We start from the raw sequence: 57,671 nt of genomic DNA, 5'->3' as shown, positions 1-57,671 counted from the left end.
CGGGCTATGACGTGGTGGTGCCGTCGGGCACCTTCCTGCAACGTCAGATCGCGGCGGGTGCGTTCCAGAAGCTGGACAAGTCGCAGCTGCCCAACCTGGACAATATGTGGGACGTCATCCAGGAGCGGACGGCGAAATACGATCCCGGCAACGAATATGCCATCAACTATATGTGGGGCACCACCGGCATCGGCGTGAACACCGCGAAGGTGGCCGAGGTGCTGGGCGAGGATGCGCCGGTGGATTCGCTGTCGCTGATCTTTGATCCGGCGAACATGGAGAAGCTGGCCGAATGTGGCGTGCATTTCCTGGATGCGCCGGTCGAGCTGATCCCCGCCGCGCTGAAGTATATCGGTGAGGACCCCGACAGCCACGACCCCGACGTGATCGCCAAGACCGAAGAGGTGCTGATGGGCGTGCGGCCCTACGTGCAGAAATTCCACAGCTCGGAATACATCAACGCGCTGGCCAATGGCGATATCTGCGTGGCCTTCGGCTGGTCGGGTGACATCCTGCAGGCGCGCGACCGTGCCGCCGAGGCCGACAACGGTGTCGACATTGCCTATAACGCGCCCAGCGAGGGAGCGCTGATGTGGTTTGACATGATGGCGATTCCGGCCGATGCGCCGAACCCCGAGGGGGCGCACACGTTCCTGAACTTCATCATGGATGCCGAGAATATCGCGGCGGCCTCGAACTATGTCTATTACGCCAACGGCAACAAGGCCTCGCAGCAATACCTGATCGAGGACGTGATCGACGACCCGGCGGTCTATCCGAACGAAGAGACGCTGGAGAACCTTTACACCACCACGCCCTATCCGGCGAAGGTGCAGCGGGTGGTGACCCGGCTTTGGACCAAGGTCAAGTCTGGCACCTGATACCAAGACCAGTTCAGACCCGCGCGGCCACATCCGCGCGGGTCTTTTTCAGCCGGGAGAGCCTTATGCCGGAAACCAAGTTCGAGCCTTGGAAAGATCCGAATGAAAAGCCGCTGATCCAGTTCAAGAACGTGAGCAAGCGGTTCGGAACGTTCACGGCCATCGACAATCAGTCGTTCGATATCTACGCAAAGGAATTCTTTGCGCTGCTGGGCCCGTCGGGCTGTGGCAAGACGACGATGATGCGGATGCTGGCGGGGTTCGAGGCACCGACCGAAGGCACGATCCTGCTGAGCGGGCGCGACATCGCGCCGATCCCGCCCAACAAGCGCGAAGTGAACATGATGTTCCAGTCCTATGCGCTGTTTCCGCACCTGTCGGTCTGGGAGAACATCGCCTTCGGCCTGAAGCGCGACAAGCTGCCCGCCGACAAGATCGCGGCCCGGGTGGACGAGATGCTGAAGCTGACCCGGCTGGAGCGGTTCGCAAGCCGTAAACCCCACCAGATTTCCGGCGGCCAGCGGCAACGCGTGGCTCTGGCGCGCAGCCTGGCGAAGGGGCCGAAGCTTCTGCTGCTGGACGAACCGCTGGGGGCGCTGGATGCCAAGCTTCGGCAGGATACGCAGTTCGAGCTGATGGATATCCAGGAAAAGACCGGCACGACCTTCGTCATCGTCACCCACGACCAGGAAGAGGCGATGACCGTGGCCAGCCGCGTGGCGGTGATGGACGAGGGGCGGATCGTGCAGATCGCAACGCCCGACGAGATCTATGAGGCGCCGAATTCGGCCTATGTGGCGGATTTCATCGGCGACGTGACGCTGTTTTCCGGCACGGCGACGAACCGGACGCCGGGGGCGAAAACCCCGGTAATGGAATCGCCGGCGGTCGAGACGACGCCGGAAGAGGCCGAAACGCCCGAAACAGAGACTGTCGAGACGCCGGAGGCGGTGGCGGAGATCGGCGTGCCGGCAGAGCCGGAAGCGCCTGTTGCGCCCGAGACGACGACGCCCGCCGAGCCCAAAACCGAGGCGGCACCGGCGAAACCTGCGCACGGGCCGCAACCCAACGCCTTGGGTCTTTGGCTGCATGACAAGGTCTGGGCCAAGGTGTTCGGACCGCGCACCGACATCGTGCGACAATTACCGCCGCCCAGCGACGCGGAACGCAAGCCGAAACCCGCAGACCCAGAGACTGTTTCAACCGAAACCACCGAAATTCCCGAGGGCGGCATCACCATCGACTGGGCCGAAGGACAGCCGCCGCTGATCGCGCTGGACGGCCCCGAGGTGGAAGATGGCCAGCACGTGCAACTGGCCCTGCGCCCCGAGAAGATCGGGATTTCCAAGACCAAACCCGATGCGGTCAACGCGCTGAAAGGCAAGGTGATCGACATCGCCTACCTGGGGAACCTGTCGACCTATCACGTCGAACTTGAAAACGGCACGATGATCAAGGCGCAGCTGGCCAACACCCGGCGCATCTCGCGGCGGGATATCACGTGGGAAGACGAGGTCTGGGTCAGCTGGACCGGCACGGCGGGCGTGGTGCTGACGTCATGAGGCGCGTGGCCCTCATCATCGTGCCCTACCTGTGGCTGCTGGCGCTGTTCCTTGTGCCGTTCGCCATCGTGCTGAAGATCAGCCTCAGCGATATCGAACTGTCGATCCCGCCATATACGCCGCAGCTGGACCTGTCCGAAGGGTGGGAAGGGATCAAGGCGTTTTTTGCCGCGCTCGATTTCGAGAATTTCGTCTTCCTGACCGAGGACGACCTTTACTGGAAAGCCTACCTGTCGTCGCTTCAGATCGCGATCATCTCGACCGTGCTGACCCTTCTGGTGGGCTATCCGATGGCTTATGCCATGGCGCGGGCGCCGAACCATTGGCGGCCCACGCTGTTGATGCTGGTGATCCTGCCGTTCTGGACCAGCTTTCTGATCCGGGTCTATTCGTGGATGGGGATCCTGTCGACCGAGGGGTATCTGAACCAGTTGCTGCTTAGTTTGGGTCTGATTTCGGAACCCCTTTTGATTCTGAACACCAATGTCGCGGTCTATATCGGGATCATCTACACCTATCTGCCATTCATGATCCTGCCGATCTATTCCGCGCTGGAGCGGATGGATGACAGCCTGCTGGAAGCGGCCGAGGACCTGGGGTGTTCACGCCTGACGGCGTTCTGGCTGGTGACGCTGCCCCTGTCAAAGAACGGGATCATCGCGGGCTGTTTCCTGGTCTTCATTCCGGTGATGGGCGAGTTCGTCATTCCGTCGCTCTTGGGCGGGTCGCAGACACTGATGATCGGCAAGGTGTTGTTCGAGGAGTTCTTCAACAACCGCGACTGGCCAGTGGCAAGCGCTGTTGCGGTGATCCTGCTCTTGATCCTGATCATTCCCATCGTACTGTTCCAGCGCAACCAGCAGAAAACGCGGGAGGCCGAAGGATGAGCGGGGGCAAAACTCTTCAAAAGAGTTTTGCCAAAAGCTTTCAGAAAGCTTTTGGCGGCCGGGCACGGAAGGGGGCGCGATGAGACGTTTGACCTGGTTCAACACCACCTCCCTGACGCTGGGATTTGCGTTTCTGTACCTGCCGATGATCATCCTGGTGATCTACAGCTTCAACGCTTCGAAGCTTGTCACGGTCTGGGCCGGCTTCTCGACCCGCTGGTATGGCGAGCTGTTGCAGAACCAGGCGTTTCTGGATGCCGCGTGGGTCACGTTACAGGTCGCCGTGGTCAGTTCCACCATCGCCACGGTGCTGGGCACGATGGCGGCCTATGTGCTGGTGCGGGCCGGGCGGTTCTGGGGGCGGACGCTGTTTTCGGGCATGATCTATGCGCCGCTGGTGATGCCCGAGGTGATTACCGGCCTGTCGCTCTTGCTCTTGTTCATCGGGATCGGGCTGGACCGGGGCGTGCTGACGATCATCCTGGCGCACACGACCTTTTCGATGTGCTTCGTGTCGGTCGTGGTGTCCTCGCGGCTGATCAGCTTTGACCGGTCGCTGGAAGAGGCGGCGCTGGATCTGGGCTGTTCGCCGTTCTCGGCCTTTCGGCTGGTCACCTTGCCGATCATCGCGCCGGCGGTGATCTCGGGCTGGCTTTTGGCCTTTACCCTGTCGCTGGATGATCTGGTCATCGCCAGCTTTACCGCCGGGCCGTCGGCGACGACGCTGCCGATCAAGATCTGGTCGTCGATCCGCCTGGGCGTCAGCCCCGAGATCAACGCGCTGTCGACGATCCTGATCGCCATCGTGACGATTGGCGTGATCAGTGCCTCGCTGGTGTCCAAGCGCCAGCTGATGCGGCAGGAGGCGGATGAAAAGGCCGCGGTGCGGGCCGAGGCATGACCCGCCTCAAGCGGATATGGGAAGACGGAGCCTATGGCGCCGCGCCGGTGGCCGATTGCTGGTGGACGGGTACCGTGCCGCCGGGCGACTGGCCGGCGCTTGAGGGCGACACCACCACCGATGTGGCCATCATCGGCGCAGGCTTCACCGGGCTGAACGCGGCACTGGCGCTGGCCGAGGAAGGCGTCGGCGTGACCGTGCTGGAGGCGCAGCACCCGTTCTGGGGCGCGTCGGGGCGCAATGGCGGGTTCTGCTGCCTGGGGGGCGCCAAGGCCAGCCATGCCGAGATCAAGGCGCGGTTCGGCGAGAGCGAGGCGCGCGGCTTTGCCCGGGCCGAAATGGCGGCGGTGGATCACGTGGGTGACCTGATTGCGCGGCTGGGGCTGGACGTGGACCGCCATTCGGAGGGCGAGACGCAGTTGGCCCACCGGCCCAGGGATTTCGAGGCGATGCGCGCCGAGGTTGACGAAACGCGGGATCTTTATGGCGTGACGCCCACGCTTACCCCGCCCGAGGAGCTGGCGCAGGCGGGGTTCCGGGGGCCGTTTCACGGCGCCACGACCATACCGATCGGGTTTGCCCTGAACCCGCGGAAGTACGCGCTTGGCCTGTGCCGGGCGGCCGAGGCAGCGGGGGCCGTGGTGCATGGGCAGAGCGCGGTCACGCGGATCGAGACCTTGCCCGACGGGAGCTATCGGCTGCACACCGACACAGGCTCTGTTACGGCAGAAAAGTTCATTGTCGCGACGAATGGCTATAGCTCGGACAACCTGCCGGACTGGATGGGCGCGCGGTATCTGCCGACGCAGTCGAGCGTGATCGTCACGCGGCCCATGACGAATGACGAACTGGCCGCGCAAGGCTGGACCAGCCGGCAGATGTGTTACGACACGCGCCACCTGCTGCATTATTTCCGGCTGATGCCGGACAACCGGATGCTGATGGGGATGCGCGGCGGGCTGCGCCATTCGCCGGGGACCGAGGCGCAGATCAGGGCAATGATCCGTGCCGATTTCGAAAAGATGTTTCCCGCCTGGGCGCATGTCGAGACGCCGCATTTCTGGTCGGGTTTCGTCTGCGTGACGCGCGACCTGGTGCCTTATGCCGGGCCGATCCCGGAACTGCCGGGCGGGTTCGCGGCGTTCGGCTATCACGGGAACGGCGTGTCGATGGGCAGCTATGCGGGGCGACTGTTGGCCGACCTGGTGCGGGGCGCGACGTCCGACATGCCCTACCCGGCGCCGCTGCGGCACAAGCCGCGAAAGTTCCCGCTGGGCCAGTTCCGTCGGATGCTGATGCGGCCGGCCTATCTGCATTACGCGTGGCTTGATCGCTAGCCCTGCGGTGTCTTAAGCGCCTTGGACTTCCCACGTTGCAGGCCAAGCTGACGTTCACGGACGATGATGATGATCCCCGCCAGCACGATCAGCGCGGCCCCGATCAGCATTTGTGCGGTCGGCACCTCGTCAAAGATGACATACCCGATGGCGATGGCAAAGAGCATCGAGGCATAGTCGAAGGGCGCAATGACGCTGGCATCGGCAAAGCGGTAGGCCGAGGTCAGGAAGATCTGCGCGAGCCCGCCGATCAGACCGGCAAGCACCAGGTAAACAGTCTCTGTTCCGCCCGGAATGACCCATCCGAAGGGCAAGGTCAGCAGAGACAAGAGCGTCGAGGTCAGTGAGAAGTAGAACACGATCGCGCTGGTCTGTTCGGTCTGCACCAGCTTGCGGATGTAGATCTGCGCCAGGGCCGCGCAGACCGCCCCCAGCAGCACCAGCACCGCGCCGACGGCCTGTGCGGTTTCCACCGTCGGCCCACCCAGCGTGGTCAGGCGGGGCGTCAGCACCACCAAAACGCCCACAAGGCCCAGCGCGACGGCGCCAAGGCGGAAGACGCCGACCTTTTCATCGAGGAACATCGCCGCGAAGACCACAACCAGCAGCGGCGCGGCATAGCCCAGCGCCGTCACCTCGGGCAGCGGCAACAAGCCGAGGCCCGCGAACATCAGGCCCATTGCCGTGGTGCCGACGAAGCCGCGCCAGAAATGGCCCATCCGGGATTTGACGCGCAGGCCTGTGGACATCTCGCCCCGTAGCGCAAGCCAGGCCAGGATCACCGGGATGGCGAAGAACGAGCGGAAGAAAACCGCTTGTCCGGGTGGAACAGTGTCTGATGCGGCCTTGATCAGGGCGGACATGACGATGAACAGCGTCACCGCGACGAGCTTGAGGGCAATGCCTTTGAGAGGGGTCATGGAGGGTCTCCGTTACCCCGAGTTGACCGAATGTCGCGGAAAAATCAATCGCTGAGCGTGCAAGGCCGGTATGAGCAGAGTGATCCGGGCTGGGCGATGGCGCGTAACGATCTATAGTTCGGAGTATGATCATGCGCTTTCTTCTCGGCCTGCTGGCCACTGTTTTTGCCCTTCCCGCGCTTGCGCTGGACCTGCAATCGACCTTTACCAATATCGACGGGGGCACGCACCGCCTGTCGGATTGGCAGGGGCAGCCGGTGCTGGTGGTCAACACCGCCTCGATGTGTGGCTTCACGGGCCAGTATTCGGATTTGCAGCGGCTATACGACACCTACCGCGACCGGGGGCTGGTGGTGCTGGCGGTGCCGTCGGACGATTTCAACCAGGAATTGGCGAGCGAGGACGAGGTCAAGGAGTTCTGCGAAGTGAACTATGACCTGACCCTGCCGATGACCGGTATCACGAATGTTCGCGGCCCCGATGCGCACCCGTTTTATCGTTCGGTCGCGCAAGAGGCCGGGTTTACGCCGCGCTGGAATTTCAACAAGATCCTGCTGAGCCCCGAGGGCAAGGTCGTGGGCACCTATGGCTCGCCCGTCAAGCCGATGTCGTCCACGATCACCGGCGAGATCGAGAAGCTGCTGGCCCGGACGGGCGGCTGACCGGGGTGGTTGCGTCGGCTTCCTTGCTGGGGGCGATGCTGTAAAGCTTGCGATAGGCACGAGAGAAATGCGTGGGGCTGGTAAAGCCGCAAAGTACGCTGATTTCGGTGATGCTCATTTCGGTCTGACGCAGCAAGTTTCGAGCCTTTTCCAGCCGAATTTCCAGATAATACCGGCTGGGCGAGGTGTTCAGGAAAGCCATGAAGAGCCGTTCCAGCTGTCGCACGGACACGCCGACCATCGCGGCCAGTTCGCCGAGTTTCAACGGATCCTCGATATTGCCGCGCATGATCTCGATCGCCTGGGTCAGGCGGCGGTTGCCGCGTCCGACGCGGGCGGGCAGGGACAGGCGCTGAGACTGGCTGTGGTCGCGGGGGGCGGTATAGACCATCTGTTCGGCCACGTATTCCACCAGTTTGGGTCCGTAATCCTCGCCGATGAGGTGCAGCATGAGGTCCATCGAGGACGCCCCGCCAGCACAGGAAAACACGCGGCCGTCGACGGAATAGATCGTGTCCTGCACGGTGACCTGCGGCAGCGCCTCGGTCAGGGCATCGACATATTCCCAATGGGTGCTGACCCGGCGGCCGGCGATAAGGCCCGCCAGCGCAAGGGTGTAGGCGCCGCTGGAAAGCGAACCGAAACTGAGGCCTTTGCGCGTTTCGCGGCGCAGCCATGCCAGCACGTCCCTGGTGCTGCCCGCCGTAGCCGCGTGACCGGCGCAGACCACCAGCGTATCGTCGCGGCGCAATTCCTCCAGCGCGCCGTCCACGGCGACCGTCACGCCGTTCCAAGCCCTGGCCGGTGCGCCATCGGCGCTGAGCAGGCGCCATTCATAAAATGTGCGATTGCTGGAATGCCGGTTGGCGAGGCTGAGCGATTCCAGCGCGCAGGTGAAGCCCAGCATCGAAAAGCCGGGGATCAGCAGGAAGACATAGCGTTTCGGCGGCTGGTCGGTGTCGCGCATCAAAAGATCTTTGGCTGTGGGTCGCGCAAGGCCCGTCGACGGGACGCGTAGGCGGTACCAATCAACCGGACCGGCCCTGCCTGTCGCGCGGGTTTTCGGCAGAAACAGGTCCGCAGGCGACACGATTTGATCCAATCCGCCACATCGCTGCGACGGGTCGGATCACGCGTGTCAGGCCCTCAGGACACGCCCCAGTCCATCACCACCTTGCCGGAATTGCCCGAGATCATCGCGGCAAAGCCGTCCTCGAAGTCGTCGATGCCGATCCGGTGCGTGATCAGGCCGGACACGTCCAGCCCCGACTGCACCAGCGCGATCATCTTGTACCAGGTTTCGTACATTTCGCGGCCGTAGATGCCCTTGATATGCAGCATCCTGAAAATGACGGTGTTCCAGTCGACCGGAAATTCGGTGGGCGCGATGCCCAGCAGGGCGACCTTGCCGCCGTTGTTCATGCGCGAGATCATCTGCTGCATGGCCGCCGACGCGCCGGACATCTCCAGACCCACATCGAAGCCTTCGGTCATGCCGATCTGATCCATCACGTCGCGCAGCTGTTCTTTGCTGGTATCAACCACGTGCTGCACGCCCATCTTTTGGGCGAGGTTCAGGCGATAGGGGTTGATGTCGGTGATCACCGTTTTGCGCGCGCCCACCTTCTGCGCCACGAGCGCGCCCATGATGCCGATGGGCCCGGCCCCGGTGACCAGAACGTCCTCTCCCACAAGGTCGAAGGACAGGGCGGTGTGCACGGCGTTGCCGAACGGGTCGAAGATGGCGGCGATCTCGTCGGGGATATCCTCGGGGATCGGGACGACGTTGGATTCCGGGATGCAGAGATACTCGGCAAAGCTGCCGGGGCGATGCACGCCCACGCCCTTTGTGTTGCGGCACAGGTGACCGCGCCCGGCACGGCAGTTCCGGCAGGCGCCGCAAACGATATGCCCCTCGCCGCTGACGCGCTGGCCAATCCGGTATTTCATTGCCGCAGGGCCGGTATCGACGATCTCGCCGACGAATTCGTGACCGACGACCATCGGCACGGGCACGGTCTTGGCGCTGAATTCGTCCCATTTCCAGATATGCACGTCGGTGCCGCAAATGGCCGATTTCCTGACCTTGATCAGCACATCGCTCGGCCCCGGTTCGGGGACCGGGACGTGCTCCATCCACAGGCCCGGTTCGGGTTTGGACTTTACGAGGGCTTTCATCTGGTTCTGCATGGTCTAGTCCCACAAATCGGTGCTGAGGTATTTGAGGCCGCTGTCGCACATCACGATGGCAACGGTGCCGCCCTGTTCGACCCCGCCCAGCAGTTGGATCGCGCCGGCAAGGTTGGCCCCGGCGGAATAGCCGGCAAATATGCCTTCGGTGCGGGCCAGGAGGCGAGCGGCCTCGGCGGCGTCGCGGCCGGAAACAGTGACTGTTCCGGCCAGATTGGCGGATTTCAGGTGCGTGAGGTCCGGCATGGAATAGCCGCCGCCCTGGATCGGGTGATCGGGTTTGTCGGGGTCGATCCCGTAACAGCGGACGCCCTTTGGGCCAAGATAGGCCGTCACGCCGCCCAGTGTACCGCCCGAGCCGATGAAGTCGCAAAACGCGGTGACCGTGCCGCCCGACTGCGCCCAGATCTCGGGGCCGGTGCCCATCTCGTGCGACAGGGGATTGCCCGCCCGCTCGAACTGGTCGGCGCGGTAGGCGCCCCGCTCTGCCGTGATCTCCTGCGCGGCGGCATCGACCAGCGCGAGGTCCGCGCCGGAGACCTCGCCCTTGCGGCTGCCTTGGGCCTGCGGGACGAGGATCACCTCGGCCCCCAGCGCCCGCATCATCCGGGCGCGCTCCTCGGAATTTCCTTCGCTCATCACCGCGACGAACGGATGGCCCAGCACGCCGCAGACAATGGCCAGCCCCGTGCCCATGTTGCCCGAGGTCAATTCCACCACGGTCTGGCCCGGTGCGAGGTCGCCCGTGGCGCGCGCGCCTTCGATGATCGCCCGCGCCGCGCGGTCCTTCTTGGAAAAGCCGGGCATCAGGTAATCGAGCTTGGCGAGGATGCGGCCATTGAGGTGCAATGCGTCTCTGATACGGCTCAACTCGATCAAGGGCGTGTCGCCCATCGCCTCGATCACAGAGGGCAGGACGGTCACGAGATCACCTCCAGTTCCCGGCCCACAGCCTCGAACGCGTCGATGGCGCGGTCCAGCATGGGCCGGGTCAGGGCGGCGCTCATCTGGGTGCGGATGCGGTCCTGTTCGCGCGGCACGACCGGAAAGCTGAACGCGGTGACATAGACGCCGCGGTCGTTCAGCCGTTTGGCCATCTCCTGCGCCAGCTTGGGGTCGCGCAGCATGACGGGGATGATCGCGTGCTGCCCGGGCAGCAACTCGAACCCCAGCTTGCCCATCCGCTCGCGGAAATAGGCGGCGTTGTCCCACAGCCGACCGCGCAGATCGTCGCCTCGTTCCTCCAGCAGGTCGAAGACGCGCAGGGAGGCGGCGGCGATCACCGGCGCGAGGGTGTTGGAAAACAGGTAAGGCCGAGAGCGCTGCCGCAGCCAGTCGACCACCGGCGCGCTGGCCGCGGTATAGCCACCCGAGGCGCCACCCATCGCCTTGCCCAAAGTGCCGGTCAGGATATCCACGCGCCCCATGACTCCGCAATGCTCATGACTGCCGCGCCCGGTGTCGCCGAGGAATCCGGTGGCGTGGCAATCGTCGACCATGACCATCGCTTCATAGCGCTCAGCCAGGTCGCAAATCTGGTCCAGCCTGGCGATATAGCCGTCCATGCTGAACACGCCATCGGTGGCGATCAGGCGGTGGCGCGCGCCTTTCGCCTCTTTCAGGCAGCGTTCCAGATCGGCCATGTCGCTGTTGGTATAGCGATAGCGCTGCGCCTTGCACAGGCGCACACCGTCGATGATGCTGGCATGGTTCAGGGCGTCGGAGATGATGGCGTCTTCGGGGCCCAGAATCGTCTCGAACAAACCTGCATTCGCGTCGAACGCGGCGGCGTAAAGGATGCTGTCCTCTGTCCCCAGGAACCCCGCGATCCGCGCTTCCAGCGCCTTGTGCTCTTCCTGCGTGCCGCAGATGAACCGCACGCTCGCCATGCCGAAACCGTAACGGTCGAGCGCCTCGTGCGCGGCGGCAATGACCTCCGGATCGTCGGCAAGGCCAAGATAGTTGTTCGCACAAAGGTTCACCACCTCGTGCCCGCCGTCCAGCGTCACCTCGCCGGCCTGCATCGAGGTGATCACCCGCTCGGTCTTGTAAAGCCCGTCGTCGCGCAGCCCGTCGAGGCGCCCGGCAATATCGGCATCAAATTTCTTGGCCGCCCGCATGGTGCGCTGCCCCTCGCTTTCATCGTTTCTCAAATATTCAATGTAACAGCCGCCGATCACAAGCGCAGCCGTCAGATGAGTGACCCGGTCACGTGGCGATGCGCGGCCGCCCGCTGACCTCCACCGTAATGACGGCCTCCAGGAACACTTCGCGCGCCTCGGCCTGTGCGGTCTTGATGTCGCGGGTAACGCCGGTTTGCAAGTCCTCGGCGCCCGCGGCAAGGGCTGTCTGGCGCGCGTCGGATTTCAAGACGTCTTCCAATCGCTCCATCGCCTTGTCCGACTCGATGAAATCCTCCGGCCCGGTTTCCAGGTGCACGCGGAACCGGCCCTCGGCGGGGCTGGTGATGGTGCCCTGCCGCCGGATCGTGACGCGCCCGACCACCGCGCCGATGGCGTTGGCGACCCCGGCATGTTCGGGCAGGATCATGTCACAGCCAAGGCGCTTGCCCACAGCGGGATAATAGCTGCTGGCCGAGGCGCCCAGCCCGATCACCGGCACGTTCAACCCGGTGTCCAGCCGCACCAAGCCGCGATGCCGGTCCAGCCCTTTCTGCATCAGGACATGCCGCGCCAGCTGAGCCGCGGGCAGGCCGAAGTCGTGGTCGTCCTCGGCGAAAGCAGTCTCTAACAATGCTAAAGTCGTCTGTTGGGTCAACTGATTGACAATCATCTGCGCCATCGCCTCGGGGTCCGGACACAGGCGGTTGCCATTCCCGGTCCGCTTGCGCCCGACCAATTGCACGGCCTTGCGCGCGGCATCGGCATCCCACGCATCCAGACGCCCCAGCACATGGCTGGCATCCGACGGCGTGACGCCGGCGACCTGTACGAGACCCCGCGCCACCAGCCGACGCAGCGCCGCGCCGTCCATCCGGTTGCGCAGCACCGCACCAAGCGGTTTCACCCCGGTGCCGATCCGGTCCAGCAGGGCGGTCTCTTTCGGACCCAGCCCGTCAGCGTCGACCCCCGGCACGATGCGGATGAACCGCCCGTCATGTTCGCCCGGCGTGTCGTTGCGCAACTGGTCGTCCAACACGGCATGCAGGGCGGCGGGATCTTCCAGCGCGATCAGGCTGACCGGCACCACCCGGCGCGGGCCGAGAGTAACACCGCCAACCAACCCTTCGTCGAGCACGTGCACCTCGCTGTCGCCGCCCAGGCCGGTCGTGCGCATCGCGACCGCCTCGACCATGGTGCGCCAGGGGCCGACCTGTGCGCCGGCGGGGTCGATCATGGGGCGGCCATCGCGCAGAACGGCGACGTCCGTGGTGGTGCCGCCGATATCCGAGACCAGCGCGTGATCGGCGCCGGTCATCCAGCGCGCGCCGACGATGCTGGCCGCCGGACCGCTGAGAATGGTCTCGATGGGGCGTTCCCGCGCCTGGGCGCTGGAAATGAGCGCCCCATCGCCGCGCACCACCATCAGCGGCGCGTCGATACCGAACCGGGTGAGCGTGGCTTCGGCCTTTTCGATCAGCCGCGCGATCATGCCGATCAGCCGCGCGTTCAAGAGCGCGGTCAGCGCCCGCTTCGGCCCGTTCAGCTTGGCCGACAGGTGGTGCGAGCAGCTGGCCGGCTTGCCGGTGGCAGCGCGGATCATCTCGGCCACGCGCAGCTCGTGACTGGGGTTGCGGGTGGCGAACTGACTGGCGACAGCAAAGGCCGAGGCGCCCAGATCAGTTTCTAACCATGCGGAAAGTGCGGGTTCATCCAGCGCCGCCGTCTCGCTGCCCGCGTGGTTGTGCCCGCCGCTGAGAACAAGCGCGGGATCGCCGGCCAGCGCCTCGGTCAGGCCATGGGTGTCGAGGTCACGCTCGCGAAAGCCGATATAGACCAGCCCGACGCGCCCGCCCTGCCCCTCGACCAGCGCGTTGGTGGCCAGCGTGGTGGAAAGCGAGGCAAGGCCGATCTGGTCCGGCGTCACCCCGCTTTGGGCCAGAACCGCCTCGATCGCGTCGCCGATGCCGATGGACAGATCCTGCCGCGTGGTCAGGGCCTTGGCGCTGGCGATCACCTCACGCTCATCGCGCACCAGAACGGCGTCGGTATAGGTGCCGCCTGTGTCCACGCCCAACAGAATTGCCATGAGTGTCCCCTTTGTCCGGGTTCGGGTTTACGGGAAACCAGAGGTTATTCCCGCCCGTTTGCGGCATCGGAAAGACGCTTTACCGCCCAGTGCGCCGCATCGGCCACGGTTGCGTCGGGATCGTCGCACAAATCCTGCGCAACCGGCCGCAGCGCTGGGCGACCGGAATTGCCGATGGCATAAAGCACGTTGCGCACGAAACGGTCGCGCCCGATGCGCTTGATGGGACTGCCCGAGAACCGCGCGCGGAAGCCGGCATCATCCAGTTGCGCCAGCTCTGCCAGCGGCGGCGCGACAAGATCGTCACGGGCGTGATAGCGCAGCTCCGTCGCCTTGACCGCGAACTTGTTCCACGGACAGACGGCAAGGCAGTCGTCGCAGCCATAGATCCGGTTGCCCATCTTTGCGCGCAAGTCCTCGTCGACCGGGCCCTTGTGCTCGATCGTGAGGTAGGAAATGCAGCGCCGGGCATCCAGCTGATAGGGCGCCGGAAAGGCATCGGTCGGGCACACGTCCAGACAGGCGCGGCACGATCCGCAATGGTCCACTTCCGCCGGATCAGTGTCTATTTCAAGCGTGGTGAAGACAGACCCGATGAAGAACCAGCTGCCCATGTCGCGGCTGACCAGGTTGGTGTGCTTACCCTGCCAGCCCAGCCCCGCCGCCTCGCCCAGCGGTTTTTCCGGCACCGGGGCGGTATCGACGAACACCTTCACCTCGCCGCCCGCCTCGGCGATCAGCCAGCGCGCTAGCCGCTTCAGCCGTTTCTTGACCACGTCATGATAATCGCGGTTGCGCGCATAGACCGAGACGGTCCCGACCTCGGGGTCGTCCAGCGTCGCCATCGGGTCACTCTGAGGCGTGTAACTTTCGCCCAGCATGATGACAGACCGCGCCTCGGGCCACAGCACGTCGGGCGCACCGCGCCAATGCGCCCGGTCGGCCAGCCAATTCATCTGTCCATGATAGCCCCTGTCCAGAAAGGCCGCCAGACGCGCGGGCACCTGTGGCACGTCACCCGGACGGCACACGCGGCAAAGGTCGAACCCCTCCGCCAGGGCTTGCGCAACCAGTCTCTGTTTCAGCCCATCCATGCTTTTTCTTGGCCATAATACTTTGGGGTGCAGGCCGAGAGACAGAGCCCCTTAAAAATCAAGGTCGGCATAATGCGCCGGCGGCGGGAAGCCCGGCACCTGGTCGGCCAGGATGCTGCGGAAGGCCGGGCGCGACTTGATCTTGGCGTACCAGTCCTTGACCACCTCGGAGCGGTTCCAATCGACGTCCGAGATATAATCGAGGCTGGACAGGTGCGCGGCGGCGGCGAAATCGGCAAGGGTCATCACGTCGCCAGCCAGCCAGCGGCGGCGGTCCAGCAGCCACGCCATGTAATCGAGGTGGAACTTGATCGCCTTGGCGCCCGCCTTGACGTTGGTGCTGTCGGGAAAGCCCTGGCCCATGACCTTTTTGTTCACCCGTTCGTACAGCAGCTTGGACGACACCTCGTTGTGGAACTTGTCATCGAACCAGCCCACCAGCCGCCGCACCTCGTATCGCCCCTCGTGCGCCTTGGGAAGCAGGGCGGGCTCGGGGTACTTGTCTTCGAGGTATTCGCAGATCGGCGTGCTTTCCGACAGGGTCATGCCATCCAGCCGCAGCACCGGCACCTTGCCCGCCGGATTGCGGCGCAGGAAATCGGGATCGGCTTCCCAGTAACGTTCCTCGACCAGCTCGCATTCGATCCGCTTTTCCGCAAGGCAGAGCCGAACCTTCCGGCAGAAGGGGGAGAGGGGAACGTGGTAAAGCTTGGCCATGTCTGCTCCGGGCGGCTGGCGGAAATCTGTTCTTCAATGCCCGCAAACCGCGCCTATTTCAATCCTCGAAACAGGCCGCACGCCCGTCACGGCGAATCGTGGCCGCCCCGTCCATGATACCGGCGGCACGGTTGCGGGTGCTGTCGCTGGGCTGTGCCGCCGAGCGGTCCTTGGGGTTGGGCAGGATCGCCGCCAGCCGGGCGGCCTGCACGTCGGTCAGCGCGTCGGGGGCGACATCGAAATAGTGCCGGGCCGCGGCGTCGATGCCGAAGATCCCCTCGTCGAATTCGGCGACGTTCAGGTAGACCTCGATGATCCGCCGCTTGGACCAGAAAAGCTCGACCACCGGGGTCAGCGCCGCTTCCAGCGCCTTGCGGGTCCAGCTGCGCCCGTGCCAGAGATAGACATTCTTGACGACCTGTTGGCTGAGGGTCGAGGCACCGCGCCCGCTCCCGTCTTCCAGCGCGTCGCGGATGGCGTTCATGTCGAAACCCCAGTGCAGGCAGAAGTTGGCGTCCTCGGCCGCCACCAGCGAGCGCGCCATCACGGGCGCGACATCGTTCAAAGGCACCCATTGGTGGCGGATCTCGCCCAGGCGAAACACCTCCTGCTTCATGTAGAGCGTGTCGGGCGGGGCGTACCAGCGATGCGCCAGCACCGTGCCGCAGACGATGACCACGACGATCAGGACCACGCGCACGACCCAGACCCGCGCCCACACCACCGGGGCGGCGATGCGATCCATCACCGAAGGTTTGGATTTTCTGCTGCTCTGTTTCCTGGCCATCGCTGCCCGCAATAGTGCAAACCGGGGTCCGATGGTCAATCGGCAGTTTCGTCCGGCCGAGAGTATCCCGGCCGGAGGCATGGTTTATCTGTCCCCGGCCGGAGTATGATTCAGGCTCTATTCCGCCGGAATGGCGCTGTCTTCGATCCCGATGGGATGCTCCAGCTTGCCCAGCATCTCCTTGGGACAGACCTGAACGAACTTGTCCTTTTCGGCTTCCCAATATTGCAGAATATCGGCGGCGCGGCGGCTGCCGGTTTCATCTGCATGGCGCTCGATCAGGGTCTTGAGTTCGGTCAGCCAGTGCAGCTCGGTCACCGGGCAGGTCACGACCGACTCGCGGTTGATCAGCTTGTCGGTGTCGCCTTCGGGATCATAGAGGAAGGCCATGCCGCCGGTCATGCCGGCGGCGAAATTCGCGCCGACAGAGCCCAGGATCACGGCCATACCGCCGGTCATGTATTCGCACCCGTTGCTGCCGCAGCCCTCGATCACCACCTTGGCGCCGGAGTTGCGCACGGCAAAGCGTTCGCCCGCGCGCCCGGCGGCAAAGAGGAACCCTTCGGTCGCACCGTAGAGAACGGTGTTGCCGATGATGGTGTTATCGGCGGCCTCCAGCGGGCTGACCATGGGCGGACGGACCACGATGGTGCCGCCCGACAGGCCCTTGCCGACATAGTCGTTCGCATCGCCCGACACCTCGATCTTGAGCCCCGGCGCCGCGAAAGCGCCCAGGGACTGACCCGCGCTGCCGGTCAGCTTGACGGTCAGGTGGTCGGGCTGCAGGGCGTTGCGCATCCCGAAGTTGCGGACGATATGGCTGCTGACGCGGGTGCCCACGGTGCGGTGCGTGTTCTGCACGGCATAGTGAAGCTGCATCTTCTCGCCGTCGTTGAGGAACCGCGCGGCATCGCGCACGATTTCGGCGTCCAGCGTATCGGGCACCTCGTTGCGCGGCTTGTTGCGGTCGTAGGTGATGTGCTGCGCCCCGTCCACGGTGATCAGCATCGGGTTGAGGTCCAGATCATCCAGATGCGCCGAGCCACGGCTGACCTGGGTCAGCAGGTCGGCACGGCCGATCACGTCATCGAGGCTGCGCGCGCCGATGCTGGCCAGTATCTCGCGCACCTCCTGCGCGTAGAAGGTGATCAGGTTCACCACCTTGTCGGCATTGCCGGTGAACTTTTCGCGCAGCGACTCGTCCTGCGTGCACACGCCCACGGGGCAGGTGTTGGACTGGCACTGGCGCACCATGATGCAGCCCATGGCGATCAGGGCGGCGGTGCCGATGCCGTATTCCTCGGCCCCCATCATCGCGGCCATGACGATGTCGCGCCCGGTGCGCAACCCGCCATCGGTCCGCAGGGTGATGCGGTCGCGCAGGTTGTTCATCGACAGAACCTGGTGCGCCTCGGTCAGGCCCATTTCCCAGGGCAGGCCGGCATATTTGATCGACGTGGCGGGCGACGCGCCAGTGCCGCCGTTATGACCCGAAATCAGAATCACGTCGGCCTTGGCCTTGGCCACGCCGGCGGCAATCGTGCCGACGCCGGATTGCGACACCAGCTTGACGCAGACCTTCACGGTCGGGTTGATCTGCTTGAGGTCATAGATCAACTGCGCCAGATCCTCGATCGAGTAGATATCGTGGTGCGGCGGCGGCGAGATCAGGGTAACGCCCTCGGTCGAGTGACGCAGGCGCGCGATCAGCTTGGTCACCTTCATACCGGGCAGCTGCCCGCCCTCGCCGGGCTTGGCGCCTTGGGCCACCTTGATTTCCAGCTCTTCGCACTGGTTGAGGTATTCCGCCGTGACGCCAAAGCGGCCCGACGCGACCTGCTTGATCTTCGCTGACGGATTGTCGCCGTTGGGTTCGGGCACGAAATGCGCCGGATCCTCGCCGCCCTCGCCACTGTCAGAGCGCGCGCCGATGCGGTTCATGGCGACGTTGAGGGTCTTGTGCGCCTCGGGGCTGAGCGCGCCCAGCGACATGCCCGGCGTGACGAAGCGTTTGCGGATCGCGGTGACGCTTTCCACCTCTTCCAGCGGTACGGCCTCGCCCATGGGCTTGATCGCCATCAGGTCGCGCAGGTGAATCGGCGGGTTTGCCTGCATCGCCTGGCTGTAGCGCTTCCACAGCTCGAAGCTGGCCTTGTTGCAGGCCATCTGCATCATGTGCATGGTCTGCGCGCCCCAGGCGTGGGTCTCGCCCGACTTGCGCGACTTGTAGAAGCCGCCGATGGGCAGCACGTTCTTGCCGCCGCGGAAGGCGGTGGCGTGGATTTCCTCCAGCTTGGCCTGGATGCCGCTGATGCCGATGCCCGAGATACGGCTGGTGAGGCCGGGGAAGTACTCGGCGCACATGGCGCGGGAAAGGCCCACAGCCTCGAAATTCAGGCCGCCGCGATAGGACGAGATTACACTGATGCCCATCTTCGACATGATCTTCAGCAGGCCCTGGTCGATGGCCAGGCGATAGCGCGCCACGGCCTCGGTCAGCGAGCAGTCCAGCAGGCCGCGCTCGATCCGGTCGGCCAGGCTGTCCTCGGCGAGGTAGGCGTTGACCACGGTGGCGCCCGCGCCGATCAGGACGGCGAAGTAATGCGGGTCGATGCATTCCGCCGAACGGACATTCAGGCTGGTGAAGGTGCGCAGGCCCTTGCGCGTCAGGTGGCTGTGCACGGCGCTGGTGGCCAGGATCATCGGCATGGCGATGCGGGTCTCGGAAACGCCCTGATCGGTCAGCACGATATGCCCCGAGCCGGAGCGCACCGCGTCCTCTGCCTCAGCCCGGATGCGTTCCAGCCCGGCCTTGAGTGCGCCCTTGCCGGACTCGAACGTGCAGTCGATCTCGCATACATCGGCGTTCAGGCATTCCAGCATGGCCTGCCATTGCGCGTTGCCCACAAAGGGGCTTTCCAGCACCATGATCTCGGTTTGGGCGCTCGATTCATCCAGCACGTTCTTGAGGTTGCCGAACCGGGTCTTCAGACTCATGACGCGGAATTCGCGCAGGCTGTCGATCGGCGGGTTGGTCACCTGGCTGAAGTTCTGGCGGAAATAGTGACTGAGCGGGCGGTATTTCTTGGACAGGACCGCGCTGGGCGTATCGTCGCCCATGCTGGCCACGACCTCTTTGCCATCCTCGGCCATGGGGGCGAGCACCTGTTCCAGTTCTTCCACGGAATAGCCTGCGGCGATCTGGCGGCGGCGCAGTTCGGTGCCCGAACAGGTCGCGGTTTCGGTCACCCCGGCCAGACGCTCATCGAGGTCGGTGATCTTTCCCACCCATTCGTCAAAGGGCAGGGCGCGCGCCATTTTGTCCTTGATCTCGGTGTCGTGGTAAAGAACGCCCTTCTGCGTGTCGACGGCCAGCATCTGGCCCGGGCCCAGCGCGCCTTTTTCGCGCACGGTCGCCTCGTCTATCGTCACCATTCCGGCCTCGGAGCCCGCGATGACAAGGCCATCGCCCGTCACGACATAGCGCATCGGGCGCAGCCCGTTCCGGTCGAGCCCGGCACAGACCCAGCGGCCATCGGTCATGGCCAGCGCGGCGGGGCCGTCCCACGGCTCCATCACCGAGTTGCAGTAGGAATACATGTCGCGCCACGCGACGGGCAATTCCTCGGCCTGCTTGGACCAGCTTTCGGGGACAAGCATTGTCTTGGCCATGGGCGCCGAGCGGCCGGCGCGCACCAGCACTTCGAAAACAGAGTCTAATGCAGCGGAATCCGACGATCCTTGGGCGATGATCGGTTTGATATCCTCGGCCATGTCGCCAAACGATTGCGACGCCATGCGGATTTCATGGCTCTTCATCCAGTTGGTGTTGCCCTTCAGCGTGTTGATCTCGCCGTTATGGGCCAGCATCCGGAAAGGTTGCGCCAGCCACCATTGCGGGAAGGTATTGGTGGAATAGCGTTGGTGATAGATGGCGAAGTTCGACTTGAACCGCTCGTCCTTGAGGTCGGGATAGAATTCGGCCACCTGCTCGGCCAGCATCATGCCCTTGTAGATGATGCTGCGGCAGCTGAGCGACGCGATGTAAAGCTGCCCGACACCGGCGGCGGCGGCGGCTTTCTCGATCCGGCGGCGGATAACGTAAAGCTCGCGCTCGAAATCCTCTTCGTCGATGCCCTTGGCGTTGGAAATAAGGATTTGCTCGATCTCGGGGCGCGTGGCGTTGGCCTTTTCGCCCAGCACGCTGATATCCACGGGCACGTGCCGCCAGCCGTAGATATAGTGCCCCATGCGCAGCACTTCGGTTTCAACGATGGTCCGGCAGGTTTCCTGCGCCCCGAAATCCGTGCGCGGCAGAAAGACCTGGCCCACGGCAAGCAGCTGATCCTCGCGCGGCTCGTGGCCGGTGCGGCGAACCTGGTCATAGAAGAACGGGGCGGGAATCTGGATGTGGATGCCCGCGCCATCGCCCGTCTTGCCGTCGGCATCCACCGCGCCCCGGTGCCAGATCGCCTTGAGAGCGTCGATACCCGCCTCGACCACCTTGCGGCTTTCCTTGCCGTTGATCGAAACCACCAGGCCGACACCGCAGGAGGAATGCTCTTCCTCTTCGGAATACATGCCGTTCTCGGCCATCCACTTGCGCTTGGTTTCTTCCTGCGCGGCCCAGTTTTCATCGAATTTGGTCATCACTATACCCTTTCAATGGGTGCGGGCATGGCCCGGAAAACAGTCTCTGTTGCGGCGGAGAACGCTTACTCCGCCGCCACCGCCGTGGCACCGGCGTCCATTTCTTCCAAGATTGCAGCAGCCGCATCCCGGCCGTCGCGTATGGCCCAGACGACAAGGCTTGCCCCGCGCACGATGTCGCCCACGGCATAGACGCCGGGCAGCGAGGTCTTGCCGCTGGTGAACTCGGCCCGGATCGTGCCCCAGCGGGTCACGGTCAGCTCATCCTGGTTCCACAGCGTCGGCAGTTCCTCGGCCTCGAAGCCCAGCGCCTTGATCACAAGATCGGCGGGCTCGTCATAATCCGCGCCCTCGATTTCCTCGGGGCTTTGGCGGCCCGTCGCGTCGGGTGAACCAAGGCGCATCTGCTGCACCTTGACGGAGGTCACCGGATCGCCGTGAAATGCCTTGGGCGCGGAAAGCCACTCGAACTCCACGCCTTCTTCCTCGGCGTTCATGACCTCGCGCTGCGAGCCGGGCATGTTGGCCCTGTCGCGGCGGTAAAGACACTTGACCGATGTGGCGCCCTGGCGGATTGCGGTGCGCACGCAGTCCATCGCGGTGTCGCCGCCGCCGATGACCACCACGCGCTTGCCCTCGGCGTTCAGCTCGCCGCTCTCGAATTCGGGCACATCGTCGCCAAAGCTCTTGCGGTTCGACGCGGTGAGATAGTCGATAGCCCGCACGATGCCGGCCGCGCCCGCGCCGGGGCCTGGCAGTTCACGGCTTTTGTAGACGCCCGTGGCGATCAGGACGGCGGTGTGCTTTTGCCGGATCTCGTCAAAGCTGATGTCGGTGCCCACGTCACAGTTCAGCACGAATTCGACGCCGCCTTTTTCAAGCTGCTCGACACGGCGCATCACCACAGGCTTTTCCAGCTTGAAGCCGGGGATGCCGTAGGTCAGCAACCCGCCCGCGCGGTCGTAGCGGTCATAGACCGTCACCTGCACGCCGGCATTGCGCAGCACGTCTGCGGCGGCCATACCGCCGGGGCCCGCGCCGATGATGCCAACGCTTTCCTCGCGTTCCTGGACGGGTGCGATGGGCTGCACCCAGCCTTCCTCCCACGCGGTGTCGGTGATGTATTTCTCGACCGCGCCGATGGTGACGGTGCCGTGGCCCGATTTCTCGATCACGCAGTTGCCTTCGCACAGGCGGTCCTGCGGGCAGATGCGGCCACAAATCTCGGGGAAGGTGTTTGTGGCCTGGCTGACCTCATAGGCTTCCTGCAGGCGCCCTTCGGCGGTCAGGCGCAGCCAGTCGGGGATGTTGTTGTGCAGCGGACAGTGGTTCTGGCAATAGGGCACGCCGCATTGGCTGCACCGGCCGGACTGTTCCTTGGCCTTTTCGTCGGCGTATTCGGCATAGATCTCGTTGAAATCTTCCCGGCGCGCATCAGCGGAGCGCTTGGTGGGCATGTCCCGCTCGACGGACACGAATTTCAGCATCGGTGTTTTTGCCACGATTCTCTCCAAAGATCGCCTCGGTCTACATGGTCTAGTGCAAGGCGCGCGCAAAATAAAGTCAGCACAGTTGACCTATAAACCATTATTTTTATCTCTTGCCGGCGCTTGCGTCAAGTTTGATCAAAACTTTAGGTCCGATCCGGACTTAAATGTTCGCTTTCCTCGGGTTCCCGTTGCGGTGTAGCTAGGAAAAAAGACGCACGCGGGTTCGGGCACATGCCGCTTTTCCATCTTATCCTGGTCGCGGTGATCCAGGGCATCACCGAGTTCCTGCCGGTGTCCTCTTCCGGGCATCTTATACTTTTGCCGGGCCTGACGGGCCTCGAAGATCAGGGCCAGGCCATAGACGTGGCAGTGCATGTCGGCACGCTGTTCGCGGTGATCCTGTATTTCTGGCCGGACGTGAAGCTGGCGCTGTCGGGTCTGCCCCGCGCGGTAACCGGGCGGATCGACACGGAAGGGTCCAAGCTGGCCTTCCTGCTGATCGTGTCGTCGATCCCGGTGGTGGCCTTTGGCGTGCTCTTGAAGATGACGGGGCTGGACGACGACATGCGCTCGATCGCCGTGATCGGCTGGACGATGCTGGTCTTCGGCATCGTGCTTTACTGGGCGGACCAGGCGGGCGAGGCCACACGCGAGGCGCGCGACTGGTCGCTGCGCGACGCCATGGTGATGGGCGTCTGGCAGGCCATCGCGCTGATCCCCGGCACGTCACGGTCCGGGATCACCATCACGGGGGCGCGGTTCATGGGCTATGGCCGATCCGACGCCGCGCGGCTGTCGATGCTGATGTCGATCCCGGTGATCATCGAAAGCGGCGTGTTCCTGGGCGCCGAGGCAGTCTATACCGCCAATGTCGGGCTGATCCGCGACAGCGCCATCGCCGCCGCCTTCGCATTTGTCTCGGCGCTGCTGGCGTTGACCCTGATGATGCGGCTCTTGCGCAGCGTGTCGTTCACGCCCTACGTGATCTACCGGATCGTGCTCGGAATCGTACTGCTGGTCGTGGCCTATTCGTAATCCGGCAGGTCGCTATAGCGCTCGGGGATGAACAGCGCATAGGTCAGAAAGCCCCAGTAGTCGTCCCAGGCCGCGTCTGTCACCGCGACGGTTACGGTGGAGAAGTAGCGCCGGTCGAGCGTGTTCCTGCCAAAATACAGAACCTGGCCGCGCCATTTTTCGGCCATTGCGGTCGAGGCGCACCACAGGTGCAACGTGTCGCCAAGCGGCAGGTCCAGCGACAAGAGCACATGCCCCTTTCGCGCCATCGCCGCCTCGATCGCGCGGACATGCCCGCCAAAGCCCTTGCGGAACGCCCGCCATTGAGTGTCGCTCGGCCCGGTTTCAGGGTCTATCTCGCCCGGAAACAGGGACATGATATCCTTTTGCGGGTCGCCTGCGAAATCGGCCAGTCCGTGCTGTTCCAGAACCAGCGGCATCTCGTTGATGTACTTGTCCTCGAACCCGAGGATGTGACCGTGGGCGTCGAGCAGGCTGATGATCCCGCGCAGCGTCCGCTCGGCTGCCGGGGCGTCTTCGAGGCCGTAATACCCGATCGTTTCCAGCGTGGTGGGCGGTGTCTCGATCAGGTCGCGCGCGGTGGCCATGACCTGCGGATCATTCCCAGAGACATCGCGCGCGAATTCGACGAAAAGCTGTGCCTGCTGGTCCGGTATCGGCTGGGCACCGCCCGCAAGCGCGGAAGAGACAAGCAACAGCGCGGCACATATCGCGCGCCGGATCATCCCTCGCGCAGGTTGCGCGCCGATTCCTTGATGTCCGAATACTGGCCCGACGGGCGGAACCGCCAGAGATAGTCGGGCAATACCGCCTCCATCGCCATGGGTCGGATGCCCAGCGCGGCAAATCCCTTGGCGTCGTCCGCGACGACGTTGTCCCGTGTCAGGCTCGCGACCTGATCTCGGGTGATCTGCGCCGGGATCAAACCGCCGCTGAGAAACTGGACCCCGTCCATCATCGCAGCCAGCGGACGGGCGAGGGCGAAGGGAATGTTCACGATCAGGCGGCGGCGGCGGATCACGTCCAGCATCTGCTGCATCAGCTCGCGGAAGGTGTGCACGTCGGGCCCGCCCAGCTCGTAGATGCCGGGCGCGGCGTCGCCCGTGGCACCCATCACCGCGGCCTCGGCGACATTGTCGACATAGACCGGCTGGAACCTCGTCGCGCCGCCCACCACGGGCAGAACCGGCGAGAATTTGGTCATGGCGGCGAACCGGTTGAAGAAATTATCCTCGTGCCCGAAGATCACCGAAGGCCGCAGGATCACGGCCTCGGGCATATGCTCCAGCACCGCGTCTTCGCCTTTGGCCTTGGTCTGGGCATAGATGCTGGGAGAGTCCACGTCGGCCCCGATGGCCGAGATCTGCACTATGCGGCCGACACCCATTTCGGCCGCCATACGGGCCACGCGGCGCGCGCCTTCGACCTGGATCGCGTCGAAATTGTTCTTGCCGCGCCGATCGAACGTGCCGACACAGTTGATCACCGCGTCCGCGCCCCGCATGACCGAACGCACGCTCTCGTCGTCACGGATGTTGCAGGCGACGGGCGCGACCTGTCCGACGACGCCATAGGGTTTGACGAAGATCGCCTCGTGCGGGCGGCGCACCGCGACCCGCACACGCCAGCCCTTCTGCGCCATCCGCCGCGCGATATACCGCCCGACAAACCCTGATCCGCCGTAAATGGTGACAAGCCTGGACATGGTTGATGCTCCCGTCTGCGCCTTTGGCCTTCATCCTACTAGACGTGATGGCCGAAATCGACAAGGCGAATTGACCAATACGAATGATCCGCAAGAATCCAAGTTGACACGGCTTGGCGCGATGTCTAAATGCCCCTCCACGACACCTGCCCAGGTGGCGGAATTGGTAGACGCGCTAGCTTCAGGTGCTAGTGTCCGTATGGACGTGGAGGTTCGAGTCCTCTCCTGGGCACCAATCACCCCTTGTCATCCCCCATATTCTCAACGAAAACAGGCCGATATCTGCCTCCTCGGGTCCACATTCAGGTACACAGGAGGTCCACACTATGGGCGTTGTGATGAAGTTGAGAGGTCTCTCCGAACTGGGTCAGGGTCGTTGGGAATACCGACGGCGCGTCCCCGAAGCAGTCAAGACTGCGCTGGGCAAGAGCGAGTGGAAGCGGGTAATCAAGGCGCGGTCGGACGCTGACCTCATGCGCCAGTATGCCCTAGTCGAAGCCGAGTTCGAGCGCGAAGTAGCGTCTGCAAAGGCTCCCCGCAAGATGCTGACCCCTCGGGCAGCGTGGGAAGCGGCGGTGAGAAAAGCCGATGAGGTGGCGTCGGGCGTGATCGGTCTCGATGGAGACGATGCCCGCGAGGTGGCGGCTGACAGCCTGGCTTCGCTCGGTCGCTCCCCTCTAGTAGTGCAAGCCCTGATGGACCCTCAGCGGTCTCCTCCGGCGCTGACCGTCGAAGATGCCCGCGAGATCTATGTGAAGGAGAAGCTCGGGGGCGGGGTCGACCCAGAGCATCGCGGCACTCTGGTGCGCCTTGCGCGGGTCATGCATCTGGCGGCGGAAGCTGGTCTCCTGGCCTCCACGGCATTGAACTCTCTGACCCGCGAACATGCCCGAAAGGTTCGCGATCACATGCTCTCTCGGGAGAAACTCGGGGGCGAAAGTCGCATCTCTCCATCATCGGTGAAACGGGAGCTTGGCCTACTGCGGACGGTGATTTCCTACGGTTCCACCGAACTCGGCCTCCTTGATCTGGTCAATCCCTTCGAGCGCCTGCCGATAGAGGGCCTGTCTGCCTCTACAGGAGCACGGGTTGCAGCGCGCGATAAGGTGGAGCCGCTCCCCTCGAAGGTTGCGTCGGCCATGTGCTCGAAACTGTCGGGTGATCTGCACTTGATCTGGCGCATCCTCACAGGAACGGGTTGCCGTCTGGGCGAGGTCACGGGTCTGCGGGTGGAGGACGTGGTCCTCGATGTTCCGACCCCTCATGTCCGCATCAGGTGGCACGAGAGGCGGCGTCTCAAGACCCTATCTAGCATTCGGTCGGTGCCCCTGCTAGGTGACTCGCTGGAGGCCGGCAAGCAAGCCGTGAAGGCTGCCGAGGGGTCTGCCTACCTGTTCTCCCGCTATGCCCGCGAGCGTGGCTCTGACGCGGCCTCTGCAGCCCTGATGAAGCACCTACGGGGGTTCACCACCGACAAGCGGCATAAGGTCCATTCCCTGCGCCACGGCATGAAGGACCGCATGCGCAAGGCTGGGGTGGACAAGGTTTCCCAAGACATCGTCCTAGGCCATGCTCCGGCGAACATCGGGGAGACCTACGGGGGCGAGGAGGGTCTCCTTGCGGTGGCTCTCAGGGCGCTGCAAGCGGTCGAGAACCACGAGGGACGGCACCTCGAAAAAAATCCCCCCACAGCCGTTAGGCCATGAGGGGATGGTAGTCAGATGATCTCGACGTTGGAGTATCATCGCTTCTGGTCTGTGCTTTGCTGCCGTTACTGGGCCTCCTTCGCGCGCTTGGAGTAGTTGCTCACTCGGTTCTTTTTGAGCCACTGAACGCCATCCTTGCCGTAGTCCCCGCAGAACAGCCTAGAGTGCTTGGTCCAGCTATCAGTGGAAATGCTTCCTCTTCGCATGAAAGATCATCTTGAGAGCAGCAGGGACATCTCTTTCGCTCGTCAACTTGAAGAGGGTGTTTCCACGGTCATCCTTGATCGGAAGGTCTGCAACAGGCTCGAAATGATCCACCGTTCCACGCACAGTGATGGACAGCTGCTGGATTTGAGGTTGGATGATCACATACCAGAAGTTGTCGGGAGTGTCCGAGAAGTTCCGCGCCTTTCCACGCTTGAGGTCACCTACCGAGCGTTCGCGGACCCCCGAGAGCAGAGCTGCAGCAGCCTTCGCCATGGGCGGGTTGAGAAGCTCCTTGGCCAAGGACAGGAACTCTTGGTCACCGGGACCGAAAACAACCCCACTAACTGGGCTTCCACCAGCCGCGACGACTTTTTGCGGTTGAACGATGGCAGAAACAGCAATGGCTTCAGACTGCGTCCCGATATTGAGAGCAATCGCATCTTCAAGGTCGAATGACAGAGCTGATGCCTTTTCGTCGAACTTGTAGTTCTTCAAGAGAAGCACGCTGCGTGGTCCAACGGTCTTTGCGCCCGCTCCGAAGAGGCGGACTTCATGTGGTGACATCTCAAGTTGCCAGACACCATTGGCAATTTGTTCAGCTTTCTGAGCGGTAATGGTCAGTCCCATCGCACGTCCTTTCTGGTACTTATCTGAGCAGATAGCTCTGCAGATAGCACTTTACAGTTAACCTGTCTAGTGTGGCGTTGTGCTGGCTTCCGGGAGGCGAAAACTGCTACAATGCGTTTAGAAATCGCGAAGGTTGGATGTCAGGACGACTGCGGGATGCCGTCGGGCTCTTTTCCAGACCGAACCGTCGTCATGTATCGCTTAATCGAGAGACCGTAAAACTTCTTCGTGTATGCATTCGCGGTCTTGGCAATGTTCATGCGGTTGTCTGCGCGGGGCGGTTGTCCGAGCAAATCGGGGTCAGTCAGAATATTCCTCAGGCCAGCATCATGCGGGATGAATTCCAGTATGTGCATAATGATCCCAAGGCGTTCCTGCGGTGGCGCTGAGTAGACCATCTCGGCTAACCGCTGGGCGCGCTCATAGTGCCGCCGTGAGCGTTCTCTGTTCTCGGCACTACGGTTGCCTCGTGAGGCGTTCTTCTGGCACGCCCGTGAACAATAGCTTTGGTTGAGCCTCTTGGGCATGAAAGCGGCGGTGCATCCGGGGCACTCCATGGTGCGAGCTTCATCATCAGACGGGATGAGCATGCCAATGGGATCGACAGCGTCGAACATAACGGGTTCCTTTCGGTGGTGATGGGGAGATGCGAAGGTGGGAGGTCTTGACCGTCGAAGACGGACCTCCTTGCTGGAGGTGCAGTTGAAGATGCGCTTGATGGTCACCTGAGGAACTCAGGGGCGCTTCAGCATGCCTTTCATGGGCAGCGTTCACATGGCGACTTCGTCCTTGGAGACCCAAGGAGATGATGAAGTTCGAACATGCTCGCTAAGCTTACTTAGGGGTTTTGGTCTTCGCCGCGATCAGCGGCAATGGGTCTTCGCTTGATAGAGTGCAAGCTCAGGGTCATGCAGCGAAGCTGGAGCAAGCTGAGGGTTCACCTTTAAGGTTTGGCTTCTTGTTCGCGGAGGCGAAGCCGGAGCACCCAGAGGGACACATTACGTGTGCGAAGGCCGATTACCTAACGGTGCACCTGAAGGGGTATACACTACGTGTGCGGAGGCGGATTGTCGGACAAGCGTTAGGGCTGTGGGGATGTATTGATCGCACCCCCTTGAAGAGGTGTGCCCAAAAAGAAAACGGCCCCGGAATCCCAGCAACCGCGTTCGGGGGAAACGCTCGGGCTAGTCTTCTCTGCTAGGGGGCGTGTTAATCCTGGTGGGCGTCAAAATACCCGAGCTGCCCATGTAATAGCCGCTGAGACAGAGTTGCGTCTCTCTGGGCAAGTATGGGGCTTTTTCGCACTAGTATGTGTGCGGGGCTGCCCGAGACACTGCAGCGCATGGGCGCGCCTCCTAGGGCTATTGGGCGGGTCATTTGTCTCTATGGTGGGGGTTATCTCTATTATGTGGGTTAATTGTAATTCCTTGATTTTCGTCACATCCCCCAACGGGCCAGTGCGGCCTCTGCCTCGGCCATGTCACCACGGATGCGAAGGACGGTTTGGCGGCTCAATCCGACCGCCCTCGCAACCTCAGAGGTGCCCGCTCCGGTGCCCGTCATGTCCCGCACGAGCTTGAACTGGTCGCGGTCATAGCTGGGCTTACGGCCTCGGTAGGCCTCGGGCTTCTTGGTTTTGGCGTGCTCAATACCTGCGCGCTGGGCCTCCTTCGTCGCCTCGACCTGAGCCTGAGCAGTAGCCGCCATGAATGCGATGAGAGCGTCTCTCACTGCCTGCTGGGTCGGGTCGGTAGTTGCCCCGTCAAAGGTCATGCCGTTGATCACGGTCTTGATGGTCACACCCTGCCGCATGAAGTGGCGGATGGCGTCCGTTACGTCTTGGTAGTTACGTCCCAGACGGTCCACCCAGCGCACCACAAGGGTGTCCCCGCTGCGCAGCTTGTCGAACAGGCGGCGTCCCTCGGGTCTCTCTGACAGTTTGGTGGACACACCTGACTGTCCGTGGTCCGCAATCACCTCGTCGATGGTGAAGCCTGCTTTGCTTGCCTGTGCGACTTGGTGGTCGAGCGTCTGGTCAGCAGTGGAGACGCGGGCGTAGAAGATCGTGGTCATAGTGTTCCTCAGAGGGTGTTCGTTTGGGTTGTGTCCGTTGGATAGATTGTCCGAAAGCCCATGTCATCCCTAACGGTCACCCGTTTGGCCACTCTCCAAGGTGACCGTTGCAGTATACCCTATAGTACGCTTGCCTCATTGAAAGCGCGCTGTCTTCGGCGACCACCGGGGAGGGGGGGGCGGCGATTGCCAACCCTACTATCTCGGACACTCAAAAACTTCCGGCTGAATATTTCGGTGACAGACTTATTCAACGCCGATCTGGCGTTCTTGACGTCTTCTTGAGACGGTTCCGTGCCGGGCTGCGGCAACTGCATAAGCCTGCGTTGAAGAATATTGAAAACTTAATTAACCATCCAGGACAGTTTATATCTACATTATTGACGTTCCTGGTGTTGACATAGTTGCCCCAATCCACTAGTTGGAAGTGACAAACTGCGTCAGACAAGGGGATTTTTCATGCAACTGACCGCCAAAGAAAGCTTGCCAACTCCGCTCAACACCGAACTCCAAGGCCTGGACGCCCTGGACAGCGCGGGAGGCGTAAGCGAGAGGCCGCTTAACGTTTTTATCGGCCACAACCTCGGCCATCGCGTCTTCACGCTCTCGATACCTTTCATGGAGTTCTATGAAATGTCGGACGTGGCAAACCATCCCGACGCGGGCCCGATCGCTCAGCGTCGCCTGGACACATCACACGCGCAAAAGCTCGCCATATACATGCTCAAGGGCTTGGTCTCTGCAGCAAAGCTGAGACGCATTTCTCAGGGCAAGGATGTCCCTGAAGCCTTCGACGCTATCCTACATGAGATGGGCTCCCAGCCTTACTTCTCGCTACAGCCGATTGTTTGCTCCATCCGAGGAGTTGCTCCGGGTGGCTCGGACATCGGAGGAAAACGATTGGTCGCTGATGGCGAGACTGCCGCCTTCAAGATTTTCCTCGCGCAAAAGCACGTGCTCTGGGTCATAGACGGCCAGCACAGACGAGAAGCAGCGAATGCAGTTGTTCTCTTTCTGAAGCACGTGAGAAGTGTCGGTAAATACCCGGCAAAGACACCTGTCCTCTTCCCTAGAAAAGGAGCCGAGGTTCTGGAAGAAGAGGCCCTCGTATGGGAAGAGGTCTACTCGACAATGCGCACCTTCGCCAGCATCACGGTAGAGGTGCATCTTGGACTTTCGGTTGACCAAGAACGGCAGCTCTTTCACGACCTTAACCAACTTGGAAAGCGTGTTGATCGATCTCTGGCGCTTGAGTTTGACAGTTCCAATCCCGTCACACACTTCATCAAGGACGAGATCGTTGCTTCTGGTCTTGTCCAAGTGACAGACAAAGAGCCGAGAAACTGGTCGGATGACAAAGGCACCCTTGCACTTAAGGACTTGGTTTCGGTGAACGCGATCGCGTTTCTCAACAAGGGCAATGTGGCGGGTGCTACCCCAGCCCTCGTAGAGCCGCGTCAAGAAATTGTCCTTCGGATGTGGGAGGTGATCACCGACGTGGACCACTTTGGCGAAGAGCGGGCCAAAGAAAAGACCGTCTTGGCTCAGCCGGTGGTTCTAAAGGCGATCGCCAAGCTCATATACGACTTCAAGTTTAACCGTCGTCGCCCGGACAATGGCGATGAGCAGTTCGACAAGCTACTTGAAGGACTACCTGACGTCGACTTCTCTCATGCGAACCCGGTCTGGCGGTTCTATGAGCTGTCGGAGAGAGAGCGCATTTCGGAAGGAATAGCGGAGCTTATCCATTACCTCCCAAATGATGATGGGGCAAACCGTGACCCAGGGTCTTATCAAGACGGTCTTATGCGGTTCGGCGCAAAGCACAACGATATCTTCCCGCTGATCGGCGATATGATCCGCTGGCAAATCGGGCTCGACAGCCGCAAGAACTAAGTAGATCAGCTCGCCTATCCCATAGGACCATCAAATTCCTTAATGGCAAAGGATTCTTGTCGAGGAGCCCTCCGAACTAAGGGGGGCTCCTGTTTCTTCACATGCGTCCGGGAACTCGTGGCGATGCTTGATGCCGGTGCAGCAGGTCGGCGTCTTCTGCAGCTCTTGAATTGCAAAATGCTTTCCGTAGCGCCCAGGCCTTAGCGGTTTGTGTATTGACCACCATATGCGACAGCAACTAGCTTCCTGTTAGAGGGTCCACAAATCGGCCCCGCGCAGGTCCACACCCGGGACGAGCGTATCGCCTAAACCATTGAAAGTGTGGTGGATAAAGCGGTTTGGTTTTCAGGCGATAGGCTTCTCCTGGGCACCATTCGTCAAATCCGAAAATTCGATTGTGTTCGGCATCGGCAGGGGTTGGGCCGAAATATTCGGTATCACGCCCTCGGCCCCGCAGAGTGTCACCGCCCCGACCGCGTTCCGCCGTTTACCCGAGAATTCCGGCCGCCGTATCAAGCAAGTTCGGAAGAAATTTTTCGAGCACCTGATTTTCATTGAACGCGATGCCGGAGATGGAAATCTGGACTGCGGCATGGGCCTGGCCATCGGTTCCTCTTACAGGTGCGGCCAGACTGATTTCGTTAAGCAGCATCTGATCCCGCGTGATGCAGTATCCGTCTTCGCGGGCCAACCTTATGCTTCTTGCAATCTCACATCTGTCCATGAGCGTCTTGCCCGTGACCTGAAGCAACGGCCAACGGGCGCAGGCCTGATCGATGTCCTCATCGCTTCGGGTCGACAGCATCACCCGCCCGGAGGCCGTGTTCAGCGCGGGCAGACGCCGCCCCACGACGCTTGCCGCGAAATGCGTCCGCTGGTTGGGCAGCCGCAGCGAATAGATGATATGATCGTCAGAGATCTGCGCCAGGTTGACCGTCTCGCCCCAGGCCCGGCTGAATTCGATCAGCTTGGGCAGGGCACGGGCGATCACCGGGTCGGACCAGTAATAGGCATAGGCCAACTCCAGCCACGCGTGGCTTGGACGGTAGAGGCGCGATTTCGGATCGCGGTCCAGCATTCCCTCGACATGCAGCGTGTGTGCCATCCGCTGCACGGCGCTTTTCTCCAGCCCGGTGCGTTCCACCAGGTCGGTGAGCGACAGAGCGACATGTGATTCGTCAAACGCCCGCAGTATCTGAAGGCCCCGGGCAAGTGTACTCGCGTAGAGGCTATCCTTTTTCGTTTCCATGCTTTTCCTCCCGCTTGGGCTGTACCACGCCGGAGGGATGCACCCGGCCCTTGACGTCAGCCCGCCACCCATTGCTATACTGATCAAATAACAATCGGCAATATCAAATAATGATAACTGCCACCATGCAACAGGGAGTCACCATGCTCGGAAAGACAACAACAACCGCAACTCTTCTTGCCTCGGTCCTGGCGGCCGGCGTGGCCATGCCCGCGCTCGCGGACAAGGCCTCGGGCACGCTCAACGTCGCCTTCACCAAGGAGCTGGAGAATGTCGACAGCTACTTCAACTCGTCGCGCGAAGGCGTCGTGCTGCAACGCGCCATCTGGGACGGGCTGATCTATCGCGATCCCGAGACCAACGAGTATGTCGGCAACCTCGCCACCAGCTGGGAATGGATCGACGACACCACGCTGGAATTCAAGCTGCGCGAGGGGGTCACCTTTCACAACGGCGAGGCGTTCAACGCCGATGACGTGGTCTACACAGTCAACTTCGTCGCCAAGGAAGAAAACGGCGTGAAGACGCAGCGCAACGTCAACTGGATGGAATCGGCCGAGAAGATCGACGAGTACACCGTGCGCATCAACCTCAAGGACAAGTTCCCGGCGGCGATCGAATTCCTGTCCGGCCCGGTGTCCATGTACCCCGATGAATATTACGCCGAGGCCGGTCCTTCCGGTATGGGGCTCAAGCCCGTCGGCACCGGCCCTTACAAGGCGGTCGATGTCACGCCGGGTCAGCGTTTCGTGCTGGAAGCGAACGAGAACTATCACGACAGCCCCAAGGGCCAGCCCGAGATCGAGAAGATCGACATCCGGACCATTCCAGACGTGAACACGCAGATGGCGGAACTTTTCTCCGGTTCGCTCGATCTGATCTGGCAGGTGCCCGCCGACCAGGCCAACAAGCTGGCCACGCGGGACGAGCTGACCGTTGCCAACGAAAGCACCATGCGCGTGGGGTACCTGCAAATGGATTCGGCGGGCCGCTCGGGCGACAATCCGTTCACCAACAAGCTGGTGCGCGAGGCCGTCAACTATGCCATCAACCGGCAGGAACTGGTCGATGCGCTGCTGCAAGGCGCCTCGCAGGTGGTCTATACGCCCTGTTTCCCCAGCCAGTTCGGCTGTAACCAGGACGTGACCGAGTACGAGTACGACCCCGAAAAGGCCGAGGAACTGCTGGCCGAAGCGGGGTATCCCGATGGCTTCACCATCGATTTCTACGCCTATCGCGACCGTCAGTATGCCGAGGCGATCACCTCGTACTTGAACGCCGTGGGCATCCAGACCAACTTCAACATGCTGCAGTATTCGGCCCTGCGCGAACTCAACATGAAGGGCGAGGTGCCGATCTCGTTCCAGACCTGGGGCAGCTACTCGATCAACGACGCCTCGGCCATGGTCAGCCAGTTCTTCAAGCACGGCTCGCTCGACAGCACGCGGGACGACCAGGTGCTTGAATGGCTGGACATCGCCGACAGCTCGACCGACCCGGACGAGCGGGTCGAGTACTATACCAAGGCCCTGCAGCGCATCACCGAAGAGGCCTATTGGGCGCCGATGTTCACCTACAACACGAACTACGTGTTCAAGGATGAAGTCAGCTATACGCCCACGCCCGACGAGGTGCTGCGTTTCGTCGACATGAGCTGGAACTAAGCCAGCCTTGGAGAGGGGCCGGACCAGGCCCCTCGCCCGCCTGACCTTCAAGACACGTTCTCCCTCACCCGCCACGCGCATCCGGCGCGGCACGCGAAAGGTCTGTCATGCTTGCATTCATCCTCAAACGCCTCGGATTGGCGGTGCTGGTCGCCTTCACCGTCAGCTTCATCAGCTTCTCGCTGCTGTTTCTGTCCGGCGATCCGGCCGCGGCGCTGGCCGGGGAAACCGCCAGCGGCGAGGATGTCGAGGCGCTGCGCCGGCTGTACGGCTTCGACCGCCCCATGCTGGTGCAATACGGCGACTGGCTGTTCTCGGCGCTTCAGGGGGATTTCGGTGAAAGCTATTACTTCAAGCTGCCCGTCGCCAGCCTGATTGCCGAGCGCCTCCAGGTCACCATGACGCTGGGCGTCTGCGGCATCCTGTTTGCCCTGATCACCGCCGTGCCGCTGGGCGTGGTCGCGGCGATCCGCCCCAACTCGATCATCGATCGCGTGGCGCTCTTCCTGTCGGTGGCGGGCCAGGCGATGCCGTCCTTCTGGTTCGGCCTGATCCTGATCGTGATCTTCGCGATCCAACTTGGAATGCTGCCGCCGTCCGGTGCGGACAGTTGGCAGCACTTCATCATGCCGACCATCGTGCTGGGCTATTATGCAATGCCCGCCATCATGCGCCTGACGCGCGCGGGGATGTTGGATGTTCTCAACTCCGACTATATCCGCACCGCGCGGGCCAAGGGCGCGGGCGAATCCCGCGTTCTCTTCAAGCACGCGCTGCGCAACGCCATCATCCCCGTGGTCAGCCTCGCCGCCGTGCAGATGGGCTTTATGCTGGGCGGCTCGATCGTGGTCGAAAGCGTCTTCGCCCTGCACGGCGCGGGATACCTTGCCTGGGAAAGCATCGCCCGCAACGACCTGCCCACCGTGCAGGCGCTGATCCTCGTCTTTTCGATGTTCTACATCGTCTTCACCTTCCTTGCCGACGTCCTGAACGCGTGGCTGGACCCCAGAATGCGGAGTGCCTGACGTGACCGATTCGACCGATCCACTCTCGCGCGAGATCGAGGGGCCTTCGCCCCGCCAGATGCTGAAGGCCCGCGCGCTGTCGCACTGGGGGCTGATCTTCGGAATGGCCGTTGTGGGCCTGCTGTTGCTGGTGGCGATCTTCGCCCCTTTGCTGGCCCCCCATGATCCCTACGCCCAAAGTCTGATGAAGCGGATGGTGCCCCCGGTCTTCATGGGCGGGACCTGGGAACATCCCCTGGGCACCGACCACCTGGGCCGGGATTACCTGTCGCGGCTGATTTACGGCGCACGCGTGTCGCTGCTGATCGGCGCGGTCGCGGCGCTGATCTCGGGCTTCATCGGCACCGCGATGGGTGTCGCCGCGGGCTATTTCGGCGGCAAGGTCGACGCCGTCGTGACCTTCCTTATCAACGTGCGCCTCGCCATGCCGGTCGTGCTGGTGGCGCTGGCGGTGGTGGCTATCCTGGGCGGCTCGCTCACCGTGGTGATCTGCGTGCTGGGCCTTTTGCTGTGGGATCGCTTTGCCGTGGTCATGCGCGCCTCGACGCTGCAGATCAGCCGGCGCGATTACGTGGCCGCCGCACAGGTCATCGGCGCCTCGACCCCGCGCATCGTGCTGACCGAGATCATGCCCAACGTCTTCAACAACCTCATCGTCATCGTGACGCTGGAAATGGCCCACGCCATCCTTCTGGAAGCCGCGCTCAGCTTCCTCGGCCTGGGCGTCCAGCCGCCGATCCCCTCGTGGGGTCTGATGGTGTCCGAGGGCAAGAACATGATGCTGTTCGAGCCGTGGCTGGTGCTGATCCCCGGCGCCGTGCTCTTTGCGCTCGTGCTGGCGATCAACCTGATGGGCGACGGCCTGCGCGACGTCACCGCCCCCGAAGGACGGAGCTGACGACATGTCCGAGACACTCCTTTCCGTAAAGAACCTTACGCTGGACATCCCCACCGGCAGCGGCACGTTGCACGCGGTGCGCGGCATCGACTTCGAGATGAAGCGCGGCGAGACGCTGTCGATCGTCGGCGAAAGCGGCTCGGGCAAGTCGCTGACCTCGCTCGCGGTGATTGGCCTTCTGGGCAAGTCGATCAAACGCTCAGCGGACGAGATCCGCTATGACGACATTGACCTTCTGAAAGCCAGCAATCGCGTCATGCGCGACCTGCGCGGCAACCGCATCGCCATGATCTTTCAGGAGCCGATGACCTCGCTCAACCCGGCCTACACCATCGGCGACCAGCTTATGGAAACCCTGCTGCTGCACCGCAATGTCAGCAAGTCCAAGGCCCGCGCCCGCGCCGTGGAACTTCTTGAAAAGGTCGGCATCACCGCCGCCGAAAGCCGCCTGTCGCAATATCCGCACCAGCTGTCCGGCGGCTTGCGGCAACGCGTGATGATCGCGATGGCCCTGATGTGCGAACCCGACCTGCTGATCGCGGACGAACCCACCACCGCGCTCGACGTGACCATCCAGGCGCAAATCCTGCGCCTTCTGGTCGACCTCACGCGCGAAATGAACATGGCGATGATCCTGATCACCCACGACCTCGGCGTCGTGGCCCGGGTCGCCGACAAGGTGGCGGTGATGTATGCTGGCGAACTGGTCGAGACCGGCCCGGCCGAGGCCGTCTTCGCCACGCCCAGCCATCCTTATACCCGCGGCCTGCTGCGCTGCATCCCGCAACCGGGCAAGACCGAACGCGGCGCGGCGCTCGGCACCATCGCCGGCATCGTGCCCTCGCTGGTGGGCGACGTAACCGGCTGCGCCTTCCGCACCCGCTGTCCCCATGCGGTGCCCGCCTGCCGCGAGGCCATTCCCCTGCGCGGCACCGACAATCACGACTTCCGCTGCGTCCATGCCGATGGCGCCCTCTCCAAGGAAGGAGACGCCGCATGAGCGACATCCTCACCCTCGATCACGTCAAGAAGACCTACAGCGTCAAGCAGGGCCTTTTCGGCAAGCGCAAGCCGCTGTCGGCGGTCAACGACGTCACCCTTTCGATCCACAAGGGCGAGGTTCTGGGCCTTGTCGGTGAATCCGGCTGCGGCAAGTCGACCCTCGCCAAGCTGCTCCTCGGGCTCGAAAAACCGACCGAGGGCGAGGTGCTGGTCGAAGGCGAGAACATGCAGGATCTTGACCGCCGCGCCCTGGCCGGGCGGCTTCAGCCGATCTTCCAGGATCCCTATTCGTCGCTCAATCCGCGCAAGTCGATCTATGATCTGATCTCGCTGCCTTTGCGGGTGCACCGCATCGGTGACGCCGCCAGCCAGCGCAAGGCGGTCGAGGAAATCCTCGACATCGTGGGCCTGCCCGCCCGTGTCATCAACACCTATCCCAGCCAGATGTCGGGCGGCCAGCGTCAGCGCGTGGCCATCGCCCGCGCGCTGGTGATGAAGCCCGAGATCGTCATCTGCGACGAGCCCACCTCGGCGCTGGACGTGTCGGTGCAAAGCCAGATCCTCAACCTGCTGGCCGATCTGCGCCGCGACTTCGGGCTGACCTACCTCTTCATTTCGCACGACCTTGCGGTGGTCGAACATCTCGCCACCCGCGTGGCGGTTATGTATCTTGGCCGCATCGTCGAGGAGGCCCCTGTGGCCGACCTTTTCGAGCGCCCGCGCCACCCTTACACTCAGGCGCTGCTCAGCTCGGTCCTGACGCCCGACCCGACGCAGGGCGTGCCCGAAACCTCGCTCGGCACGGCCTATCCCAACCCGATCGACCCGCCCTCGGGCTGCGCCTTCCACCCGCGCTGCCCGCACGCCACGGCGCATTGCGCGGCCCAGGCGCCCCGGCCCCTGCAAACCGACTCCGGGCTGGTCGAATGCCACCTGCACGACCCCGAAAGCCCGATGTATGAAAAGGGCGCGGCATGAGCGCATTGTCCCGAACCCAGACGGTCGCCAAGCACGTCATCGAAACCCCCGGCGGCGTGGTCGCCGCCCAGCACCGCCTTGCCGCCGAGGCGGGCGCCGAAGCCCTGCGCGCGGGCGGCGACGCGGTCGATGCCGCCGTGGCCACCTCCTTTGCCATCGGCGTACTGGAACCGTGGATGAGCGGCCCCGCCGGCGGCGGCGCGGCGCTCCACTGGCGCGCCGACACCGGCGAGGCGGTTGCGATCAATTTCGGAATGCGCTCGCCCCGCGGGCTCGATCTGGCCGACTATCCCTTGTCGGGCGAAGGCAAGGCCGGCGATCTTTTCCCGTGGGAACGGGTCGTCGAGGACCGCAACGTCGAAGGCGCCAAAGCCATCGCCGTGCCCGGCGTGGTGGACGGGATGGGCCAGGCTCACGAACGATGGGGCCGCCTGCCCTGGGCCGACCTTCTGGCCCCCGCCATCGCCCATGCCCGCGAGGGGATGCTGGTCGACTGGTACGCCGCGCTCCTGATTGCGTCCGTCGCCCGCAACCTCGCCGCCGACCTCGACGCCGCCGCGCTCTTTCTCGACGACGGCACCTGGCCCAAGGGCTCGGGCTGGACGGCGATCCCCGACAACCGGCTCGACCAGAGCACCATGGCCGACATGCTGGAGGCTTTGGCCCGAGGCGGCCCGCGCAGCTTCTACGACGGCGATATCGCCCAGGCCCTTGCGGGCGACGTTCAGGCCAAGGGCGGCAGTCTTGCCACCGGCGACCTCGCGGGCTACCGCGCCTGGATGGGGGAGGCGCAAAGCGTGCCCTACCGCGACGCGCTTTTCCACGTCATGCCCGGCCTCACTGCCGGTCCCACCTTCGCCCGCGTGATGGAACAGCTAGGCGATCAGGACCTCTCCACCCCCGAACGGGCCTTCCCAGCTTATGCAAGCGCCCTCGACCGCGCCTATGTCGAGCGGCTGGGCAAGATGGGCGACACCGGCGAAGTGCCCGAGGCCCCCGGCTGCACCACGCATTTCTCGGTCGTCGACCGCGCCGGCAACATGGTCGCCAACACCCAGACCCTGCTGTCGATCTTCGGCAGCCGCGTGGTCTCGCCTACGACCGGCCTCTTGATGAACAACGGCATCATGTGGTTCGACCCCGAACAGGGCAAACCCAACTCGCTGGCCCCGGACAAGGCCTGCCTGATGAATGTCTGCCCCATCCTTGGCCACCAGGGCCCGCGCCACTTCGCGCTCGGCGCCTCGGGCGGGCGCAAGATCGTCTCGGCCGTGGCGCAGATGGCCTCGTTCATCACCGACCGCGGCGAGGATATCGAGGGCGCATTTCACGCGCCCCGCATCGACATCTCGGGCGGCGGCACCGCTATCGCCGACGACACCCTGCCCGCCTCGGTGCTGTCGGCCATCGAACGAGTGATGCCGGTGCAGACCACCCGGCGCACCGTCCTGCCCTATGCCTTTGCCTGTCCCGCCGGCGTCATGCGCCATGATGCCGTGAACACGGGATGTACCGAAATCATGTCACCCTGGGGTGACGCAGTCCTGGAAGACCCTCAATGACCCGCGACACCGCCATCTCCAACGCCACCGAGTATTTCGACGCCGGCACGTTCCAGTCCGACCTGGCGACCCTCGTGGCCTTCCGCAGCGAAAGCCAGAACCCCGCCCCCGATGCGCGCGCCGAGGCGCAGCGCTACCTTGTCGAGGCGATGCAACCCCGGCTGGAGGCGATGGGCTTTGCCTGCGAGATCGTCGACAACCCCAACCCCAAGGGCGGGCCGCTCTTGCTGGGCGAACGGGTCGAGGGTGACGACCTGCCCACTGTCCTGACCTATGGCCACGGCGACACCGTGCTGGGACAGGACGACATGTGGCGCGACGGGCTCCAACCCTGGGAGATCACCGAAGAAGGCGACCGCCTTTACGGGCGCGGCACCGCCGACAACAAGAGCCAGCACCTGATCAACATCGCCGCGCTTGAATCCGTTCTCGCCGCGCGCGGCCGCCTTGGCTTCAACACCCGCATCGTCATCGAGATGAGCGAGGAGGTCGGCTCGGTCGGCCTGCCCGAGATCTTCCGCACCTACAAGGACCGACTGACGGCGGACGTTCTGATCGCCTCGGACGGCCCGCGCCTGCAACCCGAGGTGCCGACCATGTTCATGGGCTCGCGCGGCGGCACCACCTTCGACCTCGTGGTGGAAACCCACGAAGGCGCGCACCATTCCGGCAACTGGGGCGGCCTGCTGGCGGATCCGGCGATGATCCTTGCCCACGCGCTGGCCTGCATCACCGATGCGCGCGGCCAGATCAAGGTGCCCGAATGGCGCCCCGACAGCCTGACCGACACCGTTCGCGAGGCCCTGCGCGACCTGCCCGTTCAGGGCGGCGAAGGCCCCGATGTCGATCCCGACTGGGGCGAGGAAAGCCTGACCCCCGCCGAGCGTGTCTTCGGCTGGAACAGCTTTGCCGTGCTCGCCATGGTCTCCGGCGTGCCCGACGCGCCGGTCAACGCGATCTCGGGCTGGGCGCGCGCCACCTGCCAGCTGCGCTTCGTCGTCGGCACCGACCCCGCGGATGTGGTGCCCGCGCTGCGCCGCCACCTCGACGCGCACAGCTTCGACCGGGTGCAGATCCGCCCCCACGACCGTGGCTTCTTCGCCGCCACCCGGCTGGACCCCACCCACCCCTGGGCGCAGTTCGTCGGCCAGTCGATCCGTGAGACCTCGGGCGAGTTGCACGTCCTGCCCAACCTTGCCGGCTCGCTGCCCAACGACAGCTTCACCGATATCCTCGAACTGCCCACGATCTGGGTGCCGCATTCCTATCGCGGCTGCTCGCAACACGCGCCGAACGAGCACGTGCTGAAGCCGGTCTGCCGGGATGCGCTGCGCGTCATGGCGGGCGTGTTCTGGGACATCGGTGACAAGCCGACACCGGGTCACTGAGAAGGACGAAACCCGCGACTTGCGCTGACGCTGGCGTCGCTCCCGGGTCACGCCCCCCGAACCGCAAAGGCTTTCAGCTTTGGCGCTGGCGCTTTCTGCGACGCATCGCTTTGGCCACGGGCCAGACGATCACGAGGATCGTCATGACGGCGAGCAGGGCCGAGATCGGACGTGTCAGAAGCTCGGTCGCGTCACCACGGCTGATCAGCAGGGCGCGGCGGACACTTTGCTCTGCCATGGGGCCCAGGATCATCCCGAGGATGATCGGCGCCAGCGGCACGTTCACTTTCTCAAGAAAGTAGCCGGCAATCCCGGCGGCCAGCATGACCCACAGATCGACGGGGCGGCCGTTGATGACGTACACGCCGACGCACATGAGGATCAGGATCGACGGCACCAGAAGCACGCCGGGCAGTCTTTGGAACTGGGCGAATACCCGCGTGGCGACGGCACCGCCCAGGGCGAAGATCAGGATCGACGTGATCAGCATCTCCATCATGAAGCCGCCCACGAGCACGGGATTCTGATGGAACAGCTGCGGTCCGGGTTGCAGACCGTGGATCGTCAGCGCGCTGAGCACGAGGGCCGCCACCACGTTGCCCGGAATGCCGAGCGAGAGCGCGGGTATCATGGATGCCGCGTTATCGGCGTTGTTGCCGCATTCGGCGGCGGCCACGCCCTGGGGATTGCCCCGCCCAAAGCTGTCCGGATCGTCAGAGGCGTTCCTGGCCGCGTTGTAGCTGAGAAAGGCCGCGATATTTCCGCCGGCGCCCGGCAGGATGCCGACGCCGATCCCGATGCCAGACGACCGAAGCCAGGTCGGGATCAGACCACGCTTCTCACCGGGGGCGAAGGGCACGTTCGTCAGCTTCAACTGGTCCGCCGACAGCCCTTTCAGATCGCATTTCTCGGCCAGTTGCAGAACGGGCGGCAAGGCATAAAGTCCGACAAGGACCACGATCAGGTCAAGGCCACCCAGAAGCCATGTCTGGTCGAAGGTGAACCGGGCCTGGCCGGAAAGATTGTCGATCCCGATCGTCCCGATCAACAGCCCCAGCACTGCGGCCATGACGCCCTTCACCGGGTCGGACCCGACCATGACACCTACGGACGCCATCCCGAAGATGGCGATCCAGAAATATTCCGCCGGGCCGAAGAACAGGGTGACACGCGCCAGCAGCGGACCCATCGTCATCAGCGCGAGGGCGCTGGCGATGCCACCCACCGCCGAGGACCAGCAGGCGATCTTGAGGGCCTTTGCGGCCTCTCCCTTGTCGGCCATGGGAAAGCCGTCGAACGTCGTGGCGATCGAGGCCGGCGTGCCGGGAATACGCAAGAGGATTGCGGGGATGGCGCCGCCATACATCGAGCCGTTGTAGATGCCCGCGACCATCCCGAGCGCGACCAGCGGGTCCATCGAATACGTCAGCGGCAACAGCAGGGCGATGGCCATGACCGGGTTCAGCCCCGGCAGCGCACCGATGAAGACTCCCAGAAGGGTCGCGCCAACCATGGCCAGCAGTGGTGCGGCCGACAGAACCGACCCAAGGGCGTTCAGGTAAAAGTCCATATCACCCTCCGAGGCCCAGAAGCGGCGGGATCGCCTCGCGCGGAAGCGGCTTTTCCAGCAGGACCGAGAACACCAGGTAGACGACCGCGATGAAGATGACCGCGACGATCACGGCATAGATCCATTGACGGAACCCAAGCGCCACGGGCAGCACCAGCATAAGCATCAACGAGGCGGTGTAGAATCCGAAGGGAATGACGGCCGCCACATAGACTGCGGCAATGACGGCTGTCGTGATGAACTTGGAGGGCGCGGCAACCAGCTGCCGCGCCTTGTCTTGGCCAGCCCGGACAGCCCTGGCCGCCACGGTTCCGCCCAGAAACGTCAGGATCAGGCCGAGTGTCATCGGATAGGTGCCACTGGCCCCGCTGTAGCGGCTTGCCATCCACGCGGCGGCAAGGCCGACCAGGACGAAGATGAGCCCCAGCGCGATATCCTGACGCTTCTCCATTGCTTACAGACCAAGCGCCTTCGAGACTTCGGCAAGCCCGTCATACTCGGACTGAAGCCGCTCACCCAACGCGTCGCCTTTGACGACGTTGGGCACTTCGCCCTTGGTCTTGAGGAACTCGACATAGCTGGGCTCGTTCACGGCCTTCTCGATGGTGTCGGCCAGCATGGTCACGATCTCGGGGTCCAGGCCCTTGGGGCCAAGGATGGCGCGCCACAGGAGCGTTTCCTTGTCGCCCAGGCCCAGCGATTCGAGCCCCGCCGCACCGGGAAGCGCGGGAACGTCAGCCGCCGAGGTCACCAGCGGGCATTTGGCTTCGCCGTTCTCGACATAAGGCAGAACAGTCGAAATCGACCCGCCGTAGATATCGACATGGCCGCCCAGAAAGTTCTGAAGCGTCTCGCCGGCGCCGCCGAAGGGGATGGCGACGGCGTCAATGCCGCGGGCCTGAAAGATCCGTTCGGCCGCCAACTGCATGGTGCCGCCGATCCCGTCGTTTCCGTAGGTGTACTTGCCGGGGTTCGCCTCGAGCTCGGCCAGGAATTCCTCGCCCGTCGTGGCAGGGAAGTCGGCCTTGACGCACAGCGTGTAGGCGGTTTCCGAGGTCGATGCGATGGGCGTGAAACTGTCGAGCGAGTAGGCGACGTTCTGCACCTGCGGAACCGTCGTCAGCGGGCTGTTCCACGTTGCGAACAGCGAATAGCCGTCCGGCTTGGCTTGCATGAACTGCGACGCGCCGACAGAGCCGCCGCCACCGCCGACGTTCAGGATCGCGATGGACGTGCCCAGCATTTCCTCGAGCAGGATGGCCAGCTTGCGGGCGCTGGTATCGGTGCCGCCGCCGGCGCCGGCCGGGATGGTCAACTCGATCGTCCGCTCGGGGTATTCCGCCAGCGCAGGCGAGGCGATCGCCGCCGCCATCGTCAGGCCGATAAAGGTTGTTCTGAAAGTCATGGTCTCTCTCCCTAGAGTTTGTTTTCAGGTTCTCAGTTGATTTCGCTGCGGTATCGAAAGTTCGTGGCGCTACCGCTTGCGACCCGCCATTCGATGGGCCGGTTCTCGATGTCGAAGGCCGTGCGCTCGATCACCGCGAGCGGATCTCCCGCGCGGATGCGCAATCGCTGCGCGACCCGTTCCGACGCCTTGCCGAAGGACACCTCGTCGCTGGCGCGTTTCACCATCACGCCGAAATGCTCGAAATAAAGCGGATACAGCAGTGGGCCGAGGCTTGATTCGGGCAGCTTGTCGAAGCCCGCGAAGCGCTCCGTCGGGATGTAGATCTCTTCGAACAGGACCGGCTGGTCCGACAGCGACCGCAGGCGCACGATCTTGATGACGTCTTCTGTGTCCAGCACCGACGCTGCCGGGGCAGGGGCCTGTGTGACGCTGCGCAGGATGATCTGGCTGGACGGGATCGACACCGGCGATCCATCCGTCTCGCGGATCGGGAAAAACCGGAAAAGGCTGGCGCTGAAGGACGGCGCACGCACCCGGGTTCCAGACCCCTGCCGACGTTCCAGCAGGCCCTCTTCCACCAGCCCGTCGACCGCCTTGCGCACGGTGCCGACGGACACGTCGAACTCCTGGGCCAGGCGCGATTCGGACGGGATCGGATGGTCCGGGGTCCATTCGCCGGTCGCGATCCGCGCGGTGAATGTGTCCCTGAGCCGTGCGTAGGCCGGAAGCCGGGCGTCCGGTGCATCGAATCCGATCATCATGTCTCCTCCTGTGCACCGTGATAGTCCAGCTTGACCCATTTAGTCAACTAGTCATATATATGATTTGAGGGAGACACCCATGATCCAGTTCGACTGCCATGCTCATGTCTATGAAACGGTCACGGCCATTGATGGGGCGCGCTATGTTCCGGCAAGGCCGGCCCCCTTGTCGGACTGGCTTGGGCATCTCAAAGCCGGAGGCCTGCAAGGGGGTGTCATCGTTCAGGTCAGCTTTCTGGGATCCGATAACTCTCAGATGTGCGACGCCCTTTCACAGCTGGATCGCCGGCGCTTTGCAGGCGTTTGCGTGGTGGGGTTGGACGTATCCGATGAACAACTCGACCGCCTGATTGGGGTCGGTGTGCGCGGCGTGCGCTGGAACCTGGTGCGCGGCGCAGAGATTCCCGATCTTCGCGCGCGCACGACCAGAGAGTTCCTGCGAAAGCTGCGCGACCGCAACATGCATCTTGAGATCCATCTGGAGGGTCCGCGGCTGGCGCCAATCCTGCCTGCGCTTTCGGATGTTGGTGTGAACGTCGTCGTGGACCATTTCGGTCTTCCGTCAGACCCGAACCCAAAGCGCGATCCGATGCTTGAGGCCGTGTCGGGGATGCATGATCGCGCTGCGCTGTATTTCAAGTTTGCCGCACATTACCGGGTCGCGTTCGACTTGCTGCCGCACGCCAGCGAACTGCTGGGACTTCTGCCCGCGCACCATGTGGTCTGGGGCAGCGACTGGCCCCACACGCAGCACGAAGACCGCGCGGGTTATCCTGACGTCCTGGCCTTTTCGGGGCAGCTGGCAGATCTGTGCGACAGGCGCGCCGTGAAGTGCTTGTATGGTCTCGGTCAGGACGCGACAGAGGATCGTGCGCCGGAAATATCGCCAGATGCCGGGGTCGCAACCGTTGCAAAAGGCGGGCCGCGTTTCTGAAGATCGCTTGCGCAACAGACACCATGATCTGACGCAATTCCGGAATGGCACAGCAGTTTTCGGCTTGGGTCGCGATGCCTCAACAGACCCCGGCAAAGTGTTGGACGGCGTCGCGTGGCGCACGCCGTTATCCGCTGGCCATTCGGAAACCCACTGGTGTAAACAGCGGCAAACCCGGCCGCGGCGCGATGCTGCGAGACCATACGGACAAAACACTCACACAAGGCGAGGGCGCCATGAAAGACCGGAGCGCGGCGGCAACCGCTCTTTACGATGGCGGGCACCGCCGGATGTTCATCGACGGAAACTGGTGCGATGCCCGGTCGGGCGAGACCATCGAGGCCCGCAACCCGGCGGACGGCACGCTGCTGGCCACCGTGCCCAAGGGCGGCCGGGCAGATGTGGATGCGGCGGTCAAGGCCGCGCGCGCGGCGTTCGAGGGCCCCTGGTCTAAATGGACGCCGTTCGAGCGCCAGGCGCTGCTGCTGCGCATAGCTGATCGGTTCGAGGAGGAATGGGAGAACCTCTGTCTTTCGGATACTCTCGACATGGGAATGCCGATCCAGCGCACGATTGCCAACAGCCGCCGTGTGCTGGGCATGTTGCGCTTCTACGCCGGTCAGGCCGTGGCGATCCATGGCGCCACCATCCCGAACTCTTTCCCCGGCGAGATCTATTCCCAGACCGTGCGCGAGCCCATCGGCGTGGTCGGTGCCATCATCCCGTGGAACGCGCCGATTGCCGGCTCGATCTGGAAAATCGCGCCGGCCATCGCGACCGGCTGCACGGTCGTGCTGAAACCGTCGGAAGAGGCGTCGCTGACCGTCCTGATGATCGCCCGGATCATGCAGGAGGCCGGCCTGCCGGATGGGGTGCTGAACATCGTAACGGGCATGGGGTTCGAGGCCGGCGCGGCACTGGCCGAACACGACGGCGTCGACAAGATCGTCTTCACCGGCTCGACCGCCACCGGACAGGCCATCGCCCGCGCGGCCACCGGCAACCTCAAGCGCGTGTCGCTGGAACTGGGCGGCAAGTCACCCGTCATCGTGTGCCGCGACGCCGATATCGAAAAGGCGGTGCCGGTCGCGGCGATGGCCGTCTTCGCCAATTCCGGGCAGATCTGCATCGCCGGGTCGCGCCTGTTCGTGGCGCGCGAAATCCATGACGAATTCGTGCGCCGTGTTGCCGACTATGCCGCCGGGCTGCGGATCGGTCACGGCATCCATGAGGACACCGACATCGGCCCGATCATCTCGGCCCGCCAGGCCAAGCGGATCGCGGGCTATCTCGACGCGGGCCCGCGCGAAGGGGCCGAGGTCATCACCGGCGGCGCACGGGCCGAGGGCCCGGAGCTTGCGGGCGGGCACTTTTTCCAGCCCACGGTACTGGGCGGCGTCACCGACGACATGAGCGTCGCACGCGAGGAAATCTTCGGCCCCGTCATTTCGGCCCTGCCTTTCGATGACCTGGACGAGGTCGTGGCCCGCGCCAACGCCACGCCCTATGGCCTCGCGGCGGGCGTTTTCTCGACCCACCTGGGCACCGCGCACAAACTGGCTCACCGGCTGAAGGCCGGATCGGTCTGGGTCAACATGTATCATGCCATCGACCCCGCCGTGCCTTTCGGCGGCGTCAAGATGTCGGGATACGGGCGCGAGGGCGGGACCGAACACATGGAAGAGTACCTGGACACCAAGGCGATCTGGATCAACGCGGACTAGACCCGCGCCCGCCACGCAATCAACGAAGACGAACGGAAAGACCCCAAAATGAATGTCGGCATCATCGGCGTCGGGCTCATGGGCCACGGCATTGCCCGCAACGTCCTGTCGCGCGGCGGCTTTGCGTTGCATTTTCTGGACCACCCGGGCAACCAGCCCACCGACGACCTTGTCGATCTTGGCGGGAGGGCGTGCGCCACGGTTGCAGAGATCGCAGCGGCGTCCGATGTGGTCATCCTGTGCGTCACCGGGTCGCCCCAGGTCGAGGCGATCGTCGGCGCGCCGGATGGTCTTGCAGCGTCGTTGCGCAAGGGAACCATCGTGGTGGATTGCTCGACCGCGTTGCCCGACTCGACCCTGCGCATGGCCGAAATGGTACGCAAGGCCGGCGGCGACTATCTGGACGCGCCGATGACACGCACCGCGAAACATGCCCACGAGGGGACGCTGAACCTGCTGGTCGGCGGCGCGGCCGAAACCCTGGATGCCGTGCGCCCTGTGCTGGCCTCTTTCACCGAACAGGTCGAGCATGTCGGCCCGCTGGGGCACGGGCATCGGCTCAAGCTTCTGCACAACTATGTCTCTGTCGGCTTCATGACCTTGCTGGCCGAGGCCGCCGCGCAGGCCGCCGATACTGGCGTGGATCCCCAAGTTTTCGTCGACGTGCTGGCGAATGGCGGCGGCGCGAGTGCCGCCCTCGACCGGCTGGCGCCCTTCATTGTCTCGCAGGATCGCGATGCGCTGCCGTTCTTCGTGTCGAATGCGCTGAAGGACATCGACTATTACCGCGACATGTCCGATGCCGCAGGTGCGCAAACGACGGTTGCCGATGGCGTATCCGCCGCGCTGTCCGAAGCGGTCGATGGCGGCCCGGCCGACGCTTACGTGCCCGAGCTGGTCCGCCTGTTCAGAACGCGAAAAGACGGCTGAAGACCCGTGCACAGACACCGCGCTGACACAGGGTTGTCAGTCAAAAAATACCCATGTAGCAAATGCAAACGTTAAACGGGAGGAAAACCATGACGTTCATTACCCGAGGGCTGGTCTCGACCGGCATCTTCCTTGCGATGGGCCTTCCGGCCCTTGCGCAGACCGAAGTCAAGATCGGCTATGCCCTTGCCCCCGACAGCCATTACGGCGTCGCGGCGCAGAAATTCGAAGAGGTGGTCAAGGCCGAGACCGGCGACGCGTTCGAGTTCAACCACTTTCCGTCTTCCGGCCTTGGCGGCGAACGCGAGGTGATCGAGGGGCTGCAACTGGGCACCATCGAGGCCACCATCGTGTCGTCCGGCACGCTGGCCAACTTCGTGCCCGATACCGGCGTTTTCGACATCCCGTTCCTGTTTCGGGATCTCGAGCACGCCCGCGCCGTTCTGGACGGAGAGATCGGGCAAGAGATCCTGGCCAAGTTCGACGATGTCGGCCTGCACGGGCTGGCCTGGGGCGAACAGGGCTTTCGCCACATCACCAACAACCGCAACGCCATCGAAACCCCGGCCGACGTCGAAAGCCTGAAGATCCGCACGATGGAAAACCCCGTGCACCTGGCGGCGTTCAACGCCATGGGCGCGGCCCCCACGCCGATGGCCTGGCCCGAGGTGATCTCTTCCCTGCAACAAGGCGTGATCGACGGTCAGGAGAACCCGCTGTCGGTGATCGTGTCGGTCAAACTGGACGAGGTACAGGAATACCTGACGCTGTCGGGCCACGTTTATTCGCCCGCGATGCTGCTTGTGTCCAAGCCGTTCTGGGATGGCCTTGACGACACTCAGAAAGCCGCCTTCGAGAAGGCCGCGGCGGAGGCCGTGACCGCCATGCGCGGCTATGTCGACGATGTCGAGACCACGGGCGTCGAAACCCTGAAAGAGCGCGGCATGAAGGTGAACGAGCTGTCGGCCGAACAGAAGGCCGCCTTCCAGGAGTCCATCGCGTCGGCCTACGAAGGCTATTACGAGACCTACGGCAAGGACCTTGTCGACTCGATCGTCAACTTCGAGTGATACGACCGCACCGGCGCCCACCCGGCGCCGGTGCCCGGACCGGGGGCGCCGCGTGAAACGGCTCGAACATATCTTCGTCGTGTTGAACGGCTGGGCGCTGATAGGAATGCTGTCTGCGATGGCGCTGATCGTGGGGGCAAATATCTTTCTGCGCTATTTCACCGCGCATTCCCTGCCCTGGGCCGACGAGGCCGCGCGTTACCTGATGATCTGGCTGACATTCACGGGCGCGGGCCTGATCCTGCGCATCGGCGGCCACGTGGCCATCACCAACCTGCAAGACAGCCTGCCGGCAACCGGGCAAAAGCTGCTTCGGGCCTTGATCGTGCTGATCCTTCTGACGTTCTTTGCCTACATGGTCTACGTCGGCTGGCAATACGCGCAGCGGATGCAGTTCCAAGTCACGCCGGCCCTGCGCCTGCCGTTTCTTTATGTCTATGCGGCGATGCCCGTGGGCTTCGCCCTGCTGATCGTGCACCTGTTGCTGATCGCGCGCCCCTTCATCGGCGCCGGAGACTACAAGAGCCTCGATGCACGCGGCGTGGACGACGACACCGTCACCGGCGGCGCCAATGGCTGAGATCCTCTTTCCGGCCCTTTTCCTGTTGCTGATCCTCGGCCTGCCGGTCGCGTTCGCGATGGCGATCTCGGTCTTCGCGGCGATCATGCTGGCCTCCAGCTATCAGCCGCTGGTGGTGGTCAAGGAGATGTTCTCGGGCCTGGACAGTTTTCCGCTGCTGGCGGTGCCGTTCTTTATCCTGGCGTCCGAGATCATGACCGGCGGCGCGGTGACGCTGGCGATCCTGCGGCTTGCGCAGTCGCTGGTGGGGCACCTGCGCGGCGGGCTGGGCCACGCCAATGTCGTGAGTTCCGCGATGTTCGCGGGGATCTCGGGCAGCGCGCTTGCCGATGCCGCCGGGCCGGGCACAATGATGATCCGGATGATGGAGAAAGGCGGCTACGACCGGCCCTATGCCAGCGCCCTGACCATTGCCAGTGCCGTCGTCGGGCCGATCATCCCGCCCTCGATCACCATGATCATCTATGCGATGCAGGACCAGAACGTCTCGGTCGGGTCGCTGTTCATGGCCGGGATCCTGCCGGGGCTGGTGATCACGGTGATGGTGATTCTGGCCAATGCCCGCGTCAGCAGGCAGCGCAACTATGCGTCGGGCGCGCCGATGCCGCCCTTTGCCGAAATCGCCCGGGCAGCGCTCTTTGCGCTGCCGGCGCTGATCCTGATCGTACTGATCGTGGGCGGTATCAGGTTCGGCGTCTTCACCCCGACCGAGGCGTCCGTGATCGCCGTTTTCTACGCGCTTTTCGTGGGCATGTTCGTCTATCGCTCGCTGCGCCTGCGCGACCTGCCGGCCATCGTGCTGCGCGCGGCGCTGACATCGGGCGCGGTGCTGCTGATCCTTGGCGCCGCGCGGGCGTTCGCGTGGGTGCTGATCATCGAGAGCGTTCCACAGTACCTGGCACAAACCATCATCGCGTGGGATCTTGCGCCGATCGTTTTCCTGCTGGCCGTCAACCTTCTGCTGTTGGTCTTCGGCCTGTTCATGGACCCGTTGCCCGGTGTCATGATCCTGGTGCCCATCCTCGCACCGATCAGCTTTGCGCTGGGGATCGACCCCAACCACTTTGCCATCATCGTGATCGTCAACCTGACGCTGGGCCTGACGACGCCGCCTGTCGGAAGCCTGATCTTCGTCGTGTCTTCCACCGTGGGGCTCAAGCCGTCGACCCTGATCCGCGAGATGCCGCCGTTCTTCATCGCCCTCGCCGTGGCGCTGCTGCTGATCACGTTCCTGCCGTTCCTGTCCGCCTGGTTGCCAAAGGCGAGTGGGTTCTGACGGCAGTTGCCGCCATCATGGTTCAAGATCGGTCCCGCTGATCAGACTGCCCGCCGCGATGTCGCCGCATCAGATGTCGCGGCCCGAACGGTCAATGTCTCAAGGTCCGCTCATCCTTGCGGTCCACCCCGGACGTCGCCAAGTCTGGCGCAAGGCAGAAGCGCCGCCGCTGACACGCAGCAAGAAAAGCCTTGTTGATCCGGCAGAATGGGTCAACTATAAATTGAATATTGTTTCTTTTTGACCGAAATCCATTCGTCTTGGTGCTCTAGGTGTTCGGACAACTTCATCGGCTTCGCGGGCCAGGCCCGGCGCGTTTTCTTTGTGCACTCACCCACGGCGACATCGCCCGCCGCATCTTATGGGACCGGGCGGTGTGACCGGGCCGCTGCGCTTTCAGTCCTGGCTGACATCGGGCTTTCGTCGCGCCTGGCGGTGCTGGCGGATGACAACGGCGTGCCGCCCGCGGCCAGCGCCACTATCGAGGCCGGTCCGCGGCTTACGAATATCGACGACCCCGTGACGCGCACCATCGCGCTGCGCGGACCGGGCGACGTGCTGCGGCTGGAAGGCGGGACCGTCACCAAGACGATGCCCGCCCCGGGCGCGCGGGACTGCGCGCCGAACTTCTTTCCCTATGTCGAGTTCGCAGACCCGGAGCTTCCCTGGCTTTACACCCCGGCCCGCCCGGGACCGACGAACCGGCTGATGCCGTGGCTGTGCCTGATCGCGGTCGAGGAAGGGCCCGAGATCGTGCTGTCGTCCCTGGCTGACCCGCCGGTGATGCGGCTGTCGATTGCATCCGGGGCCGGCCAGAGGCTGCCGCCGCTGACCGAGGCCCATGCCTGGGCGCATCTTCAGGACGTCGAGGGCGCGCAGGGCCCCCGTACGGTTGCGCGGCTTTTGTCGCCCATGCGCCTGAAGCCACGGGCGCAGTACACGGCCTGCCTGGTGCCCACGTTCGAGGCCGGGCGGCTGGCCGGGCTGGGCCGCGACGCCGATCCGTCCGGGCCGCTGCTGGCGTGGCAGGACGGGACCGCGGCGCAAGGGCAAGGCGTCGGTCGCGGGCAAGGGCGGCAAGGCGGGCCGGATCGACGCAAAGACACCGGGCAGGACCACGACTGGCAAGGTCAAGCCGGGCAAGATCAAGCCGGGAAAGACCTCAACCGGAAAGACCGAGGCCGATCCCGGTAAGGTCAGGCCCGGAACCGCAACGCTCGATCCCAAGCGGCCGATGACCGAACAATGGCCGCAGATCCTGAAGGAGTTTTGCAAGGTTCCGCGCGGCACCGCGCCCCGCATCGAGGTGAAGAAATTCGAGGCGACACGCCCTGGCGTGACGTTCGTGCCGCGCCCCGGCAAGTACCCGCAGGCGTTCCAGACCGCGAAGAAACCGTTTGAGGAACTGCGAGACGATCTTCCGGTGCTTATGCTGCCCGTGCGGATCGAAACGCGTTTTCACGGGCCGACGCAGGACCGAACACTGCGGATCAGAGTCATCCCGACATGATCGGCGTCGATGCGTTCGATCCCACGATCACGCAGCCCGAGCTGAAGGCCGCGCGGCAGCCACCGGCAGCGGCCTGGAAATAGACCCTGATATTGCCTGGATGTTCGATTTCGACATCGCCAGGCAAAAGGGCATGGCGCTTGAAATTCCCGTCACCGGCACGGCGCGGACGCGGATCGGCGAGCTTTACGTCACCGGGGTCAAAAGCCGCGATGCCGCGGGCCAGACCCTGACACCTGCGGTCGCCGCGACGCTGCTGGACGGGCTTCTGGACAGTCAGCTTCACGACTGGGGCGCGGGCTTTGTGCCGACTGGCACCGCCACCAACAACACCAGCGACGTCGCGGCGGGCTGGTCGCAATACGATACCGACCCCGAGGCGATCTATCTGCGCAACGTGGTCGAACGGGTGACCGACCCAGCCGCGCCTGCACAGATGGCCGCGCATGGCGACGACGCGCTCTTGCCGCGCGGCGCGCTGGTGGGCTCGGAGGAGTCGCGCAAAAGCTATCGGCGCCTTGGCCGCGCCCTGGGGCTGGGCAATGGGTCGGCGCTGAAGCGATACGATCACCGCACGCTGGACGAGGCGAGCGCATTCGAGGCGATGAACGCCGCGCTGTGGCCGGTGACATGGGGTGAGACGCTCACCACGATGATGGCCGGGCCGGACGGCAACCACCTGACCGACGCGACACGCCAATGGGCGCGGCGCTGGTTTCGCGACACCGTGAAGGGCGGGCCGTACCTGCCTTCGATCCGCATCGGCAATTCGCCCTACGGCATTCTTCCGGTGCAAAGCATCACGCGGGGGCTGACCCAGTCGATCCCCGATGCCGGCGGCAGCGATATCCAGCGCGAGGCAATCCTGAAGTGGACCATCGAGGAGGCCTATCACGAGTGGTACGCCGCCGCGCCGCGCGTGCTGCGCATGGCCGAGCGTCCCGAGGGCCTTCAGGGGTTCGGCGCACCGGGCGAGCGGCTGCTGGAAATCCTGCGGCAAGACCCGAACCCGGCCCATTTCGCGCTGGAAAAGGCGGTCGACACCACCGGGCGGATCGAATTCCAGTACGAGATCCGCAAGCGTGTCTTCGACCCGACCATCCGCACCGACACCTATCTGGACCTTTATCGCCGGCGCGACGGCTCGGACATGCGACTTATGCTGGAGGCGATCTGGCGCCGGGCCGGGCGGGTCCTGTTCGACGATTGGCCGGCCGCATTTTCATCCTACGCGCACCAGAAGCGCGTGTTGCTGGAGAAAAGAGCCCTGCTGGACGACACCAGTCATGGCCGGGCCTCGATCTGGGATTACCAGCCTTCCCCACTTATGTCGTTCCTCAGTCCGGGCCACCTGCGCCACCACGCCTATGACACCTGCATCGGGTATCTGGACGACCTGATCGAAATCCTCGACCGGCACATGGAGGGCAACGCGCTGTTCCGGTCGCTTTTCGGGACGGCCGGCGGCGCCTTCAAGGGCGCGATCGGCGAAACCACGAAAGACGCAGCCCAGGTTTTCCTGGCCTTTGAGGACAAGAACGAGACGTGGCACCCGGACGATTTCGTGCGCATCCGGGCCGGGGCGGACACCGTGGCGCCCGCCAATTATTTCGAGATGTCCGACGCCGAAAAGCTGAAGGCGCCGTCCTTTGAACCGCTGCAATCCGGCTTGCGCATGGGTGGCGGCGAGGCCATCTCCGGCGGCGCGTTCGAGGCCGTGACCGACGTGGAAGAGATCGTCATCGACCCCGAACTGAACCAGTATCTGGGCCGGACCCGGCGCAAGGCACCGACGCGTCGCGCGACACCGCGCAGGCGCAACGCGCCGCAAGCCCGCGCCGACGACCCGCTGTTCAAACCCGCCCTGTCGGTCGACCCTGCCGCCCGCACCAGGCCCGCGCCCGCGTTTCAGTTCCGCGAGCCGACATTCGAGGTCGCGGAGGCCACAGGCGAGCTTGCCGCCGGCCGCATGACCCGGTCGGCGACCGTGGCGCTTGTGCCATGCGGCGACGCCGTGACGAACCGGCCTGAGCGGGATTGAACCCGGTGCCGCGTTCGCGCGACCGATATTCGAAGGGCGTGCCAGTCTCGCGCCAATCTTTCTGCAGGAGTCAGGGAACCATGAAGTTTCGTCACCACCTTGCCGCGTGCCTTCTTGCACTTTTGCCAACCTCTGCCCTCGCTTGCGAGCCGCCGGCGATTTTCCACGTCCCCTTCGAGGCGCGGTCAGGCGCGGCCGCACCAGCCGAGATCGCCGCATTCGTCGCCCGGACCAAACCGGTGATCCGCTCGACCTCTCTGTCGCGCGGGGCACCGGGAGAGTCCTCGATGTGCGGCGGAATGGGCTATATCAGTGTCGAAATCGCCTTGCCGCCGGGTGCGCCCTATACGCTTGGCGAGGTCGGGGCCGAGATCACCCTGGCCGAAGGGCAGTTCTATGACCACGTGTTTCCCAAGGGTGCCGTGATGCCGGTCGAGCCGGGCGCCGACAGCCTGAAGATCGGCAATGCCTGGTACGAAGGACCGCCGCCGCAGCACAAGCCGATCAGCGCGGTGTTCAACGTGCGGCTGGTCGCGCCGGATGGCACGCGCGGTCCGGCGACCCGCGTGGTGGTCAAGTCCGTTCCGAAACGCACCGGCAAGGCGGAAGGCGTGTCGCGGTAAAAGCGTCAGGCGGGCGCGCTGCGTCACCAAACCCTGTTCCGCAGCCTACCGAACGCACAAACGCCCGCCGCAGTGGACGGGCGTTTCTTTCAGGTCGTGCCGGTCTCAGCGATAGACCGATTCCTTGCCGAAATGCTTGGTCAGCATGTAGTAGATCACCGCGCGGTACTTGTTGCGCTCGGACTTGCCGTAGGTCTCGATGCACTGGTTGATCGCGTCCATCAATTGCGGTCCGTCGGACAGGCCCAGCTTCTTTATCAGAAAGTTGTCCTTCACCGTCTCCAGCTCGTGCGCCTGCCCCGCGGCGACAGTCGCGGCATCGGCATTGTAAATCGCCGGCCCACAGCCGATCGTAACCTTCGTCAAAAGGTCCATGTCGGGGGTCATCCCGCATTTTGATTTCAGATCATCGGCGTATTTCGCGATCAATTCGTCACGGCGTCCCATAAAGTCTTCTCCCACCTGTCCCGGTGTTCCACCGGGATGTGTTTTCAGTTCCGGCGCAAAAGCCACGCGCAGGATAGCCACAGACGCACAAGCGACAAAGGGAAAAGTCTGCGATGCTTTCCCGGGGGCCGAAACGACAAAGGGCGCCCCACGAAGGGGCGCCCGAATGCCTGCTAGAATGTGCAGTCCAGATTACATCGCGCTGTCGAGCGGCACGTCGTCTTCCAGACCTTCAACGCCGGTTTCGTCGAATTCCGGCTGAGCCTTCAGCTCTTCTTCGGTCCACGAGCTCAGCATCAGGCCTTCACCTTCTGCGGCCATCGAAAACTCTTCCAGCGGGATGGCGACGGTGTATTCGCCCAGACCCAGGAAACCGCCGATACCGATCACGGCAGCAAGGTCTTCACCCTGGCGCACGATATAGTCGATCTCGCCAACGTCTTCACCGGCTTGGGTGGTCACGTTCTGGCCAAGGATGTCGCCGACCAACATACCGCTGAAGGTCGAGCTCATGCCGCCCTCGGTGCTGGTGACTTCGTTGCCGTCATCGGCACCCATGTCGGTGTCGGCCGCCATGTTGTCGGACGACTCGGTTTCGGCGTTGGTCTCAGTGTCCGCGGCCATGTTTTCGTCCGACGTTTCGGTGTCTGCACCGGTGTCGGCGGCAGTGTCGCTGTCGGTCATTTCGTCGGCCGCGTTGTCGGTCGACTCTGCGACGTCGTCGGCTGCCTCTTCGGTGGCATCGGCTGCGCCTTCGGCCATGTCCTCGGCGCCTTCGGCCGCGTCTTCTGCGGTGTTTTCAACGGCTTGTGCCGTGTCTTCAGCCGCGTCTTCAACAGCTTCGCCGGTTTGCTCGGCGCTCTGCTCCAGCTGTTCCGACGTGTCCTGCGTCTCGGCCTGAGCCGATTGCTCGGTCGTCAGCGTGCCTTCGGCATCCGACTCGGATTGGGCGATAGCTGCGCCGGTCATCAGGGCGATGGCAGCAACAGAAGTGGTCAGGGTCTTATACATTGGATCTTCCTCCTTTGCGTTATGCCGCCTCAACCGCAGTCGCATCAGGATGGTTCCCACCGGAATAAAAAATGCCGCCCGGCGGGGTGCGGGGCGGCATTTTTCCGCCGAAAACGGCGGTAGGTCTTTGATAATCGGAGGTTTCTGCAGAAACGACGCCGTTTTCAGTAGCGGTAATGCTCCGGCTTGTAGGGGCCTTCGGGCGAAACGCCGATGTAATCGGCCTGCTCTTTCGCAAGCTCGGTCAGCTTCACGCCGATCCGCTCCAGATGCAGGCGGGCAACTTTTTCGTCCAGATGCTTGGGCAGGATATAGACCTTGTTCTCGTACTCGCCGCCGTTCTTCCACAGCTCGATCTGCGCCAGAACCTGGTTGGTAAAGCTGGCCGACATCACGAAGGACGGGTGGCCGGTGGCGTTGCCGAGGTTCAGCAGGCGCCCTTCGGACAACAGAATGATGCGGTTGCCCGAGGGCATCTCGATCA

50 protein-coding genes, 1 tRNA gene and 1 pseudogene (1 of these 52 running past the window's edge) are annotated in these 57,671 nt (G+C 63.6%); 28 read left to right on the top strand and 24 right to left on the bottom strand.

The window, feature by feature from the left end:
- The 6 genes and pseudogenes from XM53_RS03745 to XM53_RS03725 all read left to right on the top strand — a co-directional run.
- Positions 1–881 carry the 3' portion of a polyamine ABC transporter substrate-binding protein gene (locus XM53_RS03745; protein ID WP_057790444.1) on the top strand. It extends 205 nt beyond the left edge of the window, so 881 of the gene's 1,086 nt are visible here — the last part of the coding sequence; its start codon lies off the left edge, out of view; the stop codon is at positions 879–881.
- Positions 882–946: 65 nt separating this feature from the next.
- Positions 947–1,724: pseudogene (locus XM53_RS24030) on the top strand (ABC transporter ATP-binding protein); the annotation flags it as partial.
- Between the two features lie 29 nt (positions 1,725–1,753).
- Positions 1,754–2,443, top strand: a complete 690-nt coding sequence (locus XM53_RS24025; protein WP_408006049.1) for a TOBE domain-containing protein — start codon at positions 1,754–1,756, stop codon at positions 2,441–2,443.
- Entirely contained in the window at positions 2,440–3,330 is an 891-nt protein-coding gene (locus XM53_RS03735) for an ABC transporter permease subunit (protein ID WP_057790440.1), read from the top strand. Before XM53_RS24025 ends, XM53_RS03735 begins: the two co-directional genes overlap by 4 nt.
- A 79-nt stretch (positions 3,331–3,409) precedes the next feature.
- Positions 3,410–4,231, top strand: a complete 822-nt coding sequence (locus XM53_RS03730; RefSeq protein WP_057790439.1) for an ABC transporter permease — start codon at positions 3,410–3,412, stop codon at positions 4,229–4,231.
- Complete coding sequence (locus XM53_RS03725) at positions 4,228–5,568, top strand: NAD(P)/FAD-dependent oxidoreductase (RefSeq protein WP_057790437.1); 1,341 nt, start codon at positions 4,228–4,230, stop codon at positions 5,566–5,568. The genes XM53_RS03730 and XM53_RS03725 overlap by 4 nt, the downstream gene beginning before the upstream one ends.
- On the opposite strand, the gene XM53_RS03720 is transcribed toward XM53_RS03725, so the two are convergent.
- A complete protein-coding gene (locus tag XM53_RS03720; RefSeq protein WP_057790435.1) occupies positions 5,565–6,488 on the bottom strand; it encodes a DMT family transporter in 924 nt (307 codons plus the stop codon). The two genes, XM53_RS03725 and XM53_RS03720, sit on opposite strands and share 4 nt — an antisense overlap.
- Before the next feature lie 131 nt (positions 6,489–6,619).
- Between XM53_RS03720 and XM53_RS03715 the strand changes: the two genes are divergently transcribed.
- On the top strand, positions 6,620–7,150 hold the full coding sequence (locus XM53_RS03715) for a glutathione peroxidase (protein ID WP_082630768.1): 531 nt from the start codon (positions 6,620–6,622) through the stop codon (positions 7,148–7,150).
- On the opposite strand, the gene XM53_RS03710 is transcribed toward XM53_RS03715, so the two are convergent.
- The 10 genes from XM53_RS03710 to XM53_RS03665 form a co-directional block, all read right to left on the bottom strand.
- On the bottom strand, positions 7,107–8,117 hold the full coding sequence (locus tag XM53_RS03710) for a GlxA family transcriptional regulator (RefSeq protein WP_082630721.1): 1,011 nt from the start codon (positions 8,115–8,117) through the stop codon (positions 7,107–7,109). The two genes, XM53_RS03715 and XM53_RS03710, sit on opposite strands and share 44 nt — an antisense overlap.
- A gap of 179 nt (positions 8,118–8,296) precedes the next feature.
- The gene (tdh, locus tag XM53_RS03705; RefSeq protein WP_057790431.1) at positions 8,297–9,340 is read right to left on the bottom strand and encodes an L-threonine 3-dehydrogenase; all 1,044 of its coding nucleotides are present in this window, start codon (positions 9,338–9,340) and stop codon (positions 8,297–8,299) included.
- 3 nt (positions 9,341–9,343) lie between these two features.
- The gene (locus XM53_RS03700; RefSeq protein WP_236544410.1) at positions 9,344–10,264 is read right to left on the bottom strand and encodes a PLP-dependent cysteine synthase family protein; all 921 of its coding nucleotides are present in this window, start codon (positions 10,262–10,264) and stop codon (positions 9,344–9,346) included.
- Complete coding sequence (locus XM53_RS03695) at positions 10,261–11,460, bottom strand: glycine C-acetyltransferase (RefSeq protein WP_057791226.1); 1,200 nt, start codon at positions 11,458–11,460, stop codon at positions 10,261–10,263. Before XM53_RS03695 ends, XM53_RS03700 begins: the two co-directional genes overlap by 4 nt.
- An 88-nt stretch (positions 11,461–11,548) precedes the next feature.
- Positions 11,549–13,549 (bottom strand): hydantoinase/oxoprolinase N-terminal domain-containing protein, encoded by a 2,001-nt coding sequence (locus XM53_RS03690; protein WP_057790429.1) that lies wholly within the window; start codon positions 13,547–13,549, stop codon positions 11,549–11,551.
- Positions 13,550–13,593: 44 nt separating this feature from the next.
- Positions 13,594–14,643, bottom strand: a complete 1,050-nt coding sequence (gene queG / locus XM53_RS03685; protein ID WP_057790427.1) for a tRNA epoxyqueuosine(34) reductase QueG — start codon at positions 14,641–14,643, stop codon at positions 13,594–13,596.
- 51 nt (positions 14,644–14,694) lie between these two features.
- A complete protein-coding gene (gene fzlA / locus XM53_RS03680; protein WP_057790425.1) occupies positions 14,695–15,360 on the bottom strand; it encodes an FtsZ-binding protein FzlA in 666 nt (221 codons plus the stop codon).
- A 58-nt stretch (positions 15,361–15,418) separates the two neighbouring features.
- The gene (mtgA, locus tag XM53_RS03675; RefSeq protein ID WP_236544409.1) at positions 15,419–16,105 is read right to left on the bottom strand and encodes a monofunctional biosynthetic peptidoglycan transglycosylase; all 687 of its coding nucleotides are present in this window, start codon (positions 16,103–16,105) and stop codon (positions 15,419–15,421) included.
- Positions 16,106–16,264: 159 nt separating this feature from the next.
- Complete coding sequence (gene gltB, locus XM53_RS03670; RefSeq protein ID WP_057790420.1) at positions 16,265–20,797, bottom strand: glutamate synthase large subunit; 4,533 nt, start codon at positions 20,795–20,797, stop codon at positions 16,265–16,267.
- Positions 20,798–20,862: 65 nt separating this feature from the next.
- Positions 20,863–22,299, bottom strand: a complete 1,437-nt coding sequence (locus XM53_RS03665; protein ID WP_201455374.1) for an NAD(P)-dependent oxidoreductase — start codon at positions 22,297–22,299, stop codon at positions 20,863–20,865.
- 219 nt (positions 22,300–22,518) lie between these two features.
- Between XM53_RS03665 and XM53_RS03660 the strand changes: the two genes are divergently transcribed.
- Positions 22,519–23,322 carry an undecaprenyl-diphosphate phosphatase gene (locus XM53_RS03660; RefSeq protein ID WP_057790416.1) on the top strand — a complete coding sequence of 268 codons (804 nt, stop codon included), beginning with the start codon at positions 22,519–22,521 and terminating at the stop codon, positions 23,320–23,322.
- On the opposite strand, the gene XM53_RS03655 is transcribed toward XM53_RS03660, so the two are convergent.
- Positions 23,313–24,017 carry a hypothetical protein gene (locus tag XM53_RS03655; protein WP_236544408.1) on the bottom strand — a complete coding sequence of 235 codons (705 nt, stop codon included), beginning with the start codon at positions 24,015–24,017 and terminating at the stop codon, positions 23,313–23,315. The genes XM53_RS03660 and XM53_RS03655 overlap by 10 nt on opposite strands.
- 26 nt (positions 24,018–24,043) lie before the next feature.
- The gene (locus XM53_RS03650) at positions 24,044–25,027 is read right to left on the bottom strand and encodes a complex I NDUFA9 subunit family protein (protein ID WP_057790413.1); all 984 of its coding nucleotides are present in this window, start codon (positions 25,025–25,027) and stop codon (positions 24,044–24,046) included.
- Between the two features lie 148 nt (positions 25,028–25,175).
- Here XM53_RS03650 and XM53_RS03645 point away from each other — a divergent pair.
- Positions 25,176–25,262, top strand: a tRNA-Leu gene (locus XM53_RS03645).
- Between the two features lie 91 nt (positions 25,263–25,353).
- Positions 25,354–26,733, top strand: coding sequence for a tyrosine-type recombinase/integrase (locus XM53_RS03640; RefSeq protein WP_057790411.1), 1,380 nt, complete (start codon positions 25,354–25,356; stop codon positions 26,731–26,733).
- 180 nt (positions 26,734–26,913) lie between these two features.
- Here XM53_RS03640 and XM53_RS03635 read toward each other — a convergent pair whose 3' ends face one another.
- From XM53_RS03635 to XM53_RS03625, 3 genes are all read right to left on the bottom strand, one after another.
- Positions 26,914–27,567, bottom strand: a complete 654-nt coding sequence (locus XM53_RS03635; protein ID WP_057790408.1) for a hypothetical protein — start codon at positions 27,565–27,567, stop codon at positions 26,914–26,916.
- Positions 27,568–27,707: 140 nt separating this feature from the next.
- On the bottom strand, positions 27,708–28,184 hold the full coding sequence (locus XM53_RS03630; RefSeq protein ID WP_057790406.1) for a hypothetical protein: 477 nt from the start codon (positions 28,182–28,184) through the stop codon (positions 27,708–27,710).
- An 820-nt stretch (positions 28,185–29,004) separates the two neighbouring features.
- Entirely contained in the window at positions 29,005–29,640 is a 636-nt protein-coding gene (locus XM53_RS03625) for a recombinase family protein (RefSeq protein WP_057790405.1), read from the bottom strand.
- Between the two features lie 459 nt (positions 29,641–30,099).
- On the opposite strand from XM53_RS03625, the gene XM53_RS03620 reads away from it, so the two are divergent.
- Positions 30,100–31,536 carry a DNA sulfur modification protein DndB gene (locus XM53_RS03620; protein ID WP_057790403.1) on the top strand — a complete coding sequence of 479 codons (1,437 nt, stop codon included), beginning with the start codon at positions 30,100–30,102 and terminating at the stop codon, positions 31,534–31,536.
- Positions 31,537–32,023: 487 nt separating this feature from the next.
- Here the strand turns inward: XM53_RS03620 and XM53_RS03615 are convergent, their stop codons facing one another.
- The gene (locus tag XM53_RS03615) at positions 32,024–32,785 is read right to left on the bottom strand and encodes an IclR family transcriptional regulator (RefSeq protein WP_057790401.1); all 762 of its coding nucleotides are present in this window, start codon (positions 32,783–32,785) and stop codon (positions 32,024–32,026) included.
- Positions 32,786–32,928: 143 nt separating this feature from the next.
- On the opposite strand from XM53_RS03615, the gene XM53_RS03610 reads away from it, so the two are divergent.
- The 7 genes from XM53_RS03610 to XM53_RS03580 all read left to right on the top strand — a co-directional run bounded on the left by XM53_RS03610 (position 32,929) and on the right by XM53_RS03580 (position 41,302).
- The gene (locus XM53_RS03610; protein WP_057790399.1) at positions 32,929–34,449 is read left to right on the top strand and encodes an ABC transporter substrate-binding protein; all 1,521 of its coding nucleotides are present in this window, start codon (positions 32,929–32,931) and stop codon (positions 34,447–34,449) included.
- A gap of 107 nt (positions 34,450–34,556) precedes the next feature.
- On the top strand, positions 34,557–35,474 hold the full coding sequence (locus XM53_RS03605) for an ABC transporter permease (protein ID WP_057790398.1): 918 nt from the start codon (positions 34,557–34,559) through the stop codon (positions 35,472–35,474).
- A gap of 1 nt (position 35,475) precedes the next feature.
- Positions 35,476–36,372 carry an ABC transporter permease gene (locus XM53_RS03600; RefSeq protein ID WP_057791224.1) on the top strand — a complete coding sequence of 299 codons (897 nt, stop codon included), beginning with the start codon at positions 35,476–35,478 and terminating at the stop codon, positions 36,370–36,372.
- Positions 36,373–36,376: 4 nt separating this feature from the next.
- Positions 36,377–37,372: an ABC transporter ATP-binding protein gene (locus XM53_RS03595; RefSeq protein ID WP_057790395.1), complete on the top strand. Its 996-nt coding sequence runs from the start codon at positions 36,377–36,379 to the stop codon at positions 37,370–37,372.
- On the top strand, positions 37,369–38,352 hold the full coding sequence (locus XM53_RS03590) for an ABC transporter ATP-binding protein (RefSeq protein ID WP_057790394.1): 984 nt from the start codon (positions 37,369–37,371) through the stop codon (positions 38,350–38,352). Before XM53_RS03595 ends, XM53_RS03590 begins: the two co-directional genes overlap by 4 nt.
- The gene (locus XM53_RS03585; protein ID WP_057790392.1) at positions 38,349–39,914 is read left to right on the top strand and encodes a gamma-glutamyltransferase; all 1,566 of its coding nucleotides are present in this window, start codon (positions 38,349–38,351) and stop codon (positions 39,912–39,914) included. The genes XM53_RS03590 and XM53_RS03585 overlap by 4 nt, the downstream gene beginning before the upstream one ends.
- Positions 39,911–41,302, top strand: coding sequence for a M20 family metallopeptidase (locus tag XM53_RS03580; protein ID WP_057790390.1), 1,392 nt, complete (start codon positions 39,911–39,913; stop codon positions 41,300–41,302). Before XM53_RS03585 ends, XM53_RS03580 begins: the two co-directional genes overlap by 4 nt.
- Before the next feature lie 73 nt (positions 41,303–41,375).
- Here XM53_RS03580 and XM53_RS03575 read toward each other — a convergent pair whose 3' ends face one another.
- From XM53_RS03575 to XM53_RS03560, 4 genes are read right to left on the bottom strand one after another with little or no spacing between them, the layout of a single operon-like run.
- Positions 41,376–42,872, bottom strand: a complete 1,497-nt coding sequence (locus XM53_RS03575; RefSeq protein WP_057790388.1) for a tripartite tricarboxylate transporter permease — start codon at positions 42,870–42,872, stop codon at positions 41,376–41,378.
- A 1-nt stretch (position 42,873) separates the two neighbouring features.
- Positions 42,874–43,323 (bottom strand): tripartite tricarboxylate transporter TctB family protein, encoded by a 450-nt coding sequence (locus XM53_RS03570; protein WP_057790386.1) that lies wholly within the window; start codon positions 43,321–43,323, stop codon positions 42,874–42,876.
- A 3-nt stretch (positions 43,324–43,326) separates the two neighbouring features.
- On the bottom strand, positions 43,327–44,277 hold the full coding sequence (locus XM53_RS03565) for a tripartite tricarboxylate transporter substrate binding protein (protein WP_057790384.1): 951 nt from the start codon (positions 44,275–44,277) through the stop codon (positions 43,327–43,329).
- Positions 44,278–44,309: 32 nt separating this feature from the next.
- Positions 44,310–45,041 (bottom strand): GntR family transcriptional regulator, encoded by a 732-nt coding sequence (locus tag XM53_RS03560; protein ID WP_057790382.1) that lies wholly within the window; start codon positions 45,039–45,041, stop codon positions 44,310–44,312.
- 79 nt (positions 45,042–45,120) lie between these two features.
- Between XM53_RS03560 and XM53_RS03555 the strand changes: the two genes are divergently transcribed.
- The 10 genes from XM53_RS03555 (at position 45,121) to XM53_RS03510 (ending at position 55,729) form a co-directional block, all read left to right on the top strand.
- A complete protein-coding gene (locus XM53_RS03555) occupies positions 45,121–45,975 on the top strand; it encodes an amidohydrolase family protein (protein ID WP_057790380.1) in 855 nt (284 codons plus the stop codon).
- A gap of 236 nt (positions 45,976–46,211) precedes the next feature.
- Positions 46,212–47,699, top strand: a complete 1,488-nt coding sequence (locus tag XM53_RS03550; RefSeq protein WP_057790378.1) for an aldehyde dehydrogenase family protein — start codon at positions 46,212–46,214, stop codon at positions 47,697–47,699.
- A gap of 48 nt (positions 47,700–47,747) precedes the next feature.
- Positions 47,748–48,629, top strand: coding sequence for an NAD(P)-dependent oxidoreductase (locus XM53_RS03545; protein WP_057790377.1), 882 nt, complete (start codon positions 47,748–47,750; stop codon positions 48,627–48,629).
- A gap of 89 nt (positions 48,630–48,718) precedes the next feature.
- Positions 48,719–49,699 (top strand): TRAP transporter substrate-binding protein, encoded by a 981-nt coding sequence (locus XM53_RS03540; protein ID WP_057790375.1) that lies wholly within the window; start codon positions 48,719–48,721, stop codon positions 49,697–49,699.
- 52 nt (positions 49,700–49,751) lie between these two features.
- Entirely contained in the window at positions 49,752–50,279 is a 528-nt protein-coding gene (locus XM53_RS03535) for a TRAP transporter small permease (RefSeq protein WP_057790373.1), read from the top strand.
- Positions 50,272–51,555, top strand: a complete 1,284-nt coding sequence (locus XM53_RS03530; protein ID WP_057790371.1) for a TRAP transporter large permease — start codon at positions 50,272–50,274, stop codon at positions 51,553–51,555. The genes XM53_RS03535 and XM53_RS03530 overlap by 8 nt, the downstream gene beginning before the upstream one ends.
- A 435-nt stretch (positions 51,556–51,990) precedes the next feature.
- Positions 51,991–52,749, top strand: a complete 759-nt coding sequence (locus XM53_RS03525; RefSeq protein ID WP_144435444.1) for a hypothetical protein — start codon at positions 51,991–51,993, stop codon at positions 52,747–52,749.
- A gap of 40 nt (positions 52,750–52,789) precedes the next feature.
- Positions 52,790–53,065, top strand: a complete 276-nt coding sequence (locus tag XM53_RS03520; protein ID WP_057790367.1) for a hypothetical protein — start codon at positions 52,790–52,792, stop codon at positions 53,063–53,065.
- Positions 53,066–53,165: 100 nt separating this feature from the next.
- The gene (locus XM53_RS03515) at positions 53,166–55,106 is read left to right on the top strand and encodes a hypothetical protein (protein WP_057790365.1); all 1,941 of its coding nucleotides are present in this window, start codon (positions 53,166–53,168) and stop codon (positions 55,104–55,106) included.
- An 80-nt stretch (positions 55,107–55,186) separates the two neighbouring features.
- Complete coding sequence (locus XM53_RS03510; protein WP_057790363.1) at positions 55,187–55,729, top strand: hypothetical protein; 543 nt, start codon at positions 55,187–55,189, stop codon at positions 55,727–55,729.
- A 105-nt stretch (positions 55,730–55,834) separates the two neighbouring features.
- Here XM53_RS03510 and XM53_RS03505 read toward each other — a convergent pair whose 3' ends face one another.
- The 3 genes from XM53_RS03505 to XM53_RS03495 all read right to left on the bottom strand — a co-directional run.
- Positions 55,835–56,176 (bottom strand): DUF2853 family protein, encoded by a 342-nt coding sequence (locus tag XM53_RS03505; protein ID WP_057790361.1) that lies wholly within the window; start codon positions 56,174–56,176, stop codon positions 55,835–55,837.
- Between the two features lie 192 nt (positions 56,177–56,368).
- Positions 56,369–57,187, bottom strand: a complete 819-nt coding sequence (locus XM53_RS03500; RefSeq protein WP_057790359.1) for a putative sodium/potassium/calcium exchanger — start codon at positions 57,185–57,187, stop codon at positions 56,369–56,371.
- Between the two features lie 164 nt (positions 57,188–57,351).
- The coding region (locus tag XM53_RS03495; protein ID WP_144435443.1) for an adenosylhomocysteinase at positions 57,352–57,671 on the bottom strand (320 nt) is incomplete at its 5' end.

The organism is Roseovarius atlanticus, assembly GCF_001441615.1.
Taxonomy (GTDB): domain Bacteria; phylum Pseudomonadota; class Alphaproteobacteria; order Rhodobacterales; family Rhodobacteraceae; genus Roseovarius; species Roseovarius atlanticus.
The sequence above is the reverse complement of the archived record's forward strand: the minus strand, read 5'-3'. Positions and strand labels throughout refer to the sequence as shown.

Bases quoted from the DNA above. Each gene is read 5' to 3' on its own strand.
- queG (WP_057790427.1), bottom strand. From the start codon at position 14,643: ATGGATGGGCTGAAACAGAGACTGGTTGCGCAAGCCCTGGCGGAGGGG.
- XM53_RS03730 (WP_057790439.1), top strand. From the start codon at position 3,410: ATGAGACGTTTGACCTGGTTCAACACCACCTCCCTGACGCTGGGATTT.
- XM53_RS03550 (WP_057790378.1), top strand. From the start codon at position 46,212: ATGAAAGACCGGAGCGCGGCGGCAACCGCTCTTTACGATGGCGGGCAC.
- XM53_RS03695 (WP_057791226.1), bottom strand. From the start codon at position 11,460: ATGCGGGCGGCCAAGAAATTTGATGCCGATATTGCCGGGCGCCTCGAC.
- XM53_RS03565 (WP_057790384.1), bottom strand. From the start codon at position 44,277: ATGACTTTCAGAACAACCTTTATCGGCCTGACGATGGCGGCGGCGATC.
- XM53_RS03635 (WP_057790408.1), bottom strand. From the start codon at position 27,567: ATGGGACTGACCATTACCGCTCAGAAAGCTGAACAAATTGCCAATGGT.
- XM53_RS03540 (WP_057790375.1), top strand. From the start codon at position 48,719: ATGACGTTCATTACCCGAGGGCTGGTCTCGACCGGCATCTTCCTTGCG.
- XM53_RS03570 (WP_057790386.1), bottom strand. From the start codon at position 43,323: ATGGAGAAGCGTCAGGATATCGCGCTGGGGCTCATCTTCGTCCTGGTC.
- XM53_RS03650 (WP_057790413.1), bottom strand. From the start codon at position 25,027: ATGTCCAGGCTTGTCACCATTTACGGCGGATCAGGGTTTGTCGGGCGG.
- fzlA (WP_057790425.1), bottom strand. From the start codon at position 15,360: ATGGCCAAGCTTTACCACGTTCCCCTCTCCCCCTTCTGCCGGAAGGTT.
- XM53_RS03735 (WP_057790440.1), top strand. From the start codon at position 2,440: ATGAGGCGCGTGGCCCTCATCATCGTGCCCTACCTGTGGCTGCTGGCG.
- XM53_RS03575 (WP_057790388.1), bottom strand. From the start codon at position 42,872: ATGGACTTTTACCTGAACGCCCTTGGGTCGGTTCTGTCGGCCGCACCA.
- XM53_RS03610 (WP_057790399.1), top strand. From the start codon at position 32,929: ATGCTCGGAAAGACAACAACAACCGCAACTCTTCTTGCCTCGGTCCTG.
- XM53_RS03500 (WP_057790359.1), bottom strand. From the start codon at position 57,187: ATGTATAAGACCCTGACCACTTCTGTTGCTGCCATCGCCCTGATGACC.
- XM53_RS03725 (WP_057790437.1), top strand. From the start codon at position 4,228: ATGACCCGCCTCAAGCGGATATGGGAAGACGGAGCCTATGGCGCCGCG.
- XM53_RS24025 (WP_408006049.1), top strand. From the start codon at position 1,754: ATGGAATCGCCGGCGGTCGAGACGACGCCGGAAGAGGCCGAAACGCCC.
- XM53_RS03630 (WP_057790406.1), bottom strand. From the start codon at position 28,184: ATGTTCGACGCTGTCGATCCCATTGGCATGCTCATCCCGTCTGATGAT.
- XM53_RS03715 (WP_082630768.1), top strand. From the start codon at position 6,620: ATGCGCTTTCTTCTCGGCCTGCTGGCCACTGTTTTTGCCCTTCCCGCG.
- XM53_RS03710 (WP_082630721.1), bottom strand. From the start codon at position 8,117: ATGCGCGACACCGACCAGCCGCCGAAACGCTATGTCTTCCTGCTGATC.
- XM53_RS03560 (WP_057790382.1), bottom strand. From the start codon at position 45,041: ATGATGATCGGATTCGATGCACCGGACGCCCGGCTTCCGGCCTACGCA.
- XM53_RS03530 (WP_057790371.1), top strand. From the start codon at position 50,272: ATGGCTGAGATCCTCTTTCCGGCCCTTTTCCTGTTGCTGATCCTCGGC.
- XM53_RS03580 (WP_057790390.1), top strand. From the start codon at position 39,911: ATGACCCGCGACACCGCCATCTCCAACGCCACCGAGTATTTCGACGCC.
- XM53_RS03505 (WP_057790361.1), bottom strand. From the start codon at position 56,176: ATGGGACGCCGTGACGAATTGATCGCGAAATACGCCGATGATCTGAAA.
- XM53_RS03660 (WP_057790416.1), top strand. From the start codon at position 22,519: ATGCCGCTTTTCCATCTTATCCTGGTCGCGGTGATCCAGGGCATCACC.
- XM53_RS03625 (WP_057790405.1), bottom strand. From the start codon at position 29,640: ATGACCACGATCTTCTACGCCCGCGTCTCCACTGCTGACCAGACGCTC.
- XM53_RS03555 (WP_057790380.1), top strand. From the start codon at position 45,121: ATGATCCAGTTCGACTGCCATGCTCATGTCTATGAAACGGTCACGGCC.
- XM53_RS03510 (WP_057790363.1), top strand. From the start codon at position 55,187: ATGAAGTTTCGTCACCACCTTGCCGCGTGCCTTCTTGCACTTTTGCCA.
- XM53_RS03590 (WP_057790394.1), top strand. From the start codon at position 37,369: ATGAGCGACATCCTCACCCTCGATCACGTCAAGAAGACCTACAGCGTC.
- mtgA (WP_236544409.1), bottom strand. From the start codon at position 16,105: ATGGATCGCATCGCCGCCCCGGTGGTGTGGGCGCGGGTCTGGGTCGTG.
- XM53_RS03615 (WP_057790401.1), bottom strand. From the start codon at position 32,785: ATGGAAACGAAAAAGGATAGCCTCTACGCGAGTACACTTGCCCGGGGC.
- XM53_RS03620 (WP_057790403.1), top strand. From the start codon at position 30,100: ATGCAACTGACCGCCAAAGAAAGCTTGCCAACTCCGCTCAACACCGAA.
- XM53_RS03520 (WP_057790367.1), top strand. From the start codon at position 52,790: ATGACCGAACAATGGCCGCAGATCCTGAAGGAGTTTTGCAAGGTTCCG.
- XM53_RS03585 (WP_057790392.1), top strand. From the start codon at position 38,349: ATGAGCGCATTGTCCCGAACCCAGACGGTCGCCAAGCACGTCATCGAA.
- XM53_RS03640 (WP_057790411.1), top strand. From the start codon at position 25,354: ATGGGCGTTGTGATGAAGTTGAGAGGTCTCTCCGAACTGGGTCAGGGT.
- XM53_RS03595 (WP_057790395.1), top strand. From the start codon at position 36,377: ATGTCCGAGACACTCCTTTCCGTAAAGAACCTTACGCTGGACATCCCC.
- gltB (WP_057790420.1), bottom strand. From the start codon at position 20,797: ATGACCAAATTCGATGAAAACTGGGCCGCGCAGGAAGAAACCAAGCGC.
- tdh (WP_057790431.1), bottom strand. From the start codon at position 9,340: ATGCAGAACCAGATGAAAGCCCTCGTAAAGTCCAAACCCGAACCGGGC.
- XM53_RS03605 (WP_057790398.1), top strand. From the start codon at position 34,557: ATGCTTGCATTCATCCTCAAACGCCTCGGATTGGCGGTGCTGGTCGCC.
- XM53_RS03720 (WP_057790435.1), bottom strand. From the start codon at position 6,488: ATGACCCCTCTCAAAGGCATTGCCCTCAAGCTCGTCGCGGTGACGCTG.
- XM53_RS03545 (WP_057790377.1), top strand. From the start codon at position 47,748: ATGAATGTCGGCATCATCGGCGTCGGGCTCATGGGCCACGGCATTGCC.
- XM53_RS03690 (WP_057790429.1), bottom strand. From the start codon at position 13,549: ATGGCAATTCTGTTGGGCGTGGACACAGGCGGCACCTATACCGACGCC.
- XM53_RS03515 (WP_057790365.1), top strand. From the start codon at position 53,166: ATGTTCGATTTCGACATCGCCAGGCAAAAGGGCATGGCGCTTGAAATT.